Origin of the sequence: Candidatus Pelagibacter sp. (genome assembly GCF_052049995.1) — a bacterium.
Lineage (GTDB): Bacteria > Pseudomonadota > Alphaproteobacteria > Pelagibacterales > Pelagibacteraceae > Pelagibacter.
In genome coordinates, this window is sequence record NZ_JBNGYX010000001.1 from 345,397 (window position 1) to 400,571 (window position 55,175).

Below are 55,175 nucleotides of genomic sequence, written 5' to 3' on the forward strand. Positions count from 1 at the left end.
CTAAAAAGCATTGTTGGCAAAAAAGTTGATGTTGCAATTAGAGATTTACAGTTTTCAGAAAAAAGAGTTACTAGAGATGTTAGAAAAACTATCAGTTCAGCTGTAGCCAATGCTGAAAATAATTTTCAATACGATATTGATAAATTAATAGTTAAAGAAGCATATTGTGGAAAAAAAATAGTTATGAAAAGATTTAGACCAAGAGCCAAAGGAAGAGCAGCACCAATATTGAAACCTTGGTCAACTGTTACAATAATTTTATCAGAAGCAAAACAAATGGAGAAGCATGGGGCAAAAAGTTAATCCTGTAGGTTTTAGATTAGGTGTCAACAGAGGATGGGACTCTGTATGGTATGCTAAGAAAAAAGACTTTGGAAATTACCTAATTGAAGATTTTAAAATCAGAGAATATATCAAGAAAAATGTAATTAACTCTGGTGTATCCAAGGTAATGATCGAAAGAACATCTAATAAATGTTATGTTACAATTTACACTTCTAGACCAGGATTTGTTATTGGAAAAAAAGGAAGTGATATAGACAAAATTAAAAACAATCTTTCAAAATTAACAACAAATGAAGTTAATTTAAACATAAAAGAGGTAAAAAAACCTGAGACAAATGCTTATTTGGTAGCGGAAAATATAGCACAGCAGCTTGTTAAAAGAATTTCTTATAGAAGAGCAATGAAAAGAGCAATGCAATCATGTATTAGATTGGGTGCCAAAGGAATAAAAGTTTCAGTTAGTGGAAGACTTGGTGGAAATGAAATAGCAAGAACAGAGTGGTTAAGAGATGGAAGTATTCCATCACATACTTTAAGAGCGGATATAGATTATGCAGAGGCAGAGGCTCTTACAACATATGGGATTATTGGAATTAAAGTTTGGATTTATAAAGGTGAGGTTTTTGCCAGAGAATTTAGTCAAGAGACCAACAAGGTAACACCAAAGGAAGGTAAACAGTAATGCTTCAACCAGTAAGAACAAAGTGGAGAAAAGCGCATAAAGGTAGAATTCATGGTAATGCTACAAGAGCAAGTACTATTAATTATGGTGCTTACGCATTAAAAGCTTTGCAGCCTGAAAGAGTTACTGGAAAACAGATTGAAGCTGCAAGAGTTGCTTTAACAAGACATATGAAAAGACAGGGAAGAGTTTGGACAAGAATATTTCCAAATATACCAGTTTCAAAAAAACCAATTGAAGTCAGAATGGGTAAAGGAAAAGGTTCACCTGAATACTTTGCATGCAGAGTAAAACCAGGAAGAATACTATTTGAAGTTGATGGTGTTTCTGAACAAATTGCAAAAGAAGCATTATACAAAGCATCAGCAAAATTACCTATAAAAACTAAAACAATTAAGAGATTTGCATAATGAAAAAACAAGAAATTAAAAAATTATCAAAGGACGAAATTGTGAAGAATATTGATAAACTTAAAAAGGATCTTTTTAATTTCAGATTTCAAAAAATGAATTCACAAGTAACAAACCCAGCTAAAATTGGGGAAACTAGAAAAACAATAGCAAGATTAAAAACAATTTTAAAAGGAAAAGCAAATGCCTAAAAAAATACTTACAGGTGTAGTTATAAGCGATAAACCAAATAAAACAGTCACTGTTATGGTAGAACGTAAATACTCACACCCAGTTCTGAAAAAAGTAATCAAAGTTAGAAAAAACTATAACGCTCACGATGAAAATAATAAGTTCAAAACTGGAGACAAAGTTTCAATAATTGAGAGCAAACCTTTTTCTAAAAATAAAAAATTTCAAGTTATGGAGAGTACGAAGTAATGATTGGTGTTCAAACAGAATTACAAGTAGCTGATAATACTGGTGCAAAAAGAATTGAGTGCATAAAAGTTCTAGGTGGATCAAAAAGAAGATACGCTAGTATTGGTGATACAATTGTAATTGCAGTTAAAGAGGCGATACCCAAAGGAAAAGTTAAAAAAGGATCTGTCCATAAAGCTGTAGTTGTGAGAGTTAAAAAAGGAATTCATAGAAATGATGGTTCTAAAGTAAGATTTGATAATAATGCAGCTGTTTTAGTTGATGACAAAGGAGAACCAGTTGGAACAAGAATTTTTGGTCCAGTTACAAGAGAATTAAGAAGCAGAGGTCAAATGAAAATTATTTCATTGGCACCGGAGGTTTTATAATGATTAAAAAAGGATTGAAAGTAAGAGTTTTAACTGGAAAAGATAAAAAAAAAGAGGGTGAAGTTATTGAAATTGATAGAGCTAATAACAGAGCTAAAGTTAAAGAAATAAACATGGTTAAAAAACACGTTAAAACAACAAAAGAGAAAAAAGGTGGAATTTTTCCAAAAGAAAGCTTTATTCATATTTCAAACTTAAAATTAATTGATGAGAAAGCGGCTAAGAAAAAAGAGGCTAAAAAATAATGACACCAAGATTAAAAGAAATATTCAATAAAGAAATTCAACCTGCGTTAAAAGATCAGTTTGGTTTTAAAAATATTTATATGGCTCCAAGAATTGAGAAAGTTGTTTTAAATATGGGTCTTGGTTTAGATGCTACAGATTCTAAGATTTTAAAATCATGTGAAGAAGATATGGCTAAAATTACTGGACAAAAACCAATTACAACAAAATTTAAAAAATCAGTAGCTAATTTTAAAACAAGAAAAGGTTCAAATGCTGGTTTAAAGGTAACATTAAGAAAAAATAGAATGTATGAATTCTTAGATAGATTGGTGAATATAGCATTACCAAGGATTAAAGATTTTAGAGGTTTGTCATCAAAAGGTTTTGATAAATTTGGTAATTATACATTTGGAATTAAAGAACATATAATTTTTCCAGAAGTAAGCTTTGATAGAGCAGACAAAGTTAGAGGTTTAGATATAATAATAGTTATAAAAGCAATCAACAAAGAGCATAGTTTTGCATTACTAGAAAAAATGAATTTTCCATTTATTAAAAAAGGAGATAATTAAACATGGCAAAGTTAAGCGCTGTTAATAAAAATAAAAAAAGAATTAAGCTTTCAGATAGGCTTTATAAAAAAAGACAAGCATTAAAAAAAATTGTAATGGATAAAAAGATTCCATTAGAAGAAAGATTTAAAGCGCAACAAAAATTATCAAAACTGCCAAGAAACTCAGCTAAAACAAGAGTTATGAATAGATGTGAGATTACTGGAAGACCTCATGGTGTTTACAGAAAATTAAAGATTTCAAGAATTGCATTAAGACAATTAGGATTACAAGGAAAGATACCTGGCTTAGTTAAATCTAGCTGGTAGAAAGGAAAATTATGAGTTTAAGTGACCCAATAGGAGATATGATTGCAAGAGTGAAGAATGCTCAAGCCAGAAATCATAAAAAAGTTGAATTACCTTCATCTAATTTTAAAACAAAAATTGCAGATATACTTAAAAATGAAGGTTTTATAAAAGATTTTAAAGTAAGTTCTGAAGAAAAAAAACCAATTTTATCATTAGAGCTTAAGTACCATTCAGGCAATCCAGTAATTAGTGCTTTTGAAAGAGTTTCAAAACCTGGAAGAAGAATTTTTTCATCTGCTGATAGCTTACCTAAAATAAATAATGGTTTAGGAATTGCTATTGTTTCAACTCCAAAAGGAGTAATGACAGATATAGATGCTAGAAAACAAAAAGTTGGTGGCGAAATAATTTGTAAGGTATTTTAATGTCTAAAATAGGTAAAATAAACATATCGATCCCTGAAAAAGTAAAAGTTGCTTTAGCTGGAAATATTATAAATATAGAAGGACCTCTAGGAAAAAAATCAATCAATGTTGATCTAGACATGTTTAGTTTAGATATTATTGAAGGGAAAGAAATTTCTATTAAACCAAAAAAAGTAGATCAAAACTCAAAAAGACTTTGGGGAATGAATAGAAGTTTAATCAATAATGCTGTAATTGGATCAAGCACAGGTTATGAAAAAACTTTAGAATTAGTTGGTGTTGGTTATAGAGCAGCTTTAAAAGGAAATCAGTTAAATTTACAATTAGGTTACAGTCATGATATTAATTTTGACATACCAGAGGGCATTAAAATTGCAGTTGAAAAACAAACAACACTAAAAATTACAGGATCTGATAAGCAGCTAGTTGGTGAAGTTGCATCTAAAATTAAAACATTAAGAAAAATCGAACCTTATAAAGGAAAAGGTGTTCGAGAAAAAGGACAATACGTACTTAAAAAAGAGGGAAAGAAAAAATAATGAAATTAAACACTAGTATCAGAAAAAGATTTAGAGTTAGCAATAAAGTTAAAAAAGTTGCTTCAAAAGACAGATTTAGATTAAGTATTTCTAGATCATCAAAAAATATTTCAGCACAGATAATAGATGATACAAAAAAAATAACTTTGTTATCAGCTTCATCTATAGAAAAAGATCTTAAATCAGTTGATAAAGTTAATAAAATAGAATTATCTAAATTGGTAGCTCAAAAATTAGCTAAAAAAGCTCAAGAGAAAAAAATTACTAAAATTTACTTTGATAGAGGTTCTTACAAATATCATGGGAGAATTAAAATTTTTGCAGAAACTTTAAGAGAAAATGGAATGGAATTTTAATTATGGAAAATTTAAGGGATAAAAAAACTGACGACATATTAGAAAAATTAGTCCACATAAATCGTATTACTAAAGTTGTAAAAGGTGGAAGAAGATTTGGATTTTCTGCGCTTGTAGTTGTTGGAAATCAAGCAGGAAAAATCGGTATAGCTCACGCAAAAGCTAAACAAGTACCTGATGCTATAAAAAAAGCAAATGAGATGGCAAGAAGAAAACTTACTCATATACCCTTAAGAGAAGGCAGAACGATACATCATGACGTTAAGGCAAAAGATGGCTCAGGCAGAATTGTATTAAGAGCAGCTTCTAAGGGAACAGGTATTATTGCAGGTGGTCCAGTGCGGGCAGTATGCGAAGTTTTAGGAGTAAAAGATATTGTTGCAAAATCTATGGGTACTTCAAATGCACACAATGTTATTAGAGCCACAATGAAAGCATTGATGAAACAAAGTTCACCAAAACAAATATCAGCAATTAGAAATAAAAAAATTTCTGAAATAATTGAAAAAAGAGGCTAATGATTACTTTAAATAATAGAGAAAAAATCAATAGATCTAAAATAAGAGTTGGAAGAGGAATTGGTTCAGGTAAAGGAAAAACATCAGGCAGAGGTGTTAAAGGTCAAAAATCAAGATCTGGGGTAGCTATAAAAAGTTTTGAAGGTGGTCAAATGCCATTATACAGAAGACTTCCAAAAAGAGGTTTTAACCCAATATCAAAAGAAAGTGTTGCAATCTTAAATCTAGATAAAATTCAATCTTACATAGATAAAAAAAATATTAATCCAAATGAAGTATTAAACTCAGAATTATTGAAAAAACGTAAATTAATAAATAAAAACTCAAAAAAATTAAAAATTTTAGGTTCTGGGGAAGTAAAAGATAAAATAAATATTGAAGCTGACCTAGCCTCTAAATCAGCAATAGAAAAACTAGAAAAAATTGGTGGATCTATTCAATTAAAAAAATAGTTTGTTTATATGAGTGCATCATCATCAACAAATGATTTAAGAAATAGAATTATATTTACTATTTTAATACTAGCAGTTTATAGATTTGGAACTTTTGTACCTTTACCAGGTATAGATCCTGAGCAATTGAAAATTATGATGGAGGGTAATCAAAAAGGATTGCTAGGCATGTTTAATGTTTTTGCAGGAGGTGCAGTAAGTAGAATGGCGATATTCGCATTAGGTATAATGCCTTATATTTCTTCTGCAATTATAGTTCAACTTTTGACTGGGGTTTCTGATTATTTTAAAAATCTTAAAGCTCAAGGTGAGACAGGAAGAGCTAAAATTACACAAATTACTAGATATGGAACAGTGTTACTTGCAACTGTTCAAGGATATGGTTTATCAGTTGGTTTAGAGTCATCTGCTGATCTGGTAATCAATCCAGGAGCTTTTTTTAAAATAACTACCGTTTCAACTATTGTTGCGGGTACAATATTTTTAATGTGGTTGGGAGAACAAATCACTCAAAGAGGAATTGGTAATGGTATATCGTTAATAATTTTTGCTGGTATCGTAGCTGAAATACCAAGAGCTTTAGTTACAACTTTTGAATTAGGTAGAACAGGAGCAGTTTCAACATTTATGATCTTAACTTTATTTGTTCTATTAATAGTTACAATTCTTTTTGTAGTTTTTATGGAAAGAGCCTTACGAAAAATTCTGATTAATTATCCAAAAAGACAAATGGGTAATAAAATGTATGGTGGAGAGTCATCACATTTACCTTTAAAAATAAATCAAGCTGGAGTAATTCCTGCAATTTTTGCTTCTGCACTTCTATTACTGCCAGTAACATTTTCAAATTTTTCATTTTCAAATAACGAAACATTTTTAAATTTGAGTTCTTATTTTACTCAAGGACAACCTCTTTATATGATGTTATATGCATCAGGAATAATATTTTTCACTTTTTTTTATACTTCTATAACATTCAATCCAACGGAAACTGCTGAGAATCTAAGAAAGTATGGAGGATTTGTTCCAGGAATTAGACCAGGTGAAAGTACAGCTTTTTATATTCAGAATATTTCAACTAAGTTAACAACAATTGGTGCTTTATATTTAACGTTAGTTTGTTTAATGCCTGAATTTTTAATTGCAAACTATCCAATACCTTTTTATTTAGGTGGTGCATCTATATTAATTGTTGTTGTAGTAGCGATTGATACTGTAACGCAGATACAAACGAGATTAATGAGCTCACAATACGAGCAACTGATTAAAAAAACTAAATTTGGTAAGTAAGTGAATATAATTTTATTTGGACCTCCTGGTGCTGGAAAAGGTACTCAGTCTAAATATCTTGTAAAAAAATTAAATGCTTTTCAAATTTCAACAGGTGATCTTTTAAGAGAAGAAATCAAAAAAAATTCAAACATTGGTAAATCTATAACTAATGATATGAAGAATGGAAAATTTATAAGTGATGATATTGTTAATAAACTTATAGAGAAATTAATATCTGATCCTCAAAAAAAAAACAAATTAATATTTGATGGATATCCTCGATCATTAAGCCAGGCTCAAAATTTAGAAATGTTACTAAAAAGTTCAAATCAGAACATAGATCTAATTTTATTTCTAAAAGTCGATAAAGAAACAATTCTCAAAAGACTTGAGAAGAGAAAAATTATAGAAAATAGGTCTGATGATGATGCTCATACGATAGTTTTAAGGTATGAGAAATACATGGAAACAACACAACCAGTTCTAAATTTCTACTCTGGGAATCCAAATTTTAAAGAGATTGATGGAAGCTTAGAAATTGAAGAAATAACAAGGAAAATAGACGCTTTTACCAATGTTTAAGACGTTGACTTTGATTAATCTTCTTATATAAAAGGCACAATTTATCACAAAAATTATGGCTCGTATCGCAGGTATAAACATTCCACAGAATAAACTTGTTCACATAGGTTTAACTTATATTTACGGTATTGGTGATAAATTCTCTCAGCAAATTTGTTCATCTTTAGAAATTCCAACAGCTAAAAGAGTAAATGAATTAACAGATGAAGAGATTTTAAAAATTAGAGAGTACATCGATCAAAACTTTAAAGTAGAAGGTGATTTAAGGAGAGATTATTCATTAAGCATAAAAAGATTAATTGATCTAGCTTGTTACAGAGGAACAAGACACAGAAAAAAATTACCTGTTAGAGGACAAAGAACTAGATGTAATGCTAGGACAAGAAAAGGTAAAGCAATCGCTATTGCTGGAAAAAAATTAACACCAACTAAAAAATAGTAATGGCTAAAACTGATAAGGTTGAGAATAAAGATCAGAAGGTAGAAAAGTCTACTAAGAAAAGTGTAAAAAGTTCTTATTCAAAAAAAAAGAAAGTTAAAAAAAATATTTTAAATGGAATTGCATATGTGCAATCAACATTTAACAACACTATCATATCTATTGCTGATACAAATGGAAATGTAATTTCTTGGGCATCTGCTGGACAAAAAGGTTTTAAGGGATCAAGAAAATCCACTCCTTACGCTGCACAGATAGCAGCTGATGCTGCAGCCTCCAAAGCTCTTGAATACGGAATGAAAACTTTATCCGTAGAAGTCAAAGGACCCGGATCAGGAAGAGAAACAGCTTTAAGAGCATTACAAGCCAGAGGATTTAAGATATTGTCAATTAAAGACACTACGCCTATGCCTCATAATGGAACTAGACCACCAAAGAAAAGGAGAGTTTAATGGAAGTCGAAAATGTTAATGTAAAAAACTGGAAGTCATTAATTAAACCATCTAAATTAGATGTACAAATAAGTGATGACTTAACTCATGCAAAAATTGTAGCTGAGCCCTTAGAAAAAGGTTATGGATTAACTTTAGGAAATTCTCTAAGAAGGATTTTATTGTCATCTATAAGAGGTGCTGCTGTAACATCAATTCAAATTGATGGAGTTTTACACGAATTCACTTCAATAAAAGGTGTTAGGGAAGATGTGACCGATATCGTTTTAAACGTAAAATCTTTAGCGTTGAAAAGCAATTCTGAAGGCACAAAAAAATTAATTTTAGACGCAAAAGGACCTGGAGAAATTAAAGCTTCAGATATAGCTCCAGTTGCTGATGTTGAGATTTTAAATCCTGATTTAGTTATTTGTAATCTAGATGAAAATACTACTTTTCATATGGAGATGAATGTCAATACAGGCAAAGGATATGTTCCTGCAGAGCTAAATAAACCTGAAGAGCCACCATTAGGTCTTATTGCAATAGACTCACTTTATAGTCCAGTTAAAAAAGTTTCATATTCTGTGAGTACTGCTAGAGAAGGTAAAGCATTAGATTATGATAAATTAATAATGGAAGTTGAAACTAATGGATCAATTTCTGCTGAAGATGCTGTGGCTTATTCAGCTAGAATTTTCCAAGATCAGCTCAAAATGTTTATAAACTTTGATGAGCCAGTTGAAGTTCCTGTAAAAGAAGTTTCTACTGAACCTGAATTTAACAAAAACTTACTAAGAAAAGTAGATGAGTTAGAGCTATCAGTTAGATCAATGAACTGCTTAAAAAATGATAATATTATTTATATCGGTGATCTGGTTCAAAAATCTGAAGGTGAAATGTTGAGAACGCCCAATTTTGGAAGAAAATCATTAAATGAAATTAAAGAAGTTTTAACAGGTATGTCTTTATATTTAGGAATGGAAATTCCTAACTGGCCACCAGACAATATTGCAGAAATGTCTAAAAAATTGGAGGAAGCAATTTAATGAGACATGGTTTGGCAAATAAGAGGTTAAATAGAACATCAGAACACAGAAAAGCTCTACTTAAGAACATGCTTAATTCTTTAATTAAGTATGAGCAGATTAAAACCACTTTACCAAAAGCTAAATTTCTAAAACCTCAAGCAGATAAAATAATAACATTAGGCAAGAAAGAAACTTTGCAAACAACCAAAATATTGGTTTCTAAACTACAAGATATTAAATCAGCTAATAAAGTAAAAAAAACACTTTCTAAAAGATATCAAAATAGAAAAGGTGGTTACACAAGAATAATTAAAGCTGGATTTAGATATGGTGATAATGCTCCTATGGCAATAATTGAATTTGTTGATAGAGACGTCGAAGCAAAAAGAGTTGATAAACCAAAAAAAGAAGCAACAAAAGAAACTCCTAAAACAGAAGAGAAAAAACAAGCTACAGCTTAAATCTTAAATCATGAAAAAATCTTACATCGTTGATTCAACGTGTAATGAAATGCGTTTGGACAGATGGTTAAGATTAAAAATTGGAAGAATTCCACAAGGTCTAGTTGAGAAATATTTAAGAACAGGAAAAATAAAGATTAATAAAAAGAAAGTAAAAAGTTCTTTTAAAGTAAAAACAAAAGATGAGATAAATTTATTTAATATTGAATTTAAGGAGTCAATTCAGCAAAAAAAAATTAAGTTTTTACCTTCAAAAGAAATTATAAAATCAAATGAGGATCAAATTATTGACAATAATGATAATTTTGTAGTTTTAAATAAAGCTTCTGGCATATCTGTTCAAGGTGGAACTAAATCGAAAAAAAATCTAGTTGATATTTTTGCTAAAAGTGAAATTTTTGAAGGAACAAAACCATATTCTGTACATAGATTAGATAAAGATACCTCTGGGGTTTTCATTATGGCTAAAAACAGAGAGAGCGCTCAATTACTTACTTCTTTATTTAGACTAAGAAAAGTGTACAAAACTTATTTAGCTGTATGCCAAGGCGAAATAAATAAAAAATCTGGTGTATGGGACGATGATTTAATTAGGTACGATGGTGATAAAAAAATAATTGAAAAAGCAAAAACAATTTTCAGAGTTATTGATAAAAATTCTGAAGCAACTTTATTAGAGTTAAAACCTATTACTGGACGAAAGCATCAGTTAAGAAAACAACTATATGCAATTGGAAATCCTATATTTGGAGATATAAAATATAAATTATCAAATTCCAATAAAGGAATTAATAAAAATTTAATGTTACATTCATATCAAATTAAATTTAAGATTAATAACATAAAACATACTTATTCAGCATTGTTACCAGACTATTTTAAAAAACTTTTAAAATCTAAAAGGCTTAGTCTCTCAAATTTGAAATAAAATTTTTAATTAATACATCACTTAAATTCGAATAATCTTGGTCTAAAATATTTTTTAAATTACTTACTCCTTTATCTGAAATACCACATGGTATAATTTTTTTATAATTTTCTAAATCATTATTTATATTTATTGCAAAACCATGATAGGCAATCCATTTGCTTACCCTTATACCTATTGCAGCAATTTTTTTTACTTCTTTATTATATTTATGCCATATGCCGATATTATTTTTATCTGGAAAAGAATCTATTTCATAAAATTTTAGAGTTTGAATTATTGTTTTTTCAATAGTTGTTATAAATTTTCTGATATCTTTTTTTTTTCTTAAATCTAGAACAAAATAACAAATTAATTGACCAGGCCCATGATAGGTAATTTTACCACCTCTATTTGTTTCTAATATTTTGACGGATTTATCAATAATCTCATTTTCTTTATAAGAAGTTCCTGCTGTAAAAACTTCATTATGTTCCAAAGTCCAAATTAATTCTCTATCATTATTTTCATATAAATCCTTTAATCTTGACTCTAGTATATTAATAGCATCAAAATAATTTACTGGTTTTATTGACTTTTTGATCTCTATGTTCATTTATAATTTGTATTATCTTAATTATGTATTAATAGTGCAAATCTAAATTATAGGTAGATTTATGTCTTTAACTAAAAAAACTAAAGATAAAAAAGTAAATTTTGAATTTAATAAAGAATATATAAGAGTTGTTACTAGTAAAATAGCTAACAATGACGCTCAATTTATTACCAATTCATTTAACGAAATGCACCCTGCTGATGCTGCAGATATTATCGAACACCTTAGCGAAGGGGATAGAGAAAGTTTAATTAAATTAAATAATTTCAATATTGATCCTGAGGTTTTTGTTGAATTAAATGAGTCTATTCAATCAGAAATTATTACCTATTTATCCTCAGAATCTATAGTAAGTATTCTGAAAGGTTTAGAGTCAGACGATGCTATATCTATATTAGAAAATGTTCCTGAAGAGGATAAAAATGTAATTCTTAGCTCTTTACCACCAAAAGATAGATTTGCTCTTCTAGAGAGCTTAAGCTATCCAGAAGATACTGCTGCTAGACTTATGCAGCGTGAATTTACTGCTATACCCAGCAATTGGTCTGTAGGTCAAACAATTGACTATTTAAGGGAAAACAAAGATTTACCGGAGGAGTTTTTAGAAATTTTCATTGTTAATCAGGATTTTAAACCAATAGGTACTGTTCCATCATCTAGAGTTTTAACTACACCTCGTGATACTAAAATGGCAACGATTATGTCAGAGTCACAATTATTAATTCCTGTTGAGATGGATAAAGAGGAAGTTGCTAACTTGTTTGAAAATTACAATTTGAATTCAGCTGCTGTTGTAGACAAAAACAATAAATTAGTTGGTATGATTATGAACGATGATGTTTTAACAGTATTGAAAGAGGAGGCAGAAGAAGATGCTTTAAGATTAGCAGGTGTAGGAGATGAAGAAATTACTGATGGAGTTGTTAAAAAAACAAAGAGAAGATTCAATTGGCTTTTACTTAATTTATTTACTGCCTTTCTAGCTACATGGTGTATTAGTTTATTTGGAGCAACAATAGAACAAATGGTAGTATTAGCTTTCTTAATGCCTATCGTAGCTTCGATGGGAGGAAATGCTGGAATGCAAACACTTGCGGTTACTGTAAGAACTATAGCCACAAATGATTTAACTCAAAATAATTTTTCATCAAATGTATATAAAGAATTTTCTATCGGTATACTAAATGGAATTATATTTGCAGCAATAAGTGCTTTTATTGTTCAGATTTGGTTTCAAGACAGTATTCTTTCATTGATTATAGCAATATCAATGGTACTAACAATGATCATAGCTGGACTATTTGGTATATTAGTTCCCTTTACCTTAAAAAAAATGAATATAGATCCAGCGATTGCTTCTAGTGTTTTTGTGACGACTATTACAGATGTAATTGGTTTTGTTTCCTTTTTAGGTGTTGGAGCATATTTTTTATAAAATTACAGGTTATCAATCAGTCTGACATTATTTAAATAATAAGCGATAAATAATCTAGAATTTTTATTTGTACTTGAAATTTTTAAATTTTTTATATTTCTTAGCTCCAAGTAATCGATTTTAATCTTATAATTATTTTTTAAATCTTTTTTTTGAAGATTTAAAAAACTTCTAATATTTTTTTTATGTTTAATATATTTTTTAATACTTACTAGTTTTTCATAAATTTTTGCTGCTATAACTAAATTGGGTTTCTTTAAAAGAAAGTTTCTTGATGAAAGAGCTACATTATTCTTATCACGAATTGTTTTGCATGCAATTACCTTGGTTTTATATATTCGTTCTAATTTTTTTTTTACCAAATACAATTGTTGATAATCTTTTTCACCCATAAATATTTTTTGAGGATTTATAATTTTAGTTAGTTTATTCATTACATCTAAAACACCTTCAAAATGACCTTTTCTAAATTTTGCACACAAAATTTGATCTTTTATAAGTAATCTAATTTTTGATTTTTTTTTATCTTTGTATATGTCTTTAAATTTTGGAATATAAACAAAATCAACTTTTTTGCATTTTTTCAAAATTTTTAAATCTTTCTTTATATTTCGTGGATAAGATTTTAAATCTTTTTTATTATTAAATTGCTTTGGATTAACAAATATACTTACAATTGTTTTTTTACAAAGTTTATTTGATTTATTTATCAGTGATAAATGACCTTTATGTATTCCACCCATAGTAGGAACAAAGCCGAGGTCATTAAATGGCCTTAATGATTCAAATAATGATTTATTATTTAATAAAACTTTCATTTGTATAAAAATATTTAATAAGTAAAACATTTAAATGATTAAACAAGCAATTATTCCTTTAGCTGGACTTGGAACTCGTTTACTACCTTTAACGAGTGTTTTTGCTAAAGAGCTTCTACCTATTAATGGCAGACCCGGAATTGAATATATTCTTGATGAATGTGTTGAAGCAGGTATTAAAGAAATTATATTTATTATCTCCACTAAAAAAATAATGATAAAAAAATATTTTTATAGTGATCACTTTTATAAAACCATAATAAAAAAAAAGAAAGACACCAGAATAATTAATGAATATAAAAAGATACTTAGATATAAAAAAAAAATTAAGTTTGTATTTCAAAATATTCCAAAGGGTACAGGTGATGCTGTCATTAAAACTCAAAAATATATTAAAAATAAATATTTTTTAATGTTGTTACCTGATGATTTAATAATTAAAAAAAATTGTTCTAAGTCAATGATTAAGGTTCATAAAAAATATCAAGCTTCAGTTATGGCATCTATGAAAGTAAAAAAAAACAATGTTTCAAGATGGGGGATATATAAAATTAATAAAAAATTAAATAAAAGAAATTATATTATTGATGGTGTTGTTGAAAAGCCATCAGTTAAAAAAGCACCATCTAACAATGCTGTTATTGGAAGATATATATTGCCACGAACAATTTTTAAAAAAATCAAATCTCTTAAACCTGGTAAAGGTAAAGAGATACATATCACGGATGCAATACAGCTATTAATTAATGATAAAGAAAAATTCATAGCTCATAATTTTGAAGGAAAGTATCTTGATTGTGGAACAATGAGTGGCTACATCAACTCCTCGAAAGAAATAGGAAAAATATGAAATTATGTATGATTGGCACTGGTTATGTTGGTTTAGTTAGTGGCGTTTGTTTTTCTGATTTAGGTAATGATGTCATATGTGTTGATAAAGATTTAAAAAAAATTAACAATTTAAAAAAGGGTATTGTTCCTATTTATGAACCTGGTTTAGAAGAGTTAGTTTTAAAAAATTATAAAAATAAAAGACTGAATTTTTCAACAAACCTGAAAGAGTCGGTGAAAAAATCAGATATTGTTTTTATATGTGTAGGAACGCCAACCAAAAAAAATAGTAATAGCGCTGATTTAAGCCAAGTATATGCTGCCGCAAAAGAAATATCTAAATCTATTAAAAAATTTAAAATTATAATCAATAAATCTACTGTTCCCGTGACAACAGGTGATGAGATTGAAAAAATTATATCTAAAAAAGTAAATAAAAAATTTTTTTCAGTAGTATCTAATCCTGAATTTTTAAGAGAAGGTGAGGCTATTAGAGATTTTATCTATCCAGATAGAGTGGTAGTTGGATCAAATGATAGTAAATCACAGAGAATATTAAAAAATTTATATTCACCGTTAATATCAAAAGGAGCAAAATTTGTTTCTACAAAAAGAAGAGCAGCAGAATTAATTAAATATGCTTCAAATGCTTTTTTAGCAACAAAGATTACCTTTATAAATGAAATATCAAATTTATGTGAAAAAACCGGTATAGACATTGAGGATATTTCAATAGGAATTGGACTTGATAAAAGAATTGGTAGCAGGTTTTTAAGACCTGGACCTGCATACGGTGGATCATGTTTTCCAAAAGATACCAAAGCTTTAGTTTCTACAGCTGATAAATTCAAAACCAATTTATCAGTCGTTAAAAGTGTTATCACATCTAATGATTTAAGATCTAATTTATTATGTAAAAGAATAAATTCAATTTTGAAAAATAAAATTAAAAGCAAAGTTGTATCTTTTTTAGGTGTAACTTTTAAGGCAAATACCGATGATATGAGAGACTCGTCTAGCTTAAAATTAATTCCTTTTTTATCCAAAAAAGGTGCAAAAATTAAATATTATGATCCTACAGGATCAAAAAAAGAATTTAAAAAATTAAAAAATGTTGAATTTTCTAATTCAATAATAGAATCAATTAAAGGGTCAGATATTATAATTATACATACAGAATGGAATGATTTTAAATCAATTAATTTCAAACAATTTTCAAAAAATAAAAAACTTATTATTTATGATATGAGAAATATTTATTCACCAGATAAAATTAAAAAACAAGGTTTTAAATATTTCGGTGTTGGAAGATAATTTAATTTAACTCAAATATTGCATCAACTTCAACAGACACACCAAGAGGCAAGCTATTTGTGCTTACTGCTGCTCTTGTATGCATTCCTGCTTCACCAAAAACAGAAGCGATTAAATCAGAAGCACCATTAATTACTTTTGGCTGTTCTGTAAAGTTATCAGTTGAATTAACAAAACCAGTTAATTTTACACACGATTTAATTTTAGAAAGATCCCCATTACATGCTACTTTTGCTTGTGATATGATACTTAAACCACATCTTTCAGCCGCTTTGTAACCATCATCTACAGATAAATCTTTTCCAACTTTTCCTTTAATTAATTCACCATTTCCTGAGATAGAAATCTGTCCCGAAATATAAAGTAAATTACCAACAATTTTTGTTGCAACATAAGATCCAACAGGTGGTTTAGCCTCTGGTAAATTAATTTGTAATTCTTTAATTTTATTTTCAAAATCCATTTTATTTTTCAGAAAACTCTTTATGTGTTTTACTATTTTTAAATTTTTTTAGTTTCTCTTTTAAATTAAAATTCTTTAATTTCTTTTTACCTTCTTCTATCTTCTTTGCAGTTTTAGATTTTATCTCCTCCGCTTTTTGTGAGGTTTCTTTCTTCAATTTATCAGATGTACATTTTGCATACTCTTTACTTAACTTATCATATTTTGAACAATCCTCAGCAGATGAAAATGTTAAGCTAAATAAAGAAATGAATAAAACAGAAATTATGATTTTAATTATTTTCATTTTTTCTTTTTTTTTAATTTTTTATTTTTATCGTATTCTCTTCTTTTCTCAATTAGTATAAGTGCCTCTTCCATCGTTAGTTCTACCGGGTCTTTTTCCTCTGGTATTGTCGCATTTAGAGATTTATACTTTATGTATGGTCCATATTGACCTTTCATGATTCGAACTGGCTTTTTATCTTCAGGATGTTCTCCTAAATCTTTTATGATTGATGAGGACATTCTTCCAGGTTTTGCTTCAGCTATGAGTGTAATTGCTCTGTTTAATCCTATAGAAAAAATTTCTTCTACATTTTCTATTCTGGCTGATTTACTTTCACATTTTAAATACGGTCCAAATCTACCAGTATTTAACGTGATTTCTTTTTGATTTTCTGGGTTAATGCCTAATGATTTAGGAAGCGAACATAGAAATTTTGCTTTCTCTATGTCGATACTTTCTAATTCAATACCTTTTGGTATAGAAACATTTTTCAATAGTTCATTTACCTCAGGTTTTTTTTTCTTGGTTTTTTTTCTTTTTTTTGGTTTTTCTTCTTCAATATTCTCTTCAAGAACTTTCTCATACTGAAGATAAGGACCAAATCTTCCATTTTTTAAAAAAATATCATTTCCATTTTCGTGTTTTCCAAGAAATTTTGGTTCAGCTAGTTGTGATTGAGCAGCCGCTTTAGCTTTTGATAGTGGTCTTGTAAATTTACATTCTGGATAATTTGAACATCCAATAAAAGCACCTCCTCTAAAACTATTTTTTAAACTCAGTGAACCAGTACTGCATAACTGACATTTTCTAACTATCTTTCCTTCTTTATCAGTGTCAAATATCAATGCTCCCAAACTTTCATTTAAGAGATCTAAAACCTCTCTAGTTCTTTTTTCTTTTACTTCTGAGACATTGCTATTAAAATCTTTCCAAAACATTTCTAAGACTTTTAACCAGCTTTCTTTTCCAGAAGTTATTTCATCTAGCTGATCCTCTAGTCCAGCTGTAAAGTTATAATCTACATACTTTGAAAATAGTTTTTCTAAAAACGCAGAAATTAATTTACCTCTGTCAGTTGGGAAAAATCTTTTATTAATTATTTCTGCATATCCTCTATTTGCTATTGTTGAAATGATACTTGCATAAGTTGAAGGCCTTCCAATTCCTAACTCCTCTAATTTTTTAACCAAACTCGCCTCAGAGTAACGTGGGGGAGGTTGAGTAAAATGTTGTTCATCAATAAGAGCTTCTATATTAATTGGTCCTTTTGACATTTCAGGTAAAATTTGCTCATCATCATCCTTGCTTTGATTTGAATAAACTTTTAAAAATCCATCAAATTTCAAAACCGATCCGCTTGATTTACATATAGTTTTACCGTCTTCAGACTCAATCGTTATTGTATTTCTATCAAATTTTGCTGTTTCCATTTGAGACGATAGAGCTCTAGACCATATCAAAGAATATAATTTTTGCTGGTCAGAACTTAAATACTTTTTAATAGACTCTGGATTTCTATTAATATCAGTTGGTCTTATTGCTTCATGAGCTTCCTGAGCGTTTTTTGCTTTTTTTCCTGAGTAATTATTTGGATTTTCTGGCAAGTATTCGTTACCATATTCTTTTTTAATAAAATTTCTAAAATCAGTGACAGCATCAGCAGATAAATTAGTTCCATCTGTTCTCATATAAGTAATTAACCCAACTGTATCTCCCTCAATTTCTATTCCTTGATAAAGTTTTTGTGCTATTTGCATTGTTCTTGATGCACCAAAACCCAATCTACTAGAAGCAACTTGCTGAAGTGTTGAAGTAGTAAATGGTCCTGAGGGATTTCTGCTAACAACTTTTGAGGAAATATCAGTTATGTTAAATTTTTTGTTCTTAATATTATTAATTGCCTTTCCAATTTCTTCTTTATTTTTAAATGAAAATTTTTCAATTTTCTCTCCATCAAGCTGAGAAATGCTTGCTGTAATTTTGCTTTTGTTTTTATCTTGAAAATTAATACTTAATGTCCAAAATTCTTCAGGTTTGAATAATTCAATTTCATGCTCTCTTTCAGTGATCAATTTAAGTGCAACAGATTGAACTCTACCGGCAGATTTTGAACCAGGTAGTTTAGTCCAAAGTATTGGTGATATATTAAATCCCACTAAATAATCTAGTGCTCTTCTAGCCATGTATGCATCGACTAATAAGGGCTCTATCTGTCTTGGGTTTTCAATACCATGTGTGACAGCTTTTTTTGTTATTTCGTTAAATACAACACGTTCAATTTCTTTATCCTTTAAAAGTTTTTTTTCATCTAAATATTCTTTTACATGCCATGCTATTGCTTCACCCTCACGATCTGGGTCAGTAGCAAGAATTATTTTTGAAGAATCTTTTGCAGCATCAGTAATTTCTTTTAAATATTTTTTTGAAAAGCTGTCAACTTCCCATTCCATTTTAAAATTTTGATCGGGATCAACAGATCCATTTTTTGAAGGAAGATCTCTAATATGACCATAGCTAGCTAAAACAGTATAGTTATCACCTAAATATTTATTAATTGTTTTCGCTTTAGCAGGGCTTTCAACTATGACTAGATTCATAAAATAACAAACTACTCAAAAGAGTTTGATAGTCAAATTAATAAATTTTTGTCTTAGTTTCTTCTTTATTTTTCAAGCGTTTAATATTTTCTCTGTGGGTAAAAAATATTAAAATAAACATTATTACGTAAAAAAATACATTTTCCAAACTCTCAAAAATTAAAATATAAACCGGTATAGAAAGTGATCCTATCAAGGAAGCTAAAGATGAATATTTAGAAATAAAAAAAATTATTAACCAACAAATACCAAATACAAAACCAAAAATAATATTTAAAGAAAAAAGTATCCCAACATATGTGGCTACACCTTTGCCACCTTTAAATTTTAACCATACTGGAAAAACATGACCTATAAAAGCACATAAGGCTGATATATATACTGCATCAGGGAAATTAATTTTTACGTATAAAACAGGTATTACTGCTTTTAACACATCAAGTATTAGTGTTGAATAACCAATTAATTTATTGCCAGTTCTTAAAGCATTTGTTGCGCCAATATTACCAGAACCTATTTCTCTAATATCTTTTTTTAAAAATATTTTAGTTAAAATTAATCCAAAAGGAATTGACCCCATTAGGTAAGAGATTATACCTATTATAAAAAATTCCATTTTTATATTTTAAATAATTCTTTACCTTTTACAAATGTGTTGGTTACTTTTCCTTGAAGTTTCTTATCTTCAATTGAAGTATTTTTAGATTTAGAGATTAAATTTTCTTTTTTTACAATCCATGGTTTATTGATATCTACTATACAAAAATCTGCATCATTACCGATAGATAGGTTTCCTTTATCTATATTTAATATTTTTGCTGGATTAGAGGTTAAAGCTTGAATTATAGTTTCAAGTTTTACAGATCCATTATGAAATAATTCTAAACTTAAAGATAACAATGTTTCAATACCAGATGCACCTGTTGCAGCTTGAGCAAAAGTTAATCTTTTTGATTCTTCATCTTCAGGTTTATGGTCAGAAACTATTACATCAATAGTTTTATCTTTTAATCCTTGCACTAAAGCTTCACGATCTTCTTCTCTTCTCAGTGGAGGTGATAATTTTAAAAATGTTCTAAAATCTCCAATATCATTTTCATTTAATGAGAGATTATTTATTGATACACCGCAAGAAAATTTAACATTTTGTTTACGTTCCTTAATTATATCTACAGATTTTCCTGCTGAAAGTTGAGATATATGATATCGACATTTAGTTTTTTCTAAGAGAGTAAGGTCTCTTTCAATTATAATTCTTTCAGCAATATCTGGTATGCTTGATAAGCCTAGTTTTGTTGCAATAATACCAGAATTAATCATTCCATTTTTAGCTAAATCGAAATCTTCAGCATGTTGCATTATAAGACATCCCAAATCTTTAGCAGAATTCATAATTCTAGACATAAGTCTAGTATTTTGAATTGTTTTTACTCCATCAGTAAATGCAATAATTCCTTTTTTAGCTAGCAACCCAAATTCAGTCATATTCGTGCCATCAGTGTTTTGGGTTAATGAAGCGCAAGGAAAGATATTTATTTTAGACTTATCACGTCCTCTTCTTTTTAAAAAATCTACAATTGACACATTATCTATAATTGGATCTGTATTAGGCATTGTTACAACTGACGTAACTCCACCAGACAATGCAGCATTGCTTAAAGTTCTAAAATTTTCTTTATATTCATATCCTGGCTCGCCTACAAAAACTCTCATATCTACTATACCAGGAAATATATATTTACCTTTTAAGTCAGTAGGTTTTTCTCTAGTCGGTAAATTATTTGTATTTACCTTCTTTCCTATAGCTTCTATCCTTCCATCTTCTCCAATTATTAATCCACCATTTTCGTTTATAGAGTTATGAGGATCTATAATATTTGCATTTATAAAGTATTGTTTTTTCATTTATTCACAAAATATTTTTAAACATGCCATTCTTACAGCAACACCTAATTCAACTTGTTCTTTAATTACACTCTTGTTTATGTCGTCAGCTAATCTTGTATCAATTTCAATTCCTCTATTCATTGGACCAGGATGCATAATCAGAGCATCTGATTTTGCATGATCAAGTTTGTCAGGGGTTAATCCATAATATTCATAGTATTCTCTATTTGATGAAAGATATGAACTGGTCATTCTTTCATTTTGCAATCTAAGCATCATTACAATATCACAATCTTTGAGACCTTTTTTCATATCTGTAAAAGTGTTTACACCAAACTTTTCAATTTCTTTTGGCATAAGATTAGATGGAGCAACTATATTAACCTCAGCTCCTAACATTGTAAGAAGATAAATATTTGATCTAGCTACTCTTGAATGAAGTATATCTCCACATATTGCTATTTTTAATCCTTGGATTTTTTTTTTTCGATTTCTAATTGTTAATGCATCTAATAATGCTTGAGTAGGGTGCTCACGTCTACCATCACCAGCATTTAATACAACACAATTGACTTTTTGAGATAATAGATTACAGGCACCAGAATCTTGATGTCTGATTACAATTATATCAGGATGCATTGCATTTAAAGTCATTGCAGTATCAATCAAAGTTTCTCCTTTTTTAATTGCAGAGTTACCCATATTCATTGACATAACATCTGCACCAAGTCTTTTACCAGCAAGTTCAAATGAGCTTTGAGTTCTAGTTGATGGTTCAAAGAATAAGTTAATTTGAGTTTTACCTCTTAACACATCAATTTTTTTATTTTTACTCTGATTTAATTTTATGAAAGCTTCCGACTCATCCAGGATATAATTAATATCGCTTACCGATAATTCTTGGATACCTAACAGATGTTTTTGTGAGATTTTAACAGCTTTAGTGGTTTTAATTGCCATTAAAATTAACTCTATAGCTATAAAGCACTTAAATGGCAAGGATTAATTATTTAAATAATCTATAGCTCCCTGAAGAATAAACGCAGCTGCGTTTTGATCTATATTTTTTTCACGCTTAGAAACATTAATATCAAGCTGACTGGAAAGATTAAAAGCACCAACAGTTGAAAGCCTTTCATCCCATAGGCAAACATCTACATCAACTTTTTGGTCTATATTTTTAGACACATCACTTACTGATTGAGCAGAAGGACCTAATGATCCATCCATGTTAATTGGATATCCAATGATAATTCCTTTAATATTGTTTTCCTCTATTATTTTTTTTAATTCGTAGATTAGATCGTCGCCATTGGTTTTATTGATTGTTTTAAAGGGTGTGGCTATTGACTGTTTTTCATCACAAATTGATACACCGATTCTTTTTGAACCAAGATCTAAACCAATCAATCTAGAGGTTTCAGACTGTTTTTTTTTGAATTCTTCGATAGTGATCATATTGTATATTTTAAACTTAAGTGATAGTTTGCGACATATTTAAATACCATATGAGCATCGATCTTAAAACAATAAAGCACATATCTAAACTATCAAGAATTTCTGTAGATGAGAAAAAAGCAGAGAAACTTGCTGGAGATTTAAATTCAATTTTCGATTTTATTGAAAAACTTAACGAATTAAAAACTGACAATGTTGAACCATTAACTTCTGTTGCTGAAACAACTCTAAAACTAAGATCAGATGAAGTAAAAAGCAAAAACTTAAGAGATCAAGTAATAAAAAATTCTCCTAAGGAAAATGAAGATTATTTTGTAGTGCCAAAGGTGATTGAATAATGTCAGAAATAACTAAACAATCATTATCTGAGTTAGTTGAAAATATAAAAAGTAAAAAACTTTCCTCAAGTGAAGTTACAGAAGCATTTGTTGAAAGGTCAGACAAATCTAAAGAATTAAATACATATATAACTGAAGATTATGCAAATGCTTTAAATAAAGCAAAAAGGTTTGATGAAAAACCTAATCTTGATCTGAAATTACCTGGCATTCCAATGGCTGTAAAAGATTTATTTTGTACAAGAGATTTAAGAACTACGGCAGGTAGTAAGATTTTAAATAACTTTGTTCCAACTTACGAGTCAACAGTCACACAAAATATTTGGAATGAAGGAGCTATCTTAATGGGGAAATTAAATTGTGATGAATTTGCAATGGGTTCATCTAATGAAACTAGTTTTTTTGGTAATGTACAAAACCCAATTGATAATAATTTAGTTCCGGGGGGTTCCTCAGGTGGATCGTCTTCTGCTGTAGCAGCTCAATTAACTCCAATAACTATTGGAACAGATACAGGTGGATCTATAAGACAGCCTGCTTCATTCACTGGAACTGTTGGATTAAAACCTACTTATGGAAGTTGTTCAAGATATGGAATTGTAGCTTTTGCATCATCTTTAGATCAAGCTGGACCTATGGCACAAAATGTAAAGGATTGTGCTTTATTACAGGAAGTTATTAGTACTTATGATGAAAAAGATTCTACATCTATAGATTTTAAAAGAAATGAGTACAGCAAAGAATTAACTAAAGATATAAAAGGAAAAAAAATAGGAATACCCAAAGAATATAGAGTGGATGGTATGCCTAAAGAAATAGAGGACCTGTGGAAAAAAGGTATTGAATATGCAAAAGATTGTGGTGGTGAGATTATAGATATATCTCTACCTCATACTAATTATGCACTGCCAACTTATTACATCGTAGCACCGGCAGAGGCTTCATCTAATTTGGCTAGATACGATGGTGTTAAATATGGTTTTAGAGCAGATGGGGAAAATCTTATTGATATGTATGAAAAAACTAGATCTGAAGGCTTTGGCGCTGAAGTTCAAAGAAGAATAATGATTGGAACCTATGTTTTATCTTCAGGATATTATGATGCTTATTATCTAAAAGCGCAAAAAGTAAGAAAACTTATTAAAAATGATTTTGATGAAGCTTATAAAAAAGTAGATGCAATTCTAACCCCATCCACTCCAAGTTCTGCGTTTAAAATTGGTGAAAAAACAAATGATCCGGTTTCAATGTATTTAAATGATATTTTTACTGTTCCTGTAAATTTAGCAGGTTTACCTGGAATTTCTATACCTGCAGGCCATGATGCTAAAGGGTATCCATTAGGATTACAGATAATTGGTAAAGCCTTTGATGAACAAAATATTTTAAACATTGCATATGCTATGGAAGAAAAAATTAATTTTAAAAATAATATTACTGATTGGTGGATTAAGTGAGTAAGAATAAATCTGAATATCTAATTAATAGACATGATAATCAATATGAAGTTGTCATTGGTTTAGAAGTTCATGCACAAGTTACATCGGAATCCAAATTATTCTCCACATCAGCAACCAAATTTGGAGCTGAACCAAATACTCAAGTAAGTTTAGTTGATGCAGCATTTCCAGGAATGTTACCGGTAATAAACGAGTATTGCGTAAAACAAGCTATTAAAACAGGAATTGGTTTAAAAGCTAAAATCAATAATAGATCTGTTTTTGATAGAAAAAATTATTTTTATGCTGACTTACCTCAGGGTTATCAAATCTCACAATTCAAAGATCCAATTGTAGGTGAGGGCAAAGTAATACTTGATATGCCCTATGGTCAAAAAGAGGTAGGTATAGAAAGATTACACTTAGAGCAAGATGCGGGTAAAAGTATTCATGATCTAGATCCTAAAAATACTTTTGTAGATTTAAATAGATCTGGTGTGGCTTTAATGGAAATTGTAAGCAAGCCTGACCTAAGATCTCCAGATGAAGTAAATGCATATATTAAAAAATTAAGATCTATAATGAGATATTTAGGTACCTGTGATGGAAACATGCAGGAAGGATCCTTGAGAGCTGATGTAAATGTATCGGTTAGAAAAAAAGGTTCAAAAGAGTTTGGAACCCGATGTGAGATCAAAAATGTTAACTCAATAAAGTTCATGCAGATGGCAATTGAATATGAAGCTAATAGACAAGTTGATTTAATTGAGGATGGTCAAACAATTGATCAAGAAACAAGACTTTTTGATACTAAAAAGAATGAAACTAAATCAATGAGATCAAAAGAGGATGCTCATGATTATAGATATTTTCCAGATCCAGACTTATTGCCATTAGAAGTTTCAGATGATTTTATTGAAAAATTAAAATCAGAAATTCCAGAACTACCAGATGAAAAGAAAAAAAGATTTATAGAAAAATTCAAGTTATCTCCTTACGAAGCTAACATTTTAGTTTCGGATATTGAAACATCTAATTACTTTGAAAATGTAATTAAGCAATCTGATGTAAAACTTGCAACAAATTGGATAATTGGTGAATTGTTTGCAGCGTTAAATGAAAAAAATTTAGAAATAACTGAAAGCCCTATAAGCGCAGGCAATTTATCAAAGTTAATCAATTTAATTAAAGATGGAACAATTTCAGGAAAAATTGCAAAAACAGTTTTCGAACAAATGATGGAAGGCGACAAGGATCCTAAAAAAATTGTTGAAGAAAAAGGTTTAAAACAAGAGAGTGATCCAAAAGCACTTGAGGCGCTGATAGATAAGGTTATTGATGATAACAGAGATAAAGCCACCGAATATAAATCAGGTAAAGTTAAATTATTTGGTTTCTTTGTAGGTCAAGTAATGAAAGTTTCTGGTGGAAAAGCAAATCCTCAATTAGTTAATGAGATTTTAAAGAAAAAACTTTAGAATTTATGGGTTCAGACCTAAATATAACTAAAGAACTCCAAGAGTATATTTTAAGTCATGGATATAAGTTACATCCAGTCCAAAAAGAAATAATTGAATACAACACTTCTCTTGGTGATATCAAAAGAATGCAAATCTCAATTTCACAAAGTCAATTTCTGCATCTAATTATAAAAATTTCAAATATCAAAAAAATTTTAGAGATAGGTACATTTACAGGATTAAGTACGTTATCTATGGCTTTAGCATTATCGGATGAAGGTCAAATAATTGCTTTAGATAAAAATGAAGAAACTAATAAAGTTGCAACAGATTTTTTTAAAAAAGCCAAGCAAGACCATAAAATAAAAACATTAATTAAACCTGCTTTAGAAAGTTTAGATGAAATTAAAAATGAAAAGTTTGATTTAGTTTTTATTGATGCTGATAAAATGAATTATATTGAATACTATGAACGTTCTTTACAATTATTGAACAAAAAAGGTCTAATAATCATTGATAATGTTTTATGGTATGGAGAAGTTGTGAATGAAAACAATAATGATAAATTTACTAAAAATATTAAAGAGTTTAATAGCCATATCTCAAAGGATACAAGGGTTGAAAAAATAATAATTCCTCTTGGTGATGGTATGACTGTTTGTAGAAAATTATAATGTTTGAAGTAGTTGGTTTTTATAAATTTGTCAAAATTTCTTATCTAAAGAAAAATCAAAAAGTTTTATTAGAAACTTTAAAAAAGAAAAACATTAGAGGTACTATAATTATTTCCAAAGAAGGTATAAATGGAACTATTTCTGGTAAAGCTGCAGACATTAAATTCACAATTCACAATTTAAAAGGTGTTTTTAAATTTAAAGAATTTAACAGCAGCAATAAGTCTAAAAGCTTATTCCAACCATTTCATAAACCTAAAGTGAAAATCAAAAACGAGGTTGTTCCTATGAATTTAATTTTAAACAAAAGAATAAAGAAAAAGGATAGCCATGTAGATCCAATCAAATGGAATAAGCTGATTAAAGAAAAGGATACTGTTCTTATAGATGCGAGAAAACCATTTGAGTATGATGTTGGAACATTTAAGGGAGCAATCAATCCTGATGTTGATAACTTTAGAGATTTTCCAAAATATCTAAAAAAATTAAAAAAAAATCAACCTATAGCTATGTTTTGTACTGGTGGAATTCGTTGTGAAAAGGCATCTGTATATTTGGAGGATAAAGGGTTTAATAACATTTATCAGTTAAATGGTGGAATTTTAAATTATCTAAAAAAAACAAATAAGAAAAAAAGTTTATGGAAAGGTGAATGCTTTGTTTTTGATAACAGGATTAGTTTAATACATGGTCTAAAAGTTGGTTCTTATTCAATGTGTAGTGGTTGTAGGAAGCCTGTATCTCGTAAGGATAAAAAATCAAAAAAATATGAGGAGGGTGTTTCATGTCCAAATTGTCACGACAATCTAACAGATCATCAAAAATCAAGATTTAGGATGAGACAAAAACAAATTAATCTTGCTAAAGAAGCAGGAAAAAGACATATCTTCCAAAAAGAATATTAACAAATCTTAAATTAATGAATTTATTAAAAGATGAAGTTTCGTTGTTAGTAAGAAAACTTGCTGTACCAGCAAGTGTAGGAACCTTATTCCAAACACTTTACACAATCGTAGATACTTTTTATGCAGGAAAAATATCGCCAGAAGCCTTATCTGCTTTGAGTAAGTCTTTTCCGATATATTTTTTGATAATTGCGACATCTATTGGAGTTACCGTAGCGGGTACATCATTGATTGGCAGTAGTATCGGAGAAAAAAACGAAAAAAATGTTTTAATTTATTTTGGAAATGTAATCATTTATTCAATTATAATTTCGGTAGTTGTATCTATTTTAGGATTTGCTTTTGGAGAAAAGATATTCTTATTAATGAATTCTTCTCAAGAAGTAACAATTCTTGGACTCGAATATATAAATGTAATTTTTTTAGGTACGATATTATTTATTTTAGTAGTAGCATTAAATTCATTCTTACATGCAGAAGGAGATACTAAAACTTACAGAAATGTTCTAATATTTTCTTTTTTCTTAAACATTATTTTAAATCCAATTTTTATTTTTGGTTTTTTATTTATACCACCATTAGGAATAACTGGTATTGGGATAGCAACTTTAATTGCTCAATTTGTATCTTTGTTGGTTATTCTGATAAAAATATTAAAAAATCAAAGAATTAAACAAATAACTTTAGACCATTTCAAAGCTAAATTTTTTTTCTTAAAAAATATTTTTTTTCAATCAATGCCAATTACAATTGCCATATTAGGATATTCTATTGCCGCAACAGTTGTTTTTACATATGTTGGATTATTTGGCGAATATGCTGTAGCAGGGTATGGATCTGCCACAAGAATTGAGCAAGTAGTTTTGTTACCAATATTAGGAATTAATACAGCAATAATTTCTATAATAGCGCAAAATATTGGTGCAAAATATTACGATAGAGTGGAACAATCCTATTTTACCTCAATAAAATACGGTTTAATTATAATGTTAATCGCTGGTGTAGTTATTTTTATAAGCGCTGACATTGTTCCTAAATTCTTTTCTTCAAACCCAGAGGTAATTATGCATGGATCGATGTACCTTAAGATTTCAGCATTTATTTTACCTGCTTATCCAATATTTTTCTTATCTAATGGTTTCTTTATGGCTTTAAAAAAATCTGAAAAAGCCATGGTTAATAATATTGCCAGAAATGTTATAGTACCAGTTTTATCCTTTTACATTGCAAAGTATTTAAATGCAGATTTTAAAACTTTTTTTTATATTTGGGCTATCTTTCAATGGTTGATATCATTGATGTTACTTTTTTATGTCAAATATTATATTAAACATAAATTAGCTAACATTTAATTTTTTTTAAATATGTTTTTTACAAAAAGAAAAGCGATAATTTTAATTATAATTTGTTCGATTTTTTTTATTCTCACATATAAAGATGTTAGGTCTGAAGAGATTAAAGAAATTTCTGGAAATGCTCAAATTATTGATGGTGATACAATAAAAATAAATTCAAAAAAGATAAGATTATACGGAATTGATGCACCTGAATTTAAGCAAATGTGTAAAAAACCATATCTAACAATAATTTTTTTTACATTTACTAAAGATTATCCATGTGGAAAAATTTCAACTCAAAAATTACAAAAAAAAATAAATAACAAAGTAATAACTTGTAAAATTTTGGATGTTGATAGATACAAAAGATTTATTGGAGAATGTTATAAAAGAAATTTAAATCTGAATTCTTGGCTAGTTTCAAACGGTTATGCAGTAGCTTATAGAAAATATTCAAAAAAATATATATCAAACGAAATTAATGCTAAAAATGAAAAAAAAGGCCTTTGGCAAGGTAAATTTGAAATGCCATGGGACTTTAGAAGAAAAAAATAATGTTATAATCTTGAAGCGCAGTCTTCTATCCAAGAACAAAGATGTTCAGCAAAAGATCTTCTAACAAACAGATTTAAAATATTTTCATCTTTATGGTGAAGAATTACATCTACATGATTTAAAACAGTCTGAGCTGTTGATCCTTTTTTTTCTTTAAATTCATTAAAATTAAAGGGAGATCCTGCTGAAAAGATTTCATAAACATTTTCACCTTTAAGTTCTAATTGAACAAATTGATCTGTTACATCTATGACAGCACCTAAATTTGTTTTTGAAATACTATTAAATAACATTTCATATAGATCGGATTTATTATTGTCTTTACTTGCAAGCTCATTTGAGATTATCATCCACTCGTCTGGACTTAGCCATATTGCTGTTAATTTGTCACTCATTGTTGAAGTGTTTGCTTCTGTTGGCAAGATCATATTAAGATTTTTACCAACATTAGTTAAAAATTCTCTTTTTTTACCTCTTAAATTAATTTTTATTACTGGAGAGATTTCCTTCACAGAAATACTGTCTTGCTTAATTTCATTTTTAATAACTGAATTATAGTTAAGCATTTAACCTTTCATTTTTCTCATCATAAAATACTGGATTCGCAACAGTGACATTAATATTTTTATTTTCCATGGGCACAAAAAGTTTTTTTCCCATCATATCTTTTCCACCTCTAACTACTGCAAGAGCTATTGATTTCTTTAGGTTTGGACTGAAATAACTTGAAGTTATATGTCCGAGCATTTCTACTGGACTTTGATTTAACTCAGAAACTATTTGTGCTCCTTCTTCTAAAACAATATTTGGATCATCAGTTAATAAACCTACTAATTGCTTTCTATCTTCTCTCATTGTATCAGATCTATAAAGAGATCTTTTTCCTATGAAATCGTATTTCTTCTTGCTTACTATCCAATCCATTTGAAGATCGATAGGAGTCATTGTTCCATCTGTATCTTGACCAACAATAATAAAACCTTTTTCTGCTCTTAATAAGTGCATTGTCTCAGTTCCATAAGGAGTAATATTAAATTCTTTACCTGCTTCTATGCATTTTTCCCATAAATCTTTTCCATAGCTTGCTTGAACATTTATTTCGTAACTATGTTCTCCAGTAAAACTAATTCTCATTATTCTGCATTGGATATTTCCGATATTCGCTTCTTTGAATGACATGTGAGGAAAATTTCCATCTGATAAATCTAAATTAGGAATTATTTTTTTAAGAATTTTTTTACTATTAGGACCACATAAACTTGCTGTAGCATAATGATCTGTTACAGAGGTTAAGTAAACATCAAGTTCAGGCCATTCTGTTTGAAGATAGTCTTCAAGTTTACCTAGCACATTTGCTGCTCCACCAGTTGTTGTGGTCATGAGGTAATGATTTTCACCTAATCTTGTTGTAACTCCATCATCATAAACCATACCATCCTCATTTAGCATTAGGCCATATCTACATTTCCCTATAGCTAATTTTGACCAAGCATTTGTATAAACTCTATTTAAAAATTCAGAAGCATCACTTCCTTGAATATCAATTTTACCAAGTGTAGAGGCATCTAATATACCAGCACTTTCTCTAGCAGCTTTACTTTCTCTTTGTACTGCCTGATGCATAGTTTCTCCGTTAATAGGGTAGTACCATGCTCTCTTCCATTGACTGACATTTTCAAATTCAGCTTTATTTTCAACATGCCAATCATTCATTGGTGTTCTTCTAAAAATATCAAAAAACTTTCCCACATTTCGACCTACAATAGTTCCAAATGTTAATGGTGTGTAAGGAGGTCTAAAAGTAGTGGTCCCTAATTCACCCATTTTAACTCCAGCTGTATCTGCAATTATGCCTAACGCATGCATATTTCCTAGTTTACCTTGATCAGTTCCCATTCCAGTAGTTGTATATCTCTTAACATGTTCAATAGATCTAAAACCTTCTCTTAATGCCAATTTGATATCTTTAGCAGTAGCATCGTTTTGATAATCTACAAATGGTTTAGTTTTGCCCAAAGGCTTATCAGAAGGAAGCAACCAAATGTTTCTTTTCGAATTTTCCTGATCAACCTCAACTTGAATATTATCTAAATCTGTTTCATTAATATTTAAGTTATCTTTAAGCTTTTGATTTAAATTTTTAATGATTTCATCAATTTTAAAATCTCCACTACAAGATCCTACACTTATTTGTTCAGATGTATTCTTAATTGGTAAGAAAACTTTTTTTTCTTCATCAAACTTCAGTTTACTTCCTGATTGTGTATATAAATGTACAGCAGGTGTCCAACCACCAGCAACTCCTAAACAATCACATGAAATAGAAATTTTACTTCCAGTAACTGAAGTACCATCATTAGATAGCTTCATAATAGAAAGACTATTTAGTCTTTTATAACCAGTTGTATCGACAATTGTATGTGACCAGTAAACTTTAATACCAGCTTCTTTAACTTTTTTAACAATTTTACTTTCAGATTGCTCTCTAATATCAATTATTGCTTCAACATTGATACCCTTGTCGTATAGTGACATAGCACTTTCATATGCACTATCATTATTAGTAAAAAAGACATTTTTATTTCCACACGCAACACCATAAAATTCACTGTATTTTTTTATTGCAGATGATAGCATTATTCCTGGTCTATCATTATTATTAAAAATCAAAGGTCTTTCTAATGCACCTGTTGCCAAAATAACTTTCTTAGCTCTAATTTTTAGAAGTCTTTGCCTGATTTTATTTGTTTTATCTTTAGCTTCTAAATGATCAGTTAGATTTTCTCTAGCCAAAAGATAATTATATTGATGATAAGCAGCCACACTTGTTCTAGTTTTTATCTCAAGATTTTTAATACTTTTAAGCTCCTCTATTTCTTTTTTTAACCACTCTGAGGGGGCTTTATTATCAATTTTGTTAAATTCATTGTTTTCATAAACAGTTGAACCACCAAGCTCATTTTTTTCATCAACTAACAACGTTTTAAAATTATTTTTAGCTGCATTTTTTGCTGCTAATATTCCTGATAAACCTGCTCCTACAACCAATACATCATAGTGAATATTTCGGTGGTCATAAATGTCAGGATCACTTGATGTTGGTGATTTCCCCAAACCGGCTGAGTGTCGTATGAAAAATTCATATTTCTCCCAAAAACTAGCAGGCCACATAAATGTTTTATAATAAAAACCTGCAGGAAAAAAAGGAGAGAGAAAATTGTTTATTCCACCAATATCAAATTCTACACTTGGCCAACAATTTTGACTGGATGCCTCTAAGCCCTCGTAAATCTCAACCTCTGTTGCTCTAACATTAGGTTCTGTTCTGTTTGTACCAGGATTTACTTGAACTATAGCATTTGGTTCTTCAGAACCAGACGTCATAATTCCTCTTGGTCTATGATATTTAAAACTTCTTCCAACTAAATGAATATTATTTGCAAGTAACGCTGAGGCTAACGTATCACCTTTAAAACCATGGTAAGTTTTGCCATTAAATTTAAAGGAAATTCTACTAGTTTCATCAATGTACTCACTGGATTTTACTCTTAAGTTTTTAGTCATTTTATTGAGTAGGTGGTTTTTCACCCATTTTGTAAATTGCTTTTATTTCATCATTAGAAGTATCTCTAACCATATTAAACCATTTACGACAACCATGTGCATGGTTCCATCTTTCAAATTGAATACCTTTAATATTTTTTCTCATAAATAAATATTCTGCCCATTCATCATCACTTAATTCTGTTGGTTGTTTGGGTCTTTCAATATGAGCTTCACCACCAGCCTTAAATTCTTGTTGATCTCGTTCTCCACAGTATGGACAGTTTATTAAAAACATTAATGAGCAACCGCTGCAGCGCCATGTTCATCAACAAGGTCTCCGCTTACAAATCTATTCAAATTAAATGCAGCATTAAGTTTGTGTGGCTCATCATTTGCAATAGTATGTGCAAACAAATCTCCAGATCCAGGAGTAGCTTTAAATCCTCCAGTACCCCAACCACAATTAAAATATAATCCTCTAATTGAAGTTTTACTTAAAATTGGACTAGCATCAGGACAAATATCTACTATTCCTCCCCATTGTCTTAACATTCTCATTCTACTGAAAATTGGATATAATTCTAAAATTGCATTTAATGTTCCTTCGACTATTTGGTGACTTCCTTTTTGAGTATAGGAAACATAGTCGTCTGTTCCAGCACCAATTACCAATTCTCCTTTATCAGATTGACTAACATAAGCATGCACTGCATTAGACATTACAACAGTATCAATAATTGGTTTTACAGGCTCAGAAACTAAAGCTTGTAAAGGTTTACTTTCAAGTGGAAGTCTTAGACCCGCCATATTAGCTATTACACTAGAATGACCAGCTGCAACTACACCAACTTTCTTAGTTTTTATAAATCCTTTTGTTGTTTCTATTCCTTCAACACTATCTCCATTTCTTTTAATTCCTTTAACTTCACAATTTTGGATAATATCAACACCCATAGCATCGGCTCCTCTAGCATATCCCCAGGCAACAGCATCATGTCTTGCTGTACCAGCTCTTCGTTGTAAAGTTCCTCCTAAAACAGGGTATCTAATATCTGGTGATGTATTTATAATTGGACAAAATTTTTTAACTTCTTCTGTACTCAAGTAGACTGCATCAATTCCATTTAGTCTATTTGCATGTGTTCGTCTTTTTAAATCTCTAACATCTTGTAAATTATGTGCAAGGTTCATTACACCTCTTTGACTAAACATTACATTATAGTTTAGTTCTTGAGATAAACCCTCCCAAATTTTTAATGCATGATCATATAATCCAGCACTGGCGTCCCATAAATAATTTGATCTAATAATTGTTGTATTCCGTCCAGTATTTCCTCCACCAATCCAACCTTTCTCGACTACAGCAATATTATTCATATTGTGTTTTTTTGCTAAATAGTAGGCTGTTGCTAATCCGTGACCACCACCACCAACAATAACTGCATCGTACTCTTTTTTAGGTGCAGGATCTTTCCAAGCCCTTTGCCAATTTTCATGATGTGAAAGAGCATTTTTGATTAACGAAAATACTGAGTATTTATTTTTCATAATAATTGAATAATTACTTTATATATATTGAATTTTCAATACAATCGCTTAATACACAATGTCATACGGAAGAGTGGGTGAGAGGCTGAAACCAGTCGTTTGCTAAATGACCGTGCGAGGAAACTTGTACCGAGGGTTCGAATCCCTCCTCTTCCGCCACTAAAATAGAGGCTGATCTTTAAAAAAATTTTTCATAGGCACTGGTCGTTGTTCCAATATATATCTATAGACATTATAATTTTCCATTACACGCTGTACATAATTTCTTGTTTCTCTAAATTTTATTAATTCAACCCAATCAACATAATCAACTTGTTTTTTTTGTGGATCTTTATTAATTTTTTTCCAATACTTAACTCTGTTGGGTCCAGCATTATACGCAGCCACGGCAAAAGGGTAGGCACCATCATATTGTAAAATTAAACCTGCAATGTAATGTGAGCCTAAATTAATATTATATTCTGGATCAGTGGTTAATCTTGATTTTGAATAAGGAAGTTTGGCCTGTTTTGAAACCAATTTTGCTGTGTAGGGCATCAATTGCATTAATCCTTTTGCGCCAGCACGGCTATTAGCCTCTAAATCAAATTCACTTTCTTGTCTAATTATAGATAAGATCAAAGCACTTTCTGGAATTTTTCTTTTATTAATATATTTAGGAGTGCTAATTATTGGGTAGTTATATTTATTATGAAATCTTTTTTGATAAGACGCAATTTTTGAAACCTGAATAGCAAAATCATATCTGTTTATGTTTGTAGCTAATTCTGCAGCCAAAACCTCACTACCCTTAGCTATATTATCGTTAGCTAAATGCCTTAAAATATGTTTTGTATATTTATCTTTCTTTAATTCATCTAGAAGATAAGAAATTTTTACAAGCTCTTTATTAAAAAATTGAATTCTATATTTTGGATCAATTTCCATATCTTTTTCTAACTCAAATTTTCCATTTGGATTTAATTTTAAAAAAGCTAGCTGACCATAGTAAGTAGTAAGATATTTTGTGGCTTCTCTGTACCAATTATTTGATTGGTCTCTTTTACCTATTTTTTCATATGCTCTTCCAAGCCAATATGCACCTCTAGACAAGCTTATTGGATAACTAACATTTTCATAAAAATTTTTAAAATGATCTTTAGCAGTTAGTGGATCATTTAAAAAACTTAAAGCTATCCAGCCGCTCATCCATTCAGCAGCCGCATATTCGGATCCTTCAGTCATTCCATGATTGCTTGAAATTTTATATGAAATTTCATATTTCTTTTTATAAAGCAATGCTCTTGAGATAATTTCTCTTTCTTTCCACCATTTGTCAGGCCTAACTAAATACTTTTTATCATTTCTTATTTTCAATAATATTTCTGTTGAGGAATCTACACGTCCTTTTTTTCTTCTCCATTTCAATCGATCATAGTTTAAACCAGCATCATTCTTAAATTTTTGAGGAACATTTGCTATAGCCTGGTCAACTCCGTAGCCTTTACTCATCAAAAGGTGTCTTGCGTTATATAAAAGTTCATAATCTTTTGGCAGATATCTTATTAATCTTTGTAAATTCCAACGATCACCGTTCCATGCTAAATAATCAGCTCGTTTAATATAGTCATCTGCTTTTAAAAATTTTTTATATTTTTTTCTAAAATATTTTAATTCGTTTTTAGATAAATCTGCTGTTACCCAACCTTCTTTAATTAATTTTATACCCTTATTTTTGTCCCCAGTTAAAATATGGCTTTCTCCAAGTATCATTTTTCCATAACCACTTAATGGATCTTTTTCTCCAAACCAATTTATTATTTTTTTAGGTGAAACACTTTCTGTTGATAGTTTATGTTCAGCAAGATATTTAACTCTGCCTATTCTAGGATAATCTGAATTTTTATTTATAAAAACTTGATAATCGTAAAATGACGCCTGGTTACCAGACGTTAAAAGGTGTCTCCATTGTATAAAATTATAAATAGAGTTGTCTTTTGCTTTTTTTGCAATTTTAAGCGCAGAAGACCATTTTCTCTTCTGCATTTCTGAAATAGCTTTTTTAGCTAACCCAAAGTCTTTTTTACTATAATATCTTGAAATCTTAATATTTTTAGCTGTGCTAGTACCAGCTATAGTTGGTTTTTTCTTTGGTATTTTAAAACTTAATTTTTTTTCTTTTAAAACCAACTCTTTTTTAACAATCACTTCTTCGATTTTAATTTCTTTAGTTTTAGAGGGCTTCTTTAAAGGCTTAAGGATATTTATAGATATTTTCTTTTGAATTTCTTCTTTACTTAAAATAGGTTTTTTTAAAGGTACAACTGAATTGATTTCAGCAAAGAGATTATTTGAAAATATTAATATGGATACGGTGAAACCTAAAAATGATATTTTTTTGAGCATAATCTTTTAGTATATGAATCTTTAAACTATGTTATAAGTATTTATGTTCAAAGGATCAAATGTTGCTTTAATTACACCATTTAAAAATAATGGTCTAGATGAGGAAGCATATATAAAATTAATCCATTTCCACATCGATAATGGTACTAATGGACTTGTGCCGGCTGGTACAACAGGTGAGTCCCCTACGTTAAGTCATGATGAGCATCAAAGAGTAATAGATTTATGTATAAAAGAAAGTAATGGAAAAATTCCAGTTATTGCTGGTACGGGTTCCAACTCAACTGAGGAGGCTATTTCTTTAACCACACACGCAGAAAAAGCAGGAGCTAATGGCGCTTTAATAGTTACACCTTATTATAATAAACCAACTCAAGAAGGCTTGTATCAACATTATAAAGCAATTAATGACAAGTGTGGAATTCCAATTATAATTTATAATATTCCTGGTAGATCTGTGATCGATATGTCAGTGGATACAATGGCCAGACTCTATGAATTAAAAAATATAGTTGGTGTTAAAGATGCAACAGGTGATTTAGATAGAGTTAATCAGACACTTAAAAAAATGGGTAAAGATTTTATTCAATTAACAGGTAATGATGATAATGCTTTTGAATTTAATAAACGTGGTGGGGTAGGTACTATTAGTGTAACAGCAAATATTGCACCCAAACTTTGTTCAGATTTTCAAAAATTTTCCAAATCAGACACCGATAACGAAATGAAAGAAGCAGAAAGATTAGACAAAATATTACAACCAGTTCATCACTCAATGTTTGTTGAGAGCAATCCTAGTCCTGTAAAATATGCTGCAAAACTTTTAGGACTTTGTGATGATAATGTGAGACTACCACTTGTAAAAGTAACAGAAACAACAAAAGAAATTGTAAAAAAAGCTCTTCAGTCTGCTAATTTAATTTAATGAACAAAAAAACCAACCCTGGTTTGAAAATCATTTGTTTAAATAGAAAAGCTAGTTTTAACTATTTTTTTGAAGATTTTTTTGAAGCTGGAATTGTTTTAAAGGGATCAGAGATTAAATCAATAAGAGATGGCAAGGTAAATATTGCTGAGTCTTATGCTGTTGAGAAGGAAGGTGAAATTATCTTAATTAATTCACATATATCACCATACAAGCAAGCCAGTTACTCTAATCATAACCCAACAGATGATAGAAAATTGCTTCTTAATAAAAAAGAAATAAATAAATTAATAGGTAAAATGCAAAGAGATGGTTTCACATTAGTTCCAACAAAAATGTATTTTAAAAAAGGAAAGGCTAAATTAGAACTAGCTGTTGCAAAAGGAAAGAAGCAATATGATAAAAGAGCAACAAAAAAAAGTAGGGATTGGAACCGTGAAAAAGCAAGATATATTAGAAAATCAAGCTAAAATTGTTTTTTTAGGAATAGGTTCAAATTTAGGTATAAAAAAAAGAAATATAGAAAAAGCAAAATTTTTATTAGCAGAACATAACTTAGATTTTCTCTCGGTATCTAGTTATTATGAAACTCCTTCCTGGCCTGATCCCCGAAAACCTAAGTTCTTAAATATAATTTTAAAATTAAAATGTTATTACAGTCCTCAAGAGCTATTAAAAATATGTAAAGCTATAGAAAATCAATTAGGTAGAAAAAAAGCAAAAAAAAATGCTCCTCGAACATGTGATTTGGATATAATCGATTTTAATAATTTAGTATCAAAAAAAAATTCTAAAATTAATTTGCCTCATAAAATGATGCACAAAAGAAGTTTTGTATTATTTCCATTATTCGAGATTCAAAAGAATTGGATCCATCCTGATAAAAAAATTGATGTTAAAACCTTGATTTCTCTACTTCCTGATAGAGACATTAGATCTATTAAACAAATTTAATTTAATGGTATAATATTAATTATGCTTAATTCAAATGAACTTATAAATAAAGTTAAGAATTATAATAAATTTCTTAATCCTGAAAAATTGGATAAAGCATATAATTTTGCTGTTAAAGCACATAAAAGTCAAAAAAGAGCTTCGGGTGACCCTTATTCTGTTCACCCAATTGAGGTTGCAAATATTTTAACTGAATTAAAATTAGATAGCGCTACAATTACAACAGGTCTATTGCATGACACTATAGAAGATACTTTTGCAACTTATGAGACTATCAAACAAGAATTTGGTGATGAGGTTGCTGATTTAGTAGAAGGTGTAACGAAAATTTCAGCATTTGAAAACTCAGCTGGAGCTAATTCTAAAGTTGAGAATTTCAGAAAATTAATTTTAGCAACATCAAAAGACATTAGAGTTCTGCTAGTTAAAATTGCTGATCGACTACATAATATGAGGACCATTAAAGCGATTACTAAAGAGGATAAAAGAAAAAGGATAGCTCAAGAAACTATGGAAATTTATGCGCCATTAGCTGATAGAATGGGAATGCACAGAATAAGAGACGAGCTTGAGGATTTATCTTTTGAAATTTTAAATAATGACGCAAGAAAATTAATAAAAAAAAGACTTGATGAAATAAAATTAGACAGAAAAGATTTATTTGAAGAACAATCTTTTGAGTTAAGTGAAATCTTGAATGATAACGAAATTAATGCCGAGATACATGGTAGAGAAAAGACACCTTTTTCAATTTGGAGAAAAGTCCAAAAAAAAAGAGTTTCACTTGAACAAATAACAGACATAATTGGTTTTAGGATAATTTTAAAAAACGTAGATGATTGTTACAAAACTCTTGGTATTTTTCATAAAAAATGGAATTGCATACCAGGAAAATTTAAAGATTATATTTCTTCTCCAAAAATTAATGGTTATAAATCTATTCATACGTCTGTAATTGGTTCAAACAAAAAACCAATAGAAATTCAAATTAGAACAGAAGAAATGCACGAATTTGCTGAGAGAGGTATTGCATCTCATTGGCAGTATAAATCTTCTGAAAAATTTAATTCTTTAAGCTGGAAGGAGTATGATTGGTTAAAAGATCTTGTTGAGATTATAGAAAAGAATGAAAACCCTGAAGACTCATATGAGTACACAAAACTACAAATGTTTCAAGAAAACGTATTTTGTTTTACACCAAAAGGTTCAGTAATTAAATTACCTAAAGATGCAACAGCTATAGATTTTGCATATGCTGTTCATACTAAAATTGGAAATTCAGCAGTTGGTTGTGAAATTAATGGAAACAAAAACGAACTACAAACCATTTTAAGAAATGGTGATCGCGTAAATATTATAACATCTAAAAATAATTCACCTTCACTTCACTGGATCCCAACAACTAAAACAGGTAAAGCTAGAGCCGCAATAAGAAGATATTGGCATGACAAAGGAGAGCAAAAAGAGGAAAAAACAAAAAAATATAATACCACTCTATGGATGTCATTACCTGACAAGCCAGGTCAGTTAGGAGATATAAGCTCACTCATTGGAAGTCACAAATTAAATATATCGAGCTTAGAAATGGTTGGTAAAAATCCCAATTATATTAATTTTAAATTTAAATTAATTATTAGAAACCTTAAGAATTTTACTAATTTTATTGCAGAGCTAAAACAAAAGAGTATAAAATTTAAGATAATTAGACACGAAGAAAAAAGAAATGCTTTCACACAAAAAATCCTTAAATATTTTAAAAAAAACTAATGCATTATTAGAAGGTCACTTCGTTCTATCCTCAGGTCTACATTCTTCAAAATATATTCAATGTGCAAAACTTTTAAGTTATCCTAATTTAGCTGATAAAATTTGCAAATCCTTAGCAAATAAAATTAAAAAAAAATTTAAAAAAATTGATTTAATATTAGCTCCTGCAATTGGAGGAGTAATTATTGGATATGAAATCGGAAAATTGCTAAAAAAAGAAACAATTTTTTGTGAAAGAGTAAATGGTAAATTTACTCTTAGAAGAGGTTTTGCTATTAAAAAAGGTGCAAGAGTATTAATTATAGAAGATGTAATCACTACAGGAAAATCAAGTTTAGAGTGTGTAAAGTTAATTAAAAAATCAAAAGCAAAATTAATTGGATTTGCATCTATAATTGATCGATCAACTAAACATTCTTTAAAAATTAAAACTGAAATAACATCTCATCTAAAAATAGATGTTCCAACTTTTAAAGCAAATAAATTACCACCAGAACTTAAATTAATACCAATAACAACCCCAGGAAGTAGATTTATTAAGTGAAAAGGTTAGGTGTAAATATAGATCATATTGCAACTTTACGAAACGCTCGTGGAGAGAAACATCCTGATCCACTATTCGCAGCAAAAAAAGTTATTAGTTATGGAGCTGATTCTGTAACAATTCATTTAAGAGAAGATAGAAGACACATAAATGATATTGATGCCAAAAAAATATGTGATTTAAAAAATGTGCTTGTAAACCTTGAAATTTCTATGAATAAAGAAATTGTTAATAAAGCACTTAAGATAAAACCAAATTTTATTTGTTTAGTTCCTGAAAATAGAAAAGAAATTACTACTGAAGGAGGTTTAAATATAAAAAACAATCTTAATAAATTAGAGAAAATAATTAAAAAATTTAAAAAAGCAAAGATTAGAACAAGTTTATTCATTAATCCTTCTACAAATGATATTAGACTTGCTAAAAAATTAAATGCTGATTGTATTGAGATACATACTGGAAAATTAGCAAACCTAGTTAAATTAAAAAAAAATTATTCTAGTGAGTTAAACAGAATTAAAAAAAGTGCAAAATTAGCATCAAGTCTAAATATAGAAGTTCATGCTGGTCATGGTTTAGACTATAAAACCACCAAAATGTTAACAAAAATAATAGAAATTGAGGAGTATAACATTGGGCATTTTATAATTGGGGAGTCAATATTTGATGGACTTTCAAAAGTAATTAAAAACTTTAAAAAAATTATAAAAAAATAAATGAAAATTCTTGGTATTGGCGTTGATATAGTAGAAAATAAAAGAATTCAAAAATCGATTAAAAATCCTTTATTTAAAAAAAGAATTTACTCATCTAAAGAATTGAAACAATCTAATGTTGTAAATAATAAAGTAGCTTATTTTTCAAAGAGATTTGCTGCAAAAGAAGCATTTTCTAAAGCTCTTGGCACAGGTTTTCGTATGAATTTAAATTTTAAAGATATAGAAGTTCTAAATAACAAAATGGGAAAGCCTTATTATGTTAAAAATAAAAAAATAACAAAAATCATTCAAAAAAACTTTAAAATCAAAAATTTTAAATGTTTTCTATCAATTTCGGATGAAAAAAATTATTCAACAGCATTTACTATTATTCAAACATTATGAAATTAGATAAAAATTTTTTTTCAGAAAATATAAAAACCTTAATTTATGCATTAATAATTGCAGTTATAATTAGATCGCTTTTAGTACAACCATTTTATATTCCTTCATCATCTATGGAACCTACTTTATTAGTGGGTGATAGGTTGTTTGTAACAAAATATTCCTATGGATATAGCAAACATTCATTTCCTTTTAGCCCACCAATATTAAATAAAAGAATTATGTTCAGTAGCCCTGAAAGAGGTGATGTAATTGTATTTAAAACGCCAGCAGATAATCGAACAGATTACATTAAAAGATTAATTGGTTTACCTGGCGATAAAATTCAATTTATAGACTCTAATTTATATTTAAATAATTCTGAAATTTTCAAATCTAAAATTAACAACAAAACTACAATTTTCTGTGGCGACAATAATATTGATGTTTATAGATTTGAGGAAAAACTTTCAAATGGTAAAAAATTTCATACTGTTTATTTAAAAAATTATACTTATCAAAATTCTGATGTGTTTACTGTACCAAAAGATCATTATTTCTTTTTAGGGGATAACAGAGACTGTTCTAAAGATAGCAGGTACTTAACAAGCGTTGGATATGTACATAAAGATAACTTAGTAGGAAAAGCTCAATTTATATTTTTCTCTTCAGATAAAAGAATAGGAAGTTTTATTGAATTTTGGAAATGGCATAAGTCAATAAGATTTAATAGAACATTTAATAAAATTAATTAATGAAAATTAACTACCAAAGTTTAGAAAAAAAAATTGATTTAAAATTTAAAAATAAAGATCTACTTGTTCAAGCCCTCACACATAAAAGCTTTAATCCAAATGAAAATAATGAAAAGATAGAGTTTCTAGGTGATAGAGTTCTTGGCTTGGTGATAGCAAAAAAACTTTTAGAAATTTATCCAGGAGAAAAAGAAGGTATTCTTGATAAAAAATTTGCATCGCTAGTTAATAAAAAAACTTGTCTGGATATAGCAAAAAAAATTAATTTAGCTAGTTATGTTAAAACATTTAACCCAAACAATAAAAAAATAAAAATTGAGGACAAAATTATATCTGATAGCTGTGAAGCATTAATTGGTGCTATTTATCTTGATAAAGGTTTTACAATAGTTGAAAAAACAATTTTAAACTTGTGGCAAGATCATATTGAAAAAAGTGTAGTTACAGAAATAGATGCTAAAACCAAGTTACAGGAATTAACTTTAAAAAACTTTAAAAAATTACCTACTTATAAATTAATTTCAAATACAGGTCCAAGACACAAACCCATATTTAAAGTTGGAGTAAAATTACCCAATACAAAATATTTTATAGCTACTGGAAAATCAAAGAAAGATGCTGAACAAAATGCTGCTATAGAATGTTTAAAAAATACAAATAAAAAATGAATTGGTCAGACGAAGGATTTTTAATAAGCAAAACAAGATATAATGAAAACTCATTAATTGCCGAATTATTTACAAAAAATAAAGGAAAGATATCTGGAATTATATTTGGTGGTACTTCAAAAAAAATTAAAAATTATCTCCAAGTTGGTAATAAACTTCATGTTAATTATAGTTCTAAAAATGAAAATAGAATTGGTTATTTTAAAATTGAAATTTTAAATGCCTATACCCCTCTATATTTTGATCACAAACAAAAGTTGTCTTGTATCACATCTGCTATGAATTTGATCAAAATATTAACAGCAGAGTCTCAATCTAACGACAAAGTTTATTTTATAATTCAAGATTTTTTTTTAATTTTAAAAGAAAAAGATTGGATAAAAAAATATATATTTTGGGAATTGGAGTTACTTAAAATATTAGGATATGACTTAGCGCTTGAAAATTTGGTTGAAAAAGATTTAGAAGGTAACAAAACAGTATATTATGCTAGCTCTTTAAATGAAAAAAAATATGTACCTAATTTTTTGATTGAAAAAGATATAGAAGTTAATGATCTCGGTACTTTATTGAATGGTTTAAAATTGGTAGGTGATTATTTAGATAAAACTATATTAAGACCAAATAATTTAAATTATCCAAATAGTAGGTTGTTATTTTTAAATACTTTTAAATAATTATTTTATTATTTTGTCAATTCTATCAGCGTAATAACTTACTATAGCATTGGCTCCAGCTCTTTTAAAAGCAACTAAGCTTTCATATATAGCGTCTTTATTAATTAATTTTTTCTTTATAGCTGTTTCAATTAAGCTGTATTCTCCTGATACTTGATAGGCAAATACAGGTAATTTGAATTTTTCTTTTATTGATTTTACTACGTCTAAGTAGGGCATACCTGGTTTAACCATTACCATATCAGCACCTTCTTTAATATCTAATGCAACTTCTCTTAAAGCTTCGTCAGAATTTCTATAATCCATCTGATAAGTTTTTTTGTCTCCTTTTAACGAACCTTTAGAACCGACTGCATCTCTAAAAGGTCCATAAAAGCTTGAAGCATATTTTGCAGCGTAGGATAGTATTTGAACGTTTTGGAATTTATTTTTATCTAGAGCTTTTCTTATTTTTCCTATTCTTCCATCCATCATGTCTGATGGCGCAAGGACATCACAACCCATTTCAGCTTGTAGTAATGACTGATTGATCAAAACCTCAATTGTTTCGTCATTTAGTATAGTTCTAGATTTGATTAAACCATCATGACCATGTGATGTGTAAGGATCTAAAGCAACATCACACATTATACCAATTTGGTTTTTGTATCTTTTTTTGACTTCTTGTATCGCTTTACAGACTAAATTATTTTCATTCAGTGATTCTGTTCCCAATTCATCTTTTTTTGAGTTTTGTGTCTTTGGGAAAAGAGCTATCATTGGTATTCCTAATTTTATTGCTTTATCCACAATTTGGCTCAATCGATTATTTGTATACCTATAAACACCTGGCATTGATGAAATCGGTTGTCGTTTATTAGATCCTTCTATTAAAAAAATTGGTAATATAAAGTCATTTGGACTTAAGGTATTTTCTTGAATCAATCTTCTTGACCAAGATTCTCTTCTACTTCTTCTGAGTCTAAGACTAGGATATTTACCAATAATCATGTTTTAATTTACTTTTAAATTGCGACAAATGTAATATACACATATACAAAAAAAAGGGTAGAAAGCAATCAAGATGACAATAGAAAATTCAAAAGTTATAGACTTAAATGTCAAAAAGGAAGATAGAGTTTTAGACTTTAGTGATTTCCAAAAGCAAGAAGTGAAATTTGACATCGAAAAATTACAAGAGGCTTATCAACAAATAGTTAAAATTAAAAAATTTGAAGATGCTGGTGTAACTCACTTTGGAGCGATATCATTAACTCAAATACCTGGTGACCCAGACTCAATCAAAGGTAACAAGGCTAGAGGAGTATATTGGACAAAACCTGATAAATCAGGAAAAGAAGTTGTTAGAGATGAGTCACTTGATGAGTCATTATATTCAGAATTTATAAAAGATTATGAAAACACTTATTTTAAAGAAGTATATGACACTCTTTCATCTAGATATAAACTTGGCAGAGTAAGAATTCTTTTAAAAGAGCCAAGATCAACCTTAAGCTGGCATAGAGATCCTGAGCCAAGATTACACATACCTTTAATTACTAACCCTGGTTGTATAATGGTTATTGATAACGTTGCGAAACATCTGCCTGCAGATGGTTCTGTTTGGATTACAAATAATACCAAGTATCACAATGCATTTAATGGTGGAGAAGAGAATAGAATACATTTAGTTGCTTGTGTTTTAGATTACAAATTTAATTAATTTGAGAAGAATATTTATTTCATCAGATCACGCTGGATTTAAATTAAAAGAGATAATTAAAAATTATTTAAAAATTAAAAATGTTAAATTTGAGGACCTTGGTCCAAAAGATGACAGAAGTGTTGATTATCCTGACTATGCTCATAAAGTTGCAAATAAAGTTAAACTTAATAAGAGCAATGTTGGCATTTTAGTGTGTGGATCCGGGACCGGTATGAATATTGCGGCAAATAAGCATAAAAATATTCGCGCTGCACAATGTTTTAATCTAAAATCAACGAAATTATCCAGATTGCATAACGATGCAAACATCATTACACTAGGATCAAGGTTAATAACTAAAAAAAACGCTTTGAAATTTGTAAGTGTTTTTTTAAATACAAAATTTGACGGTGGAAGACACTTGAGAAGGATTAAGAAAATATAATTATGTCGAGCGAAAAAAGTTATTTAAACGATAGTTATAAAAGTTTTTTTGAGGATAGTTTATCTGTAAAAGATCCAGAGCTTTATAAAGCTATTAAAGATGAATTAATTAGACAGCAACAACATATAGAGCTAATTGCATCTGAAAATATAGTATCCCAAGCAGTATTAGAAGCGCAAGGATCAGTTTTAACTAATAAATATGCCGAAGGTTATCCTGGTAAAAGATATTATAATGGTTGCGAGCATGTTGATGTAGCAGAAAACCTTGCAATTGAAAGATTAAAAAAATTATTTAATTGTAAATTTGCAAATGCTCAACCACACTCAGGTGCACAAGCTAATGGAGCAGTGTTTTTAGCCTTGTTAAGCCCAGGTGATACGTTCATGGGTATGAGTTTAAATTCAGGTGGTCACATTACTCATGGATTAAAAATTTCAATGTCTGGTAAATGGTTTAACGCTATAGGTTATGATGTAGACAAAGAATCTGAGTTGATAGATTATGATAATGTTGAAAAACTTGCATTAGAACATAAACCTAAACTAATCATTGCAGGCGGAAGTGCTTATTCTAGAGTAATTGACTTTAAAAGATTTAGAGAAATAGCAGATAAAATTGGAGCATATCTAATGGTTGATATGGCTCACTTCTCAGGATTAGTTGCTGGTAAAGGATACCCTAATCCATGTGACTATGCTCATGTGGTTACTTCAACAACTCACAAAGTATTTAGAAGCGCAAGAGGAGGAATAATTTTAACTAATCATGAAGATCTTGCTAAAAAATTTAACACAGCCGTTTTTCCTGGTTATCAGGGAGGACCTTTAATGCATATTATTGCGGCAAAAGCAGCTGGCTTTCTTGAAGCGCTACAACCAGAATTTCAAGATTACATTAAATCTGTTTTAGCAAACGCAAAAATGTTAGCAGAAACCTTAAAAAACAATGGATTTAAAATTTATTCAGATGGAACAGATACACATTTGATGTTGGTTGATTTGAGACCCTACAATGTAAAAGGAAATCTTGCGGCAGAAAGTTTGTCTAGAGCAAACATTACATGTAATAAAAATGGTATTCCATTTGATACAGAAAAACCAATGATTACATCTGGAATAAGATTAGGAACTCAAGCGGCTACAACTCGTGGATTTGGTTTAAATGAGTTTAAAACGGTAGGTGAATTAATAACAAAAACTCTAAAAGGTTTATCTGAAAACCCAACAGATAATAGCAAAATAGAAAACGAAGTAAAAAATGAAGTAATTTCTTTAACTTCATCATTTCCGATATATAAGAACTTATAATAGATGATTTGTTCAATATGCAAAAAAGGGGAGACCTCTGTTGTCGACTCTAGACCAACTGAAGATGGCACAGCTATAAGAAGAAGAAGACTATGCGTCTGCGGAGCTCGTTTTACAACTTTTGAAAGAGTACAATTCAGAGAGCTAATGGTTGTTAAAAAAAATGGAAGAAAATCAGGATTTGATAGAGATAAGTTATCTAAATCTATTTATATTGCTCTTAAAAAAAGACCTATTGATACCGAAACAATAGAAAAATTCATCAGTAATATTTCAAGATCTTTGGAAGAACTTGGCCAAAGTGAAATATCTACTAATACAATTGGAACTATGGTTATGGATGGATTAAAAGATTTAGACCCAGTTGGATATGTGAGATTTGCATCTGTATATAGAAACTTTAGAGAAGAAAAAGATTTCGTACAATTCGTGGACAAGCTTGATGTCTACAAAAAAAGATAAATTTTCATCAAAAGATAAATTTTATATGGAATTAGCCTTAGAGTTGGCTAAATCTCGTCATGGACAGACCGGTTCAAATCCTTCTGTAGGTTGTGTTATTGTCAAAAATGATAAAATTATTTCCATAGGACAAACTTCATTTAATGGAAGACCACACGCTGAATTTAATGCAATTAAAAATAGTTTTGAAGAATTAGATGGTTCAAAAATGTATGTTACTTTAGAACCATGCTGTCATCATGGTTTAACACCACCATGTACTAGCGCGATAATAAAATCAAAAATTTCAGAAGTTATATATGCTGTTACCGACATAGACAAAAGAGTAAGAAATAAAAGTTTTAAAATTTTAAAGTCAAAAAAAATAATTGTAAAAAAAGGTTTATTAAAAAATAAAATTGAACGTTTCTATTTACCGTATTTTTTTAATAGAAAGAAAAAATTACCCTTCGTCACTGGCAAAATAGCTATTTCAAAAAATAATATTATTTACAGTAAGAACCAGAAAAAGATTACAAATTCTTATTCAGATCAGTTTACACACATGTTGAGATATCAAAATGATAGTTTGATGATTACTCACAAAACACTAAATAAAGATAATCCAAAATTAAATTGTCGTCTGAAGGGTTTTGAAAAATTTTCTCCAAAAAGGATTATTTTGGATAACAAGTTAAATTCTAAAATAAACAGTTATATAATAAAATCCTCTAATAACAAAAATACTATAATTTTTTATAATAAAGCAAACAAATTAAAAATTTCAAAATTTAAAAGAAAAGGAATTCATCTAATTAAATCTCGAATTGATCGAAATAACAGATTTGACATTAAATTAATTTTGAAAAAATTACATAATCATGGATGCAGAAATTTACTAATTGAAGGAGGAGATAAATTAACAAATTCACTGATTAAGAATAAAATTTTTAATAAATTTTATTTGTATAAAAGTCCAAAAAAAATCTCTAAAAACTTCGAATATTTGAAATTTACAAGTCAAAATATATTAAATCAAAAATATAAAACAAAAATTAATCTAAATCTTAATTTACGAAAAGACAGAATAACACTATATAGTTAGAAAAAATGTTTAACGGAATAATTTATAACCAAGGTACTATTACTAAAATTATTAAAAGACCTAAAGGTCTTAACATTTTTGTTAAAAGTAATGTTAAAGTATCCAATAAAGACATGGGTTTGTCTGTTGCTTGTGATGGTGTTTGTCTAACTTTAATTTCATATAAATCCAAAATTATGGAATTTTATCTTTCGAAAGAAACGATTATTCGATCAAAATTTAAATTTTTAAAAATAAAAGATAAAATAAACTTAGAATTACCATTAAAATATGGGACAAAAATTTCAGGACATATTTGTCAAGGTCATGTTGATACTGTTGGTAAAGTATTAAGTATAAAAAAAATAGATAAATCATTTCTTTTTGACTTTGATTTACCTAAAAAGGAAAGAAAACACTTGATAGAAAAAGCGTCAATCTGTGTGAATGGTATTTCTCTTACAATTTCAAAAGTGACTAAAAAAGGTTTCCAAATTTGGATTATCCCCCACACCTACAAAGAAACGAATTTATCAACTTTAAAAAAATCTAGTTTAGTCAACATAGAGATAGATATCTTGTCTAAATACGTTAGGAACTATTTTAATGGAAAAAAATAACTTTACCTCAATAGAGTCAATTATAAGCGTAGCCAAAAAAGGTGGTATGTTTATTTTAGTAGACGATGAAAAAAGAGAAAATGAAGGAGATTTAGTTATTTCAACATCAGACTCAAATGCAAAGAACATTAACTTCATGGCAAAATACGGGCGAGGTTTAATTTGTTTAGCACTTGATTCACTTCAAGCAAAAAGATTAAATTTATCTTTAATGTCTCCAGTAAATCAATCAAGAAACAAGACGGCTTTTACAATTTCTATTGAAGCAAAAAAAGGAATAACAACAGGTATATCTGCTAAGGATAGAGCGAAAACTATCAAAGTTGCTTCAAAAAAAAATGTAAATAAAAATGAGATTGTTTCACCTGGTCACGTGTTTCCAATAATTGCCAAAGATGGTGGAGTTCTTGTAAGAGCAGGGCACACTGAAGCTTCAGTTGATATATCTAAATTAGCCAAAAAAAATAACTCTGCTGTAATTTGTGAAATTATGAATGAAGATGGAACAATGGCTAAAGGCCAGGATTTATTCAATTTTGCAAAAAAACATAAATTAAAAATTGGAAAGATAGAAGATCTGATCGCATATAGACTTAAAAAAGAAAAACTTATTAAACTTAAAAAACAAAGCAAGATTGATGTAAAAAAACAAAAATACAATATTAGAATTTATGAGAATCTTTTAGATGGTTCAGAGCATTTCGCATTAATAAAAGGTAAAATAAAAAAAGGCATTACTCCAAGAGTAAGAGTAATTTCATCTAATGTTGTCCAAAACTATCTAATAAATCAATCACTACCAAATTCATTTAACAAGACTTTAAATTATTTTAAAAAATATCAAAATTGTGTTTTAGTTTTTATTAAAGACTCAAATTTAAAATCAGTAACCCAAACTTTAAAAGATTATAAAAACAAAAACTTTTATAAAAAAGGAAATGATAAGTTAATAAGAAATTATGGTATTGGAGCTCAAATTATTAAAGACTTAAAAATTAAAAACATGATATTAATCACCAAATCACCAAAAAAAGTTATTGGTCTTGACGGTTATGGTATAAAAATTACAAAACAGGAATTAATTTGATGAAAAAAAAATATTTAATTGTTGTAGCAGATTATTATAAAGATATTGCTGATGGCTTAATAAACAGTGCTTTAAAAATAATTCCAAAAAAAAATATAATAAAAATTATTAAAGTACCAGGTGCTTTTGAAATTCCAGTTACAATCTCCAAAAATTTAAAAAAATTTGATGGGTTTTTAGCCTTAGGATGTGTAATTAAAGGTCAAACTCCACACTTTGATTTTATTTCTCAAGCATCCACCGATGCTATAATGAAATTATCTATAGATAGTAAAAAACCTATTGGAAATGGAATAATTACCTGCCTAAATATGGCTCAAGCAAGAGCAAGAAGGAAAAAGGGTGCTGAAGCTGCAGAAGCTGTGATTTCAGTTTTGTCTCAAAAATGAGAACTCATTATAATCCAAAAAACAACCCTAGAGTTATAATTATTCAGAAATTATATGGTAAATTTTATAATGACGATGATAGTTTAGATTTTCCAAAACACAGATTTAAAAAATTTATTAAAGATATTGTTTTAGGAACGATAGAAAGAAATGATCTTATACTAGATGAATTAAATAATAAATTAGGAGATGAATTTGTATTTGAAAAATTAGACAAAGTTTTTCAAACAATTTTAAAAGCAGCAACTTATGAATTTATGTATAAGCCAAATTTATCTATTAATATAATAATTAAAGAATATTTAAATTCTTCTAATTTTTTTCTTGAAGATTCACAAACAAAGTATCTTAATGCTTTATTAGACAACGTAGGAAAAAAATTAAGATCTAACAATGCATGAATTTGATCTAATAAATAATTATTTTTTAAAAATAGTTAAAAAAAATAAATCTGCTCTTAATCTTAATGATGATGTCTTTTTTGATAAAAAAAGAGGTGTTGTTATATCCGTTGATACATACAATATTGGGACACATTTTTATGATTTTAAATCACCAGATTTAGTAATTAAAAAAATATTAAGATCATCAATTTCTGATTTAATTTGCAAAGGTGTAAAACCAAAGTTTTATTTTATTTCTGGTTCTGGTAATAAAAAAACATTTACAAAAAATAATTTATATAAAATCTCAAAATCACTTAAATCTGAACAAAATAAATTTAATATTGATTTATGTGGTGGAGATACAACTTTTTCAAATAAACTAAGTTTCACAATTACTTCCTTAGGATATTCGAATAAAATAATTTATCGTAATAATGCTAAATTAAATGATGACATTTATGTTACTGGAAATTTAGGAGATAGTTATTTAGGATTTAAATCATTAAGTGATAAAGTTAAACTTAAAAATAAAGAAAAATCATTCTTTGTAGATAAATATTACAAACCAGAGTTACCCTTAAATTTAACAAAATATTTATTTAAATTTGCTAATAGCTCTATCGATGTCTCAGATGGGTTAATTGATGATTTAGCAAAAATGATTAATAGACAAAGATTATCATTTCACTTATTTGAAAATAAAATTCCTGTTTCTAAAAAATTAAGTAAATTAATTAAAAAACAAAGATTAAATAAAATTAATCTAATTTCTAATGGAGATGATTATCAGGTATTGTTTACTGCAGATATCAGGAAAGCTAGAATCATTCAAAACGTATCTAAATCAACTGGAATTAAAATAACTAAAATTGGTAAAATTGTATCTGGTAAAGATAGATCATTGATATTCAATGAAAAAGGTAAGCAAATACAAGCTAAATCTAAAGGTTATATTCATCAGTTTTAGAAGTTAATCGTTGTCTTTTCTATCTTTTTTTGTATTGTGCGGGCTTAAAATTTAACAACCAACAACTTAAGGTTAATATGAGCGGAACAGTCGAAACAATACTATTATACACAATCGGAGCTGGTTTATTATCTATCGTTTATGGATTTTTAACTGGTAAAAATATTCTTAATTCAAGTGCAGGAAACGCAAAAATGCAAGACATTGCATCTGCAATTCAAATTGGTGCAAAGGCATATTTAGCAAGACAATACAAAACTATTGGTATTGTTGGTGCTGTAGTTTTAGTAATCGTAAGTATTGCATTTAGTCCGCTAGTGGGTTTAGGTTACTTAATAGGTGCAGCCTTATCTGGTATTGCAGGATATGTAGGAATGTTAGTTTCAGTAGAAGCAAATGTGAGGACAGCAGAAGCATCTAGAAAAGGCTTAGCTCAAGGCCTATCTGTTGCATTTAAATCTGGTGCTGTAACTGGAATGTTGGTTGCTGGTTTGGCTTTATTAGCTATAGCTGTTTATTATTATATATTATTGAAATCTAATATTGAAGAAAGAGAAATAGTTAATGCTTTAGTTGCATTGGGTTTTGGTGCATCATTAATTTCTATTTTTGCAAGATTAGGTGGAGGAATTTTTACTAAAGGTGCGGATGTAGGTGCTGATTTAGTTGGAAAAGTTGAAGCTGGAATTCCAGAGGATGATCCTAGAAACCCTGCAGTGATAGCAGATAACGTTGGTGACAACGTAGGTGATTGTGCTGGTATGGCTGCTGATTTGTTTGAAACTTATGCTGTAACAATTGTTGCAACAATGGTTTTATCTTCAATTTTCTTTGTTGGAGATCTAAATATGATGATTTACCCTTTATCAATTGGTGCTGCGTGCTTGTTAACATCTATTGTTGGAACATTTTTTGTTAAACTTGGAAAAAGTAATAATGTTATGAATGCTTTGTATAAAGGATTTATTGTCTCTGCAGTAGCATCTTTAGCAATACTATGGCCTGTTACAGATTATGTAATTGGTTTTACAAATGAGTATACAATAAATGATAAGACATTTAATGGAATGGATTTATATTATTGTGGTGTTATAGGGTTAGTTATTACTGGATTATTGATCTGGATAACTGAATACTATACTGGAACAAGTTATAGACCTGTTAAATCTGTTGCGTTATCATCAACAACTGGTCATGGTACTAATGTTATTCAAGGGCTAGCTGTTTCTATGGAAGCAACTGCAATTCCAGCATTAATAATTGTTGCCGGAATTCTTATTACAAATTCTATTGCTGGACTTTTTGGTATTGCTATTGCAGTAACTACTATGCTTGCATTAGCGGGGATGGTTGTTGCTTTAGATGCGTATGGACCAGTTACTGATAATGCAGGCGGTATCGCTGAAATGTCTAATCTTGACAAGAAAGTTAGAAAAACAACAGATGCTTTAGATGCAGTAGGTAACACAACTAAAGCTGTAACAAAAGGTTATGCAATTGGTTCAGCCGGTTTAGGTGCTTTAGTTTTATTCGCTGCTTATACTGAAGACATTAAACATTTTTCAAAAGAAGCAGGATCTGCATTAGAGGGAATAGTGGTAACTTTTGACTTATCTAACCCTTATGTAGTCGTTGGCTTACTAATTGGTGGAATGTTACCATATCTTTTTGGTTCAATGGGAATGCAAGCTGTTGGAAGAGCGGGTGGTGCAGTTGTAGTTGAGGTAAGAAGACAATTTAAAAAATTTCCAGGTATAATGAAACGAAAACAAAAACCTGATTATGCTAAGTTAGTAGATTTACTAACTGTAGCTGCAATAAAGGAGATGATTATACCGTCATTACTTCCAGTTTTATCACCTGTAGTTCTCTATTTTATTATTTTATCTATTGGTGGACAAGTTGCGGCATTAGCTGCAGTAGGTGCCATGTTACTTGGAGTTATTATTACTGGACTGTTTGTTGCCGTATCAATGACTGCTGGAGGTGGAGCGTGGGACAATGCAAAAAAATATATAGAAGATGGTAATCATGGTGGCAAAGGTTCAGAGGCTCACAAAGCGGCTGTAACAGGAGATACGGTTGGTGATCCATATAAGGATACCGCTGGGCCTGCTGTAAACCCAATGATTAAAATAACTAATATTGTAGCCTTGTTATTATTAGCTGTTATCGCCGGTTAGATTGACTACGTTTTTTGGCCCTCTGTCCAAGAGGGTCATTAATTTTCTGTCTCATACTAGACATAAAATCGTAAATAAATGAATTTTTTCTATAGATTGCACCTGTTTCTGCTTTTACAACTTTAATTCTTTCCATATCGTCTTTATTGTAAAATTTCTTATCTTTTAAAATTCCATATTCATCAATTTCTAAAACCAAAACATCGTTTTTAAAAATTTTCATTTTCCCTAGATTTTTAAGTTTTGATTGTGTTTGTTTCCTTTCAATATAAATCCAGACATCATTATCAAATTTACTTTTAGTTGATGGACTACCTAAAATTTTTATTATATCATTCTTGTTAGTTTTATTTACAATTAATTTTAATTGTTTTTTTTCTAAAAAAGGAACACCGTGATGATTTACAACAGGTTTAAATGAACAATTTGAAATAACAAATGAGAGTAAAATTATATATAATATTCTAATCATGTCTAAAAATTATCTTAATATTTATAACAATTTTATAAATTACACTAGAAATAAAGATTTATACAAAAACCTTAATAGGTCTGATAATTTTTCTGATCGTCTTACATTGTTTTTATTACACTTTTCTTTTTTTTTAAAAAACTTCAAAAATGAAGATAATAAGAAAATTTTACAGGAAATTTATGACTTTAGTT

Annotated in this window: 69 protein-coding genes and 1 tRNA gene (2 of these 70 only partly in view); 54 read left to right on the top strand and 16 right to left on the bottom strand. The window is 28.9% G+C overall.

What is annotated here, in order from left to right:
* The 21 genes in view from rplV to ACTT9Y_RS01970 are tightly spaced (at most 55 nt apart) and all read left to right on the top strand, a layout consistent with a single transcriptional unit that may run on beyond the window.
* A protein-coding gene (gene rplV, locus ACTT9Y_RS01870; protein WP_440932756.1) for a 50S ribosomal protein L22 crosses the window boundary here: on the top strand, positions 1–303 show its 3' portion. It extends 96 nt beyond the left edge of the window; 303 of the gene's 399 nt are visible here — the last part of the coding sequence; its start codon lies beyond the left edge, outside the window; its stop codon occupies positions 301–303.
* Positions 287–967: a 30S ribosomal protein S3 gene (gene rpsC, locus ACTT9Y_RS01875; protein ID WP_440926720.1), complete on the top strand. Its 681-nt coding sequence runs from the start codon at positions 287–289 to the stop codon at positions 965–967. The genes rplV and rpsC overlap by 17 nt, the downstream gene beginning before the upstream one ends.
* A complete protein-coding gene (gene rplP / locus ACTT9Y_RS01880; RefSeq protein ID WP_023853707.1) occupies positions 967–1,377 on the top strand; it encodes a 50S ribosomal protein L16 in 411 nt (136 codons plus the stop codon). Before rpsC ends, rplP begins: the two co-directional genes overlap by 1 nt.
* Complete coding sequence (gene rpmC / locus ACTT9Y_RS01885) at positions 1,377–1,568, top strand: 50S ribosomal protein L29 (protein ID WP_023853708.1); 192 nt, start codon at positions 1,377–1,379, stop codon at positions 1,566–1,568. The genes rplP and rpmC overlap by 1 nt, the downstream gene beginning before the upstream one ends.
* Positions 1,561–1,797, top strand: coding sequence for a 30S ribosomal protein S17 (rpsQ, locus tag ACTT9Y_RS01890; protein ID WP_440932757.1), 237 nt, complete (start codon positions 1,561–1,563; stop codon positions 1,795–1,797). Before rpmC ends, rpsQ begins: the two co-directional genes overlap by 8 nt.
* Positions 1,797–2,165, top strand: a complete 369-nt coding sequence (rplN, locus tag ACTT9Y_RS01895; protein WP_023853710.1) for a 50S ribosomal protein L14 — start codon at positions 1,797–1,799, stop codon at positions 2,163–2,165. Before rpsQ ends, rplN begins: the two co-directional genes overlap by 1 nt.
* The gene (gene rplX, locus ACTT9Y_RS01900; RefSeq protein ID WP_023853711.1) at positions 2,165–2,410 is read left to right on the top strand and encodes a 50S ribosomal protein L24; all 246 of its coding nucleotides are present in this window, start codon (positions 2,165–2,167) and stop codon (positions 2,408–2,410) included. The genes rplN and rplX overlap by 1 nt, the downstream gene beginning before the upstream one ends.
* Complete coding sequence (rplE, locus tag ACTT9Y_RS01905) at positions 2,410–2,964, top strand: 50S ribosomal protein L5 (protein WP_440932758.1); 555 nt, start codon at positions 2,410–2,412, stop codon at positions 2,962–2,964. The genes rplX and rplE overlap by 1 nt, the downstream gene beginning before the upstream one ends.
* 2 nt (positions 2,965–2,966) lie before the next feature.
* On the top strand, positions 2,967–3,272 hold the full coding sequence (gene rpsN, locus ACTT9Y_RS01910) for a 30S ribosomal protein S14 (RefSeq protein WP_023853713.1): 306 nt from the start codon (positions 2,967–2,969) through the stop codon (positions 3,270–3,272).
* Between the two features lie 11 nt (positions 3,273–3,283).
* Complete coding sequence (gene rpsH / locus ACTT9Y_RS01915) at positions 3,284–3,679, top strand: 30S ribosomal protein S8 (RefSeq protein ID WP_075485249.1); 396 nt, start codon at positions 3,284–3,286, stop codon at positions 3,677–3,679.
* Complete coding sequence (gene rplF, locus ACTT9Y_RS01920; RefSeq protein WP_440932759.1) at positions 3,679–4,218, top strand: 50S ribosomal protein L6; 540 nt, start codon at positions 3,679–3,681, stop codon at positions 4,216–4,218. The genes rpsH and rplF overlap by 1 nt, the downstream gene beginning before the upstream one ends.
* A complete protein-coding gene (gene rplR, locus ACTT9Y_RS01925) occupies positions 4,218–4,574 on the top strand; it encodes a 50S ribosomal protein L18 (RefSeq protein ID WP_440932760.1) in 357 nt (118 codons plus the stop codon). Before rplF ends, rplR begins: the two co-directional genes overlap by 1 nt.
* A gap of 2 nt (positions 4,575–4,576) precedes the next feature.
* Positions 4,577–5,092, top strand: a complete 516-nt coding sequence (gene rpsE, locus ACTT9Y_RS01930; protein WP_440932761.1) for a 30S ribosomal protein S5 — start codon at positions 4,577–4,579, stop codon at positions 5,090–5,092.
* Positions 5,092–5,544: a 50S ribosomal protein L15 gene (gene rplO / locus ACTT9Y_RS01935; protein WP_440932762.1), complete on the top strand. Its 453-nt coding sequence runs from the start codon at positions 5,092–5,094 to the stop codon at positions 5,542–5,544. Before rpsE ends, rplO begins: the two co-directional genes overlap by 1 nt.
* 9 nt (positions 5,545–5,553) lie before the next feature.
* Positions 5,554–6,834 carry a preprotein translocase subunit SecY gene (secY, locus tag ACTT9Y_RS01940; RefSeq protein WP_440932763.1) on the top strand — a complete coding sequence of 427 codons (1,281 nt, stop codon included), beginning with the start codon at positions 5,554–5,556 and terminating at the stop codon, positions 6,832–6,834.
* Entirely contained in the window at positions 6,835–7,398 is a 564-nt protein-coding gene (locus ACTT9Y_RS01945) for an adenylate kinase (protein ID WP_440932764.1), read from the top strand.
* Between the two features lie 55 nt (positions 7,399–7,453).
* Entirely contained in the window at positions 7,454–7,837 is a 384-nt protein-coding gene (gene rpsM / locus ACTT9Y_RS01950; protein ID WP_075485238.1) for a 30S ribosomal protein S13, read from the top strand.
* Between the two features lie 2 nt (positions 7,838–7,839).
* Positions 7,840–8,289 carry a 30S ribosomal protein S11 gene (gene rpsK, locus ACTT9Y_RS01955; protein ID WP_075503609.1) on the top strand — a complete coding sequence of 150 codons (450 nt, stop codon included), beginning with the start codon at positions 7,840–7,842 and terminating at the stop codon, positions 8,287–8,289.
* Complete coding sequence (locus ACTT9Y_RS01960; protein ID WP_440932765.1) at positions 8,289–9,317, top strand: DNA-directed RNA polymerase subunit alpha; 1,029 nt, start codon at positions 8,289–8,291, stop codon at positions 9,315–9,317. Before rpsK ends, ACTT9Y_RS01960 begins: the two co-directional genes overlap by 1 nt.
* Complete coding sequence (rplQ, locus tag ACTT9Y_RS01965; protein WP_440932766.1) at positions 9,317–9,760, top strand: 50S ribosomal protein L17; 444 nt, start codon at positions 9,317–9,319, stop codon at positions 9,758–9,760. Before ACTT9Y_RS01960 ends, rplQ begins: the two co-directional genes overlap by 1 nt.
* Positions 9,761–9,770: 10 nt before the next feature.
* Positions 9,771–10,688, top strand: a complete 918-nt coding sequence (locus ACTT9Y_RS01970) for an RluA family pseudouridine synthase (RefSeq protein WP_440932767.1) — start codon at positions 9,771–9,773, stop codon at positions 10,686–10,688.
* On the opposite strand, the gene lipB is transcribed toward ACTT9Y_RS01970, so the two are convergent.
* The gene (gene lipB, locus ACTT9Y_RS01975) at positions 10,666–11,283 is read right to left on the bottom strand and encodes a lipoyl(octanoyl) transferase LipB (protein ID WP_440932768.1); all 618 of its coding nucleotides are present in this window, start codon (positions 11,281–11,283) and stop codon (positions 10,666–10,668) included. The genes ACTT9Y_RS01970 and lipB overlap by 23 nt on opposite strands.
* Before the next feature lie 61 nt (positions 11,284–11,344).
* On the opposite strand from lipB, the gene mgtE reads away from it, so the two are divergent.
* Positions 11,345–12,718: a magnesium transporter gene (gene mgtE / locus ACTT9Y_RS01980; RefSeq protein WP_440932769.1), complete on the top strand. Its 1,374-nt coding sequence runs from the start codon at positions 11,345–11,347 to the stop codon at positions 12,716–12,718.
* Positions 12,719–12,720: 2 nt separating this feature from the next.
* On the opposite strand, the gene panC is transcribed toward mgtE, so the two are convergent.
* Entirely contained in the window at positions 12,721–13,566 is an 846-nt protein-coding gene (panC, locus tag ACTT9Y_RS01985; protein WP_440932770.1) for a pantoate--beta-alanine ligase, read from the bottom strand.
* A 4-nt stretch (positions 13,567–13,570) separates the two neighbouring features.
* Between panC and ACTT9Y_RS01990 the strand changes: the two genes are divergently transcribed.
* On the top strand, positions 13,571–14,386 hold the full coding sequence (locus ACTT9Y_RS01990; RefSeq protein ID WP_440932771.1) for a sugar phosphate nucleotidyltransferase: 816 nt from the start codon (positions 13,571–13,573) through the stop codon (positions 14,384–14,386).
* Entirely contained in the window at positions 14,383–15,681 is a 1,299-nt protein-coding gene (locus ACTT9Y_RS01995) for a UDP-glucose dehydrogenase family protein (RefSeq protein ID WP_440932772.1), read from the top strand. Before ACTT9Y_RS01990 ends, ACTT9Y_RS01995 begins: the two co-directional genes overlap by 4 nt.
* 1 nt (position 15,682) lies before the next feature.
* Here the strand turns inward: ACTT9Y_RS01995 and ACTT9Y_RS02000 are convergent, their stop codons facing one another.
* The 7 genes from ACTT9Y_RS02000 to ruvX are packed head-to-tail and all read right to left on the bottom strand — an operon-like array spanning position 15,683 to position 22,354.
* On the bottom strand, positions 15,683–16,144 hold the full coding sequence (locus ACTT9Y_RS02000; RefSeq protein WP_440932773.1) for a RidA family protein: 462 nt from the start codon (positions 16,142–16,144) through the stop codon (positions 15,683–15,685).
* 1 nt (position 16,145) lies between these two features.
* Positions 16,146–16,430: a hypothetical protein gene (locus tag ACTT9Y_RS02005; RefSeq protein ID WP_440932774.1), complete on the bottom strand. Its 285-nt coding sequence runs from the start codon at positions 16,428–16,430 to the stop codon at positions 16,146–16,148.
* A complete protein-coding gene (gene topA, locus ACTT9Y_RS02010; RefSeq protein WP_440932775.1) occupies positions 16,427–19,009 on the bottom strand; it encodes a type I DNA topoisomerase in 2,583 nt (860 codons plus the stop codon). The genes ACTT9Y_RS02005 and topA overlap by 4 nt, the downstream gene beginning before the upstream one ends.
* Positions 19,010–19,046: 37 nt before the next feature.
* Entirely contained in the window at positions 19,047–19,625 is a 579-nt protein-coding gene (gene plsY, locus ACTT9Y_RS02015; RefSeq protein WP_440932776.1) for a glycerol-3-phosphate 1-O-acyltransferase PlsY, read from the bottom strand.
* Positions 19,626–19,627: 2 nt separating this feature from the next.
* Positions 19,628–20,914 carry a dihydroorotase gene (gene pyrC / locus ACTT9Y_RS02020; RefSeq protein ID WP_440932777.1) on the bottom strand — a complete coding sequence of 429 codons (1,287 nt, stop codon included), beginning with the start codon at positions 20,912–20,914 and terminating at the stop codon, positions 19,628–19,630.
* Entirely contained in the window at positions 20,915–21,856 is a 942-nt protein-coding gene (locus ACTT9Y_RS02025) for an aspartate carbamoyltransferase catalytic subunit (RefSeq protein WP_440932778.1), read from the bottom strand.
* A 42-nt stretch (positions 21,857–21,898) separates the two neighbouring features.
* Positions 21,899–22,354 (bottom strand): Holliday junction resolvase RuvX, encoded by a 456-nt coding sequence (ruvX, locus tag ACTT9Y_RS02030; protein WP_440932779.1) that lies wholly within the window; start codon positions 22,352–22,354, stop codon positions 21,899–21,901.
* A 50-nt stretch (positions 22,355–22,404) separates the two neighbouring features.
* On the opposite strand from ruvX, the gene gatC reads away from it, so the two are divergent.
* The 7 genes from gatC to ACTT9Y_RS02065 are packed head-to-tail and all read left to right on the top strand — an operon-like array spanning position 22,405 to position 29,062.
* Positions 22,405–22,692, top strand: a complete 288-nt coding sequence (gene gatC, locus ACTT9Y_RS02035) for an Asp-tRNA(Asn)/Glu-tRNA(Gln) amidotransferase subunit GatC (protein WP_075485199.1) — start codon at positions 22,405–22,407, stop codon at positions 22,690–22,692.
* A complete protein-coding gene (gatA, locus tag ACTT9Y_RS02040) occupies positions 22,692–24,149 on the top strand; it encodes an Asp-tRNA(Asn)/Glu-tRNA(Gln) amidotransferase subunit GatA (RefSeq protein WP_440932780.1) in 1,458 nt (485 codons plus the stop codon). The genes gatC and gatA overlap by 1 nt, the downstream gene beginning before the upstream one ends.
* Complete coding sequence (gatB, locus tag ACTT9Y_RS02045; RefSeq protein WP_440932781.1) at positions 24,146–25,609, top strand: Asp-tRNA(Asn)/Glu-tRNA(Gln) amidotransferase subunit GatB; 1,464 nt, start codon at positions 24,146–24,148, stop codon at positions 25,607–25,609. Before gatA ends, gatB begins: the two co-directional genes overlap by 4 nt.
* A gap of 5 nt (positions 25,610–25,614) precedes the next feature.
* Positions 25,615–26,265, top strand: a complete 651-nt coding sequence (locus tag ACTT9Y_RS02050) for an O-methyltransferase (protein WP_440932782.1) — start codon at positions 25,615–25,617, stop codon at positions 26,263–26,265.
* Complete coding sequence (gene trhO / locus ACTT9Y_RS02055; RefSeq protein ID WP_440932783.1) at positions 26,265–27,170, top strand: oxygen-dependent tRNA uridine(34) hydroxylase TrhO; 906 nt, start codon at positions 26,265–26,267, stop codon at positions 27,168–27,170. The genes ACTT9Y_RS02050 and trhO overlap by 1 nt, the downstream gene beginning before the upstream one ends.
* Before the next feature lie 14 nt (positions 27,171–27,184).
* The gene (locus ACTT9Y_RS02060; protein ID WP_440932784.1) at positions 27,185–28,522 is read left to right on the top strand and encodes an MATE family efflux transporter; all 1,338 of its coding nucleotides are present in this window, start codon (positions 27,185–27,187) and stop codon (positions 28,520–28,522) included.
* Positions 28,523–28,534: 12 nt separating this feature from the next.
* Complete coding sequence (locus ACTT9Y_RS02065; protein WP_440932785.1) at positions 28,535–29,062, top strand: thermonuclease family protein; 528 nt, start codon at positions 28,535–28,537, stop codon at positions 29,060–29,062.
* 2 nt (positions 29,063–29,064) lie between these two features.
* Here ACTT9Y_RS02065 and ACTT9Y_RS02070 read toward each other — a convergent pair whose 3' ends face one another.
* From ACTT9Y_RS02070 to ACTT9Y_RS02085, 4 genes are read right to left on the bottom strand one after another with little or no spacing between them, the layout of a single operon-like run.
* Entirely contained in the window at positions 29,065–29,628 is a 564-nt protein-coding gene (locus ACTT9Y_RS02070; RefSeq protein ID WP_440932786.1) for a sarcosine oxidase subunit gamma, read from the bottom strand.
* Positions 29,621–32,626: a sarcosine oxidase subunit alpha family protein gene (locus tag ACTT9Y_RS02075; protein WP_440932787.1), complete on the bottom strand. Its 3,006-nt coding sequence runs from the start codon at positions 32,624–32,626 to the stop codon at positions 29,621–29,623. Before ACTT9Y_RS02075 ends, ACTT9Y_RS02070 begins: the two co-directional genes overlap by 8 nt.
* A 1-nt stretch (position 32,627) precedes the next feature.
* Complete coding sequence (locus ACTT9Y_RS02080; RefSeq protein WP_440932788.1) at positions 32,628–32,903, bottom strand: sarcosine oxidase subunit delta; 276 nt, start codon at positions 32,901–32,903, stop codon at positions 32,628–32,630.
* A complete protein-coding gene (locus tag ACTT9Y_RS02085; protein WP_440932789.1) occupies positions 32,903–34,156 on the bottom strand; it encodes a sarcosine oxidase subunit beta family protein in 1,254 nt (417 codons plus the stop codon). The genes ACTT9Y_RS02080 and ACTT9Y_RS02085 overlap by 1 nt, the downstream gene beginning before the upstream one ends.
* 67 nt (positions 34,157–34,223) lie before the next feature.
* Between ACTT9Y_RS02085 and ACTT9Y_RS02090 the strand changes: the two genes are divergently transcribed.
* A tRNA-Ser gene (locus ACTT9Y_RS02090) sits at positions 34,224–34,315 on the top strand.
* Here ACTT9Y_RS02090 and ACTT9Y_RS02095 read toward each other — a convergent pair.
* Positions 34,316–36,541, bottom strand: coding sequence for a lytic transglycosylase domain-containing protein (locus ACTT9Y_RS02095; RefSeq protein ID WP_440932790.1), 2,226 nt, complete (start codon positions 36,539–36,541; stop codon positions 34,316–34,318).
* A gap of 43 nt (positions 36,542–36,584) precedes the next feature.
* Between ACTT9Y_RS02095 and dapA the strand changes: the two genes are divergently transcribed.
* From dapA to recO, 10 genes are read left to right on the top strand one after another with little or no spacing between them, the layout of a single operon-like run.
* A complete protein-coding gene (gene dapA, locus ACTT9Y_RS02100; protein ID WP_440932791.1) occupies positions 36,585–37,466 on the top strand; it encodes a 4-hydroxy-tetrahydrodipicolinate synthase in 882 nt (293 codons plus the stop codon).
* The gene (gene smpB / locus ACTT9Y_RS02105; RefSeq protein ID WP_440932792.1) at positions 37,466–37,936 is read left to right on the top strand and encodes an SsrA-binding protein SmpB; all 471 of its coding nucleotides are present in this window, start codon (positions 37,466–37,468) and stop codon (positions 37,934–37,936) included. The genes dapA and smpB overlap by 1 nt, the downstream gene beginning before the upstream one ends.
* The gene (gene folK / locus ACTT9Y_RS02110) at positions 37,863–38,420 is read left to right on the top strand and encodes a 2-amino-4-hydroxy-6-hydroxymethyldihydropteridine diphosphokinase (protein ID WP_440932793.1); all 558 of its coding nucleotides are present in this window, start codon (positions 37,863–37,865) and stop codon (positions 38,418–38,420) included. The genes smpB and folK overlap by 74 nt, the downstream gene beginning before the upstream one ends.
* 21 nt (positions 38,421–38,441) lie before the next feature.
* Positions 38,442–40,187 (top strand): RelA/SpoT family protein, encoded by a 1,746-nt coding sequence (locus ACTT9Y_RS02115; RefSeq protein WP_440932794.1) that lies wholly within the window; start codon positions 38,442–38,444, stop codon positions 40,185–40,187.
* On the top strand, positions 40,144–40,731 hold the full coding sequence (gene pyrE / locus ACTT9Y_RS02120; protein ID WP_440932795.1) for an orotate phosphoribosyltransferase: 588 nt from the start codon (positions 40,144–40,146) through the stop codon (positions 40,729–40,731). Before ACTT9Y_RS02115 ends, pyrE begins: the two co-directional genes overlap by 44 nt.
* Positions 40,728–41,447: a pyridoxine 5'-phosphate synthase gene (locus ACTT9Y_RS02125; protein ID WP_440932796.1), complete on the top strand. Its 720-nt coding sequence runs from the start codon at positions 40,728–40,730 to the stop codon at positions 41,445–41,447. Before pyrE ends, ACTT9Y_RS02125 begins: the two co-directional genes overlap by 4 nt.
* A complete protein-coding gene (acpS, locus tag ACTT9Y_RS02130; protein ID WP_440932797.1) occupies positions 41,448–41,834 on the top strand; it encodes a holo-ACP synthase in 387 nt (128 codons plus the stop codon). It abuts the gene before it with no gap.
* Entirely contained in the window at positions 41,831–42,568 is a 738-nt protein-coding gene (lepB, locus tag ACTT9Y_RS02135; RefSeq protein ID WP_440932798.1) for a signal peptidase I, read from the top strand. The genes acpS and lepB overlap by 4 nt, the downstream gene beginning before the upstream one ends.
* Positions 42,568–43,236 carry a ribonuclease III gene (gene rnc / locus ACTT9Y_RS02140; protein WP_440932799.1) on the top strand — a complete coding sequence of 223 codons (669 nt, stop codon included), beginning with the start codon at positions 42,568–42,570 and terminating at the stop codon, positions 43,234–43,236. Before lepB ends, rnc begins: the two co-directional genes overlap by 1 nt.
* The gene (gene recO / locus ACTT9Y_RS02145; protein WP_440932800.1) at positions 43,233–43,913 is read left to right on the top strand and encodes a DNA repair protein RecO; all 681 of its coding nucleotides are present in this window, start codon (positions 43,233–43,235) and stop codon (positions 43,911–43,913) included. The genes rnc and recO overlap by 4 nt, the downstream gene beginning before the upstream one ends.
* Here recO and hemB read toward each other — a convergent pair whose 3' ends face one another.
* On the bottom strand, positions 43,914–44,903 hold the full coding sequence (gene hemB / locus ACTT9Y_RS02150) for a porphobilinogen synthase (protein WP_440932801.1): 990 nt from the start codon (positions 44,901–44,903) through the stop codon (positions 43,914–43,916).
* 73 nt (positions 44,904–44,976) lie between these two features.
* Here hemB and ACTT9Y_RS02155 point away from each other — a divergent pair, with 73 nt between their 5' ends.
* From ACTT9Y_RS02155 to ACTT9Y_RS02205, 11 genes are all read left to right on the top strand, one after another.
* Positions 44,977–45,615: an aspartyl/asparaginyl beta-hydroxylase domain-containing protein gene (locus tag ACTT9Y_RS02155; protein ID WP_440932802.1), complete on the top strand. Its 639-nt coding sequence runs from the start codon at positions 44,977–44,979 to the stop codon at positions 45,613–45,615.
* A gap of 1 nt (position 45,616) precedes the next feature.
* A complete protein-coding gene (gene rpiB / locus ACTT9Y_RS02160) occupies positions 45,617–46,042 on the top strand; it encodes a ribose 5-phosphate isomerase B (RefSeq protein WP_440932803.1) in 426 nt (141 codons plus the stop codon).
* A 2-nt stretch (positions 46,043–46,044) separates the two neighbouring features.
* Positions 46,045–47,352, top strand: a complete 1,308-nt coding sequence (gene glyA / locus ACTT9Y_RS02165) for a serine hydroxymethyltransferase (RefSeq protein ID WP_440932804.1) — start codon at positions 46,045–46,047, stop codon at positions 47,350–47,352.
* Positions 47,353–47,355: 3 nt separating this feature from the next.
* The gene (nrdR, locus tag ACTT9Y_RS02170; protein ID WP_072090630.1) at positions 47,356–47,814 is read left to right on the top strand and encodes a transcriptional regulator NrdR; all 459 of its coding nucleotides are present in this window, start codon (positions 47,356–47,358) and stop codon (positions 47,812–47,814) included.
* Positions 47,795–48,898 carry a bifunctional diaminohydroxyphosphoribosylaminopyrimidine deaminase/5-amino-6-(5-phosphoribosylamino)uracil reductase RibD gene (gene ribD, locus ACTT9Y_RS02175; RefSeq protein WP_440932805.1) on the top strand — a complete coding sequence of 368 codons (1,104 nt, stop codon included), beginning with the start codon at positions 47,795–47,797 and terminating at the stop codon, positions 48,896–48,898. The genes nrdR and ribD overlap by 20 nt, the downstream gene beginning before the upstream one ends.
* Before the next feature lie 5 nt (positions 48,899–48,903).
* Positions 48,904–49,497 (top strand): riboflavin synthase, encoded by a 594-nt coding sequence (locus ACTT9Y_RS02180; protein ID WP_075503529.1) that lies wholly within the window; start codon positions 48,904–48,906, stop codon positions 49,495–49,497.
* Positions 49,484–50,584 carry a 3,4-dihydroxy-2-butanone-4-phosphate synthase gene (gene ribB, locus ACTT9Y_RS02185; protein WP_440932806.1) on the top strand — a complete coding sequence of 367 codons (1,101 nt, stop codon included), beginning with the start codon at positions 49,484–49,486 and terminating at the stop codon, positions 50,582–50,584. Before ACTT9Y_RS02180 ends, ribB begins: the two co-directional genes overlap by 14 nt.
* On the top strand, positions 50,584–50,973 hold the full coding sequence (gene ribH / locus ACTT9Y_RS02190; protein ID WP_440932807.1) for a 6,7-dimethyl-8-ribityllumazine synthase: 390 nt from the start codon (positions 50,584–50,586) through the stop codon (positions 50,971–50,973). The genes ribB and ribH overlap by 1 nt, the downstream gene beginning before the upstream one ends.
* Positions 50,970–51,374 (top strand): transcription antitermination factor NusB, encoded by a 405-nt coding sequence (locus ACTT9Y_RS02195; protein ID WP_440932808.1) that lies wholly within the window; start codon positions 50,970–50,972, stop codon positions 51,372–51,374. The genes ribH and ACTT9Y_RS02195 overlap by 4 nt, the downstream gene beginning before the upstream one ends.
* Positions 51,367–52,326, top strand: a complete 960-nt coding sequence (thiL, locus tag ACTT9Y_RS02200; RefSeq protein WP_440932809.1) for a thiamine-phosphate kinase — start codon at positions 51,367–51,369, stop codon at positions 52,324–52,326. The genes ACTT9Y_RS02195 and thiL overlap by 8 nt, the downstream gene beginning before the upstream one ends.
* A gap of 77 nt (positions 52,327–52,403) precedes the next feature.
* On the top strand, positions 52,404–54,509 hold the full coding sequence (locus ACTT9Y_RS02205; RefSeq protein WP_440932810.1) for a sodium-translocating pyrophosphatase: 2,106 nt from the start codon (positions 52,404–52,406) through the stop codon (positions 54,507–54,509).
* On the opposite strand, the gene bamE is transcribed toward ACTT9Y_RS02205, so the two are convergent.
* Positions 54,496–54,981: an outer membrane protein assembly factor BamE domain-containing protein gene (gene bamE / locus ACTT9Y_RS02210; protein WP_440932811.1), complete on the bottom strand. Its 486-nt coding sequence runs from the start codon at positions 54,979–54,981 to the stop codon at positions 54,496–54,498. The two genes, ACTT9Y_RS02205 and bamE, sit on opposite strands and share 14 nt — an antisense overlap.
* On the opposite strand from bamE, the gene ACTT9Y_RS02215 reads away from it, so the two are divergent.
* Positions 54,980–55,175, top strand: the 5' portion of a protein-coding gene (locus ACTT9Y_RS02215) for a ubiquinol-cytochrome C chaperone family protein (protein ID WP_440932812.1). The gene runs 272 nt beyond the window's last position; only the first 196 of its 468 coding nucleotides appear in the window; the start codon lies at positions 54,980–54,982; the stop codon falls past the right edge of the window. The two genes, bamE and ACTT9Y_RS02215, sit on opposite strands and share 2 nt — an antisense overlap.

Excerpts from the sequence above, each read along its gene's own strand:
- rpsC (WP_440926720.1), top strand. The coding sequence starts at position 287 with ATGGGGCAAAAAGTTAATCCTGTAGGTTTTAGATTAGGTGTCAACAGA.
- rplP (WP_023853707.1), top strand. The coding sequence starts at position 967 with ATGCTTCAACCAGTAAGAACAAAGTGGAGAAAAGCGCATAAAGGTAGA.
- rpmC (WP_023853708.1), top strand. The coding sequence starts at position 1,377 with ATGAAAAAACAAGAAATTAAAAAATTATCAAAGGACGAAATTGTGAAG.
- rpsQ (WP_440932757.1), top strand. The coding sequence starts at position 1,561 with ATGCCTAAAAAAATACTTACAGGTGTAGTTATAAGCGATAAACCAAAT.
- rplN (WP_023853710.1), top strand. The coding sequence starts at position 1,797 with ATGATTGGTGTTCAAACAGAATTACAAGTAGCTGATAATACTGGTGCA.
- rplX (WP_023853711.1), top strand. The coding sequence starts at position 2,165 with ATGATTAAAAAAGGATTGAAAGTAAGAGTTTTAACTGGAAAAGATAAA.
- rplE (WP_440932758.1), top strand. The coding sequence starts at position 2,410 with ATGACACCAAGATTAAAAGAAATATTCAATAAAGAAATTCAACCTGCG.
- rpsN (WP_023853713.1), top strand. The coding sequence starts at position 2,967 with ATGGCAAAGTTAAGCGCTGTTAATAAAAATAAAAAAAGAATTAAGCTT.
- rpsH (WP_075485249.1), top strand. The coding sequence starts at position 3,284 with ATGAGTTTAAGTGACCCAATAGGAGATATGATTGCAAGAGTGAAGAAT.
- rplF (WP_440932759.1), top strand. The coding sequence starts at position 3,679 with ATGTCTAAAATAGGTAAAATAAACATATCGATCCCTGAAAAAGTAAAA.
- rplR (WP_440932760.1), top strand. The coding sequence starts at position 4,218 with ATGAAATTAAACACTAGTATCAGAAAAAGATTTAGAGTTAGCAATAAA.
- rpsE (WP_440932761.1), top strand. The coding sequence starts at position 4,577 with ATGGAAAATTTAAGGGATAAAAAAACTGACGACATATTAGAAAAATTA.
- rplO (WP_440932762.1), top strand. The coding sequence starts at position 5,092 with ATGATTACTTTAAATAATAGAGAAAAAATCAATAGATCTAAAATAAGA.
- secY (WP_440932763.1), top strand. The coding sequence starts at position 5,554 with ATGAGTGCATCATCATCAACAAATGATTTAAGAAATAGAATTATATTT.
- rpsM (WP_075485238.1), top strand. The coding sequence starts at position 7,454 with ATGGCTCGTATCGCAGGTATAAACATTCCACAGAATAAACTTGTTCAC.
- rpsK (WP_075503609.1), top strand. The coding sequence starts at position 7,840 with ATGGCTAAAACTGATAAGGTTGAGAATAAAGATCAGAAGGTAGAAAAG.
- ACTT9Y_RS01960 (WP_440932765.1), top strand. The coding sequence starts at position 8,289 with ATGGAAGTCGAAAATGTTAATGTAAAAAACTGGAAGTCATTAATTAAA.
- rplQ (WP_440932766.1), top strand. The coding sequence starts at position 9,317 with ATGAGACATGGTTTGGCAAATAAGAGGTTAAATAGAACATCAGAACAC.
- ACTT9Y_RS01970 (WP_440932767.1), top strand. The coding sequence starts at position 9,771 with ATGAAAAAATCTTACATCGTTGATTCAACGTGTAATGAAATGCGTTTG.
- lipB (WP_440932768.1), bottom strand. The coding sequence starts at position 11,283 with ATGAACATAGAGATCAAAAAGTCAATAAAACCAGTAAATTATTTTGAT.
- mgtE (WP_440932769.1), top strand. The coding sequence starts at position 11,345 with ATGTCTTTAACTAAAAAAACTAAAGATAAAAAAGTAAATTTTGAATTT.
- panC (WP_440932770.1), bottom strand. The coding sequence starts at position 13,566 with ATGTTTTACTTATTAAATATTTTTATACAAATGAAAGTTTTATTAAAT.
- ACTT9Y_RS01990 (WP_440932771.1), top strand. The coding sequence starts at position 13,571 with ATGATTAAACAAGCAATTATTCCTTTAGCTGGACTTGGAACTCGTTTA.
- ACTT9Y_RS01995 (WP_440932772.1), top strand. The coding sequence starts at position 14,383 with ATGAAATTATGTATGATTGGCACTGGTTATGTTGGTTTAGTTAGTGGC.
- ACTT9Y_RS02000 (WP_440932773.1), bottom strand. The coding sequence starts at position 16,144 with ATGGATTTTGAAAATAAAATTAAAGAATTACAAATTAATTTACCAGAG.
- ACTT9Y_RS02005 (WP_440932774.1), bottom strand. The coding sequence starts at position 16,430 with ATGAAAATAATTAAAATCATAATTTCTGTTTTATTCATTTCTTTATTT.
- topA (WP_440932775.1), bottom strand. The coding sequence starts at position 19,009 with ATGAATCTAGTCATAGTTGAAAGCCCTGCTAAAGCGAAAACAATTAAT.
- plsY (WP_440932776.1), bottom strand. The coding sequence starts at position 19,625 with ATGGAATTTTTTATAATAGGTATAATCTCTTACCTAATGGGGTCAATT.
- pyrC (WP_440932777.1), bottom strand. The coding sequence starts at position 20,914 with ATGAAAAAACAATACTTTATAAATGCAAATATTATAGATCCTCATAAC.
- ACTT9Y_RS02025 (WP_440932778.1), bottom strand. The coding sequence starts at position 21,856 with ATGGCAATTAAAACCACTAAAGCTGTTAAAATCTCACAAAAACATCTG.
- ruvX (WP_440932779.1), bottom strand. The coding sequence starts at position 22,354 with ATGATCACTATCGAAGAATTCAAAAAAAAACAGTCTGAAACCTCTAGA.
- gatC (WP_075485199.1), top strand. The coding sequence starts at position 22,405 with ATGAGCATCGATCTTAAAACAATAAAGCACATATCTAAACTATCAAGA.
- gatA (WP_440932780.1), top strand. The coding sequence starts at position 22,692 with ATGTCAGAAATAACTAAACAATCATTATCTGAGTTAGTTGAAAATATA.
- ACTT9Y_RS02050 (WP_440932782.1), top strand. The coding sequence starts at position 25,615 with ATGGGTTCAGACCTAAATATAACTAAAGAACTCCAAGAGTATATTTTA.
- trhO (WP_440932783.1), top strand. The coding sequence starts at position 26,265 with ATGTTTGAAGTAGTTGGTTTTTATAAATTTGTCAAAATTTCTTATCTA.
- ACTT9Y_RS02060 (WP_440932784.1), top strand. The coding sequence starts at position 27,185 with ATGAATTTATTAAAAGATGAAGTTTCGTTGTTAGTAAGAAAACTTGCT.
- ACTT9Y_RS02065 (WP_440932785.1), top strand. The coding sequence starts at position 28,535 with ATGTTTTTTACAAAAAGAAAAGCGATAATTTTAATTATAATTTGTTCG.
- ACTT9Y_RS02070 (WP_440932786.1), bottom strand. The coding sequence starts at position 29,628 with ATGCTTAACTATAATTCAGTTATTAAAAATGAAATTAAGCAAGACAGT.
- ACTT9Y_RS02075 (WP_440932787.1), bottom strand. The coding sequence starts at position 32,626 with ATGACTAAAAACTTAAGAGTAAAATCCAGTGAGTACATTGATGAAACT.
- ACTT9Y_RS02080 (WP_440932788.1), bottom strand. The coding sequence starts at position 32,903 with ATGTTTTTAATAAACTGTCCATACTGTGGAGAACGAGATCAACAAGAA.
- ACTT9Y_RS02085 (WP_440932789.1), bottom strand. The coding sequence starts at position 34,156 with ATGAAAAATAAATACTCAGTATTTTCGTTAATCAAAAATGCTCTTTCA.
- ACTT9Y_RS02095 (WP_440932790.1), bottom strand. The coding sequence starts at position 36,541 with ATGCTCAAAAAAATATCATTTTTAGGTTTCACCGTATCCATATTAATA.
- dapA (WP_440932791.1), top strand. The coding sequence starts at position 36,585 with ATGTTCAAAGGATCAAATGTTGCTTTAATTACACCATTTAAAAATAAT.
- smpB (WP_440932792.1), top strand. The coding sequence starts at position 37,466 with ATGAACAAAAAAACCAACCCTGGTTTGAAAATCATTTGTTTAAATAGA.
- folK (WP_440932793.1), top strand. The coding sequence starts at position 37,863 with ATGATAAAAGAGCAACAAAAAAAAGTAGGGATTGGAACCGTGAAAAAG.
- ACTT9Y_RS02115 (WP_440932794.1), top strand. The coding sequence starts at position 38,442 with ATGCTTAATTCAAATGAACTTATAAATAAAGTTAAGAATTATAATAAA.
- pyrE (WP_440932795.1), top strand. The coding sequence starts at position 40,144 with ATGCTTTCACACAAAAAATCCTTAAATATTTTAAAAAAAACTAATGCA.
- acpS (WP_440932797.1), top strand. The coding sequence starts at position 41,448 with ATGAAAATTCTTGGTATTGGCGTTGATATAGTAGAAAATAAAAGAATT.
- lepB (WP_440932798.1), top strand. The coding sequence starts at position 41,831 with ATGAAATTAGATAAAAATTTTTTTTCAGAAAATATAAAAACCTTAATT.
- rnc (WP_440932799.1), top strand. The coding sequence starts at position 42,568 with ATGAAAATTAACTACCAAAGTTTAGAAAAAAAAATTGATTTAAAATTT.
- recO (WP_440932800.1), top strand. The coding sequence starts at position 43,233 with ATGAATTGGTCAGACGAAGGATTTTTAATAAGCAAAACAAGATATAAT.
- hemB (WP_440932801.1), bottom strand. The coding sequence starts at position 44,903 with ATGATTATTGGTAAATATCCTAGTCTTAGACTCAGAAGAAGTAGAAGA.
- ACTT9Y_RS02155 (WP_440932802.1), top strand. The coding sequence starts at position 44,977 with ATGACAATAGAAAATTCAAAAGTTATAGACTTAAATGTCAAAAAGGAA.
- glyA (WP_440932804.1), top strand. The coding sequence starts at position 46,045 with ATGTCGAGCGAAAAAAGTTATTTAAACGATAGTTATAAAAGTTTTTTT.
- nrdR (WP_072090630.1), top strand. The coding sequence starts at position 47,356 with ATGATTTGTTCAATATGCAAAAAAGGGGAGACCTCTGTTGTCGACTCT.
- ribD (WP_440932805.1), top strand. The coding sequence starts at position 47,795 with ATGTCTACAAAAAAAGATAAATTTTCATCAAAAGATAAATTTTATATG.
- ACTT9Y_RS02180 (WP_075503529.1), top strand. The coding sequence starts at position 48,904 with ATGTTTAACGGAATAATTTATAACCAAGGTACTATTACTAAAATTATT.
- ribB (WP_440932806.1), top strand. The coding sequence starts at position 49,484 with ATGGAAAAAAATAACTTTACCTCAATAGAGTCAATTATAAGCGTAGCC.
- ribH (WP_440932807.1), top strand. The coding sequence starts at position 50,584 with ATGAAAAAAAAATATTTAATTGTTGTAGCAGATTATTATAAAGATATT.
- ACTT9Y_RS02195 (WP_440932808.1), top strand. The coding sequence starts at position 50,970 with ATGAGAACTCATTATAATCCAAAAAACAACCCTAGAGTTATAATTATT.
- thiL (WP_440932809.1), top strand. The coding sequence starts at position 51,367 with ATGCATGAATTTGATCTAATAAATAATTATTTTTTAAAAATAGTTAAA.
- ACTT9Y_RS02205 (WP_440932810.1), top strand. The coding sequence starts at position 52,404 with ATGAGCGGAACAGTCGAAACAATACTATTATACACAATCGGAGCTGGT.
- bamE (WP_440932811.1), bottom strand. The coding sequence starts at position 54,981 with ATGATTAGAATATTATATATAATTTTACTCTCATTTGTTATTTCAAAT.